The 56,417-nt window shown below is 66.7% G+C and carries 54 protein-coding genes, 1 tRNA gene and 1 pseudogene (1 of these 56 running past the window's edge); 12 read left to right on the forward strand and 44 right to left on the reverse strand.

The features are described 5' to 3' along the window. Positions 1-164 precede the first annotated feature (164 nt). The 8 genes from NGB94_RS12770 to truB all read right to left on the reverse strand — a co-directional run bounded on the left by NGB94_RS12770 (position 165) and on the right by truB (position 8,132). A complete protein-coding gene (locus tag NGB94_RS12770) occupies positions 165-1,559 on the reverse strand; it encodes a pitrilysin family protein (protein WP_325791039.1) in 1,395 nt (464 codons plus the stop codon). Then, positions 1,560-3,782: a polyribonucleotide nucleotidyltransferase gene (locus tag NGB94_RS12775; RefSeq protein ID WP_325791040.1), complete on the reverse strand. Its 2,223-nt coding sequence runs from the start codon at positions 3,780-3,782 to the stop codon at positions 1,560-1,562. 323 nt (positions 3,783-4,105) lie between these two features. Beyond that, positions 4,106-4,375 (reverse strand): 30S ribosomal protein S15, encoded by a 270-nt coding sequence (rpsO, locus tag NGB94_RS12780; protein WP_194781779.1) that lies wholly within the window; start codon positions 4,373-4,375, stop codon positions 4,106-4,108. Between the two features lie 133 nt (positions 4,376-4,508). Beyond that, positions 4,509-5,498 (reverse strand): bifunctional riboflavin kinase/FAD synthetase, encoded by a 990-nt coding sequence (locus tag NGB94_RS12785; RefSeq protein ID WP_325791041.1) that lies wholly within the window; start codon positions 5,496-5,498, stop codon positions 4,509-4,511. Positions 5,499-5,600: 102 nt separating this feature from the next. After that, positions 5,601-6,272, reverse strand: a complete 672-nt coding sequence (locus NGB94_RS12790; protein ID WP_325791042.1) for a DUF4345 domain-containing protein — start codon at positions 6,270-6,272, stop codon at positions 5,601-5,603. A 94-nt stretch (positions 6,273-6,366) separates the two neighbouring features. Beyond that, positions 6,367-6,807, reverse strand: coding sequence for a hypothetical protein (locus NGB94_RS12795; protein WP_325791043.1), 441 nt, complete (start codon positions 6,805-6,807; stop codon positions 6,367-6,369). Then, entirely contained in the window at positions 6,804-7,178 is a 375-nt protein-coding gene (locus NGB94_RS12800) for a hypothetical protein (protein WP_325791044.1), read from the reverse strand. The genes NGB94_RS12795 and NGB94_RS12800 overlap by 4 nt, the downstream gene beginning before the upstream one ends. After that, positions 7,179-8,132, reverse strand: coding sequence for a tRNA pseudouridine(55) synthase TruB (gene truB / locus NGB94_RS12805; protein ID WP_418910652.1), 954 nt, complete (start codon positions 8,130-8,132; stop codon positions 7,179-7,181). Positions 8,133-8,210: 78 nt separating this feature from the next. On the opposite strand from truB, the gene NGB94_RS12810 reads away from it, so the two are divergent. Further along, positions 8,211-9,356, forward strand: a complete 1,146-nt coding sequence (locus NGB94_RS12810; protein ID WP_325791047.1) for a pyridoxal phosphate-dependent aminotransferase — start codon at positions 8,211-8,213, stop codon at positions 9,354-9,356. An 85-nt stretch (positions 9,357-9,441) separates the two neighbouring features. Here NGB94_RS12810 and rbfA read toward each other — a convergent pair whose 3' ends face one another. From rbfA to rimP, 5 genes are all read right to left on the reverse strand, one after another. Then, the gene (gene rbfA / locus NGB94_RS12815) at positions 9,442-9,918 is read right to left on the reverse strand and encodes a 30S ribosome-binding factor RbfA (RefSeq protein ID WP_325791048.1); all 477 of its coding nucleotides are present in this window, start codon (positions 9,916-9,918) and stop codon (positions 9,442-9,444) included. 169 nt (positions 9,919-10,087) lie between these two features. Next, positions 10,088-12,955 carry a translation initiation factor IF-2 gene (gene infB, locus NGB94_RS12820; RefSeq protein ID WP_325791049.1) on the reverse strand — a complete coding sequence of 956 codons (2,868 nt, stop codon included), beginning with the start codon at positions 12,953-12,955 and terminating at the stop codon, positions 10,088-10,090. Positions 12,956-13,087: 132 nt separating this feature from the next. Then, positions 13,088-13,483 (reverse strand): YlxR family protein, encoded by a 396-nt coding sequence (locus NGB94_RS12825; protein WP_325791050.1) that lies wholly within the window; start codon positions 13,481-13,483, stop codon positions 13,088-13,090. A gap of 51 nt (positions 13,484-13,534) precedes the next feature. Further along, positions 13,535-14,506, reverse strand: coding sequence for a transcription termination factor NusA (nusA, locus tag NGB94_RS12830; protein WP_325791051.1), 972 nt, complete (start codon positions 14,504-14,506; stop codon positions 13,535-13,537). After that, on the reverse strand, positions 14,507-15,133 hold the full coding sequence (gene rimP / locus NGB94_RS12835; RefSeq protein WP_325791052.1) for a ribosome maturation factor RimP: 627 nt from the start codon (positions 15,131-15,133) through the stop codon (positions 14,507-14,509). Positions 15,134-15,239: 106 nt separating this feature from the next. On the opposite strand from rimP, the gene NGB94_RS12840 reads away from it, so the two are divergent. Both NGB94_RS12840 and NGB94_RS12845 read left to right on the forward strand, forming a co-directional pair. After that, positions 15,240-16,292: a DUF4439 domain-containing protein gene (locus NGB94_RS12840; RefSeq protein WP_325791053.1), complete on the forward strand. Its 1,053-nt coding sequence runs from the start codon at positions 15,240-15,242 to the stop codon at positions 16,290-16,292. 101 nt (positions 16,293-16,393) lie between these two features. Continuing rightward, positions 16,394-17,434: an aminoglycoside phosphotransferase family protein gene (locus NGB94_RS12845; protein ID WP_325791054.1), complete on the forward strand. Its 1,041-nt coding sequence runs from the start codon at positions 16,394-16,396 to the stop codon at positions 17,432-17,434. A 10-nt stretch (positions 17,435-17,444) separates the two neighbouring features. Here NGB94_RS12845 and NGB94_RS12850 read toward each other — a convergent pair whose 3' ends face one another. The 18 genes from NGB94_RS12850 to NGB94_RS12935 all read right to left on the reverse strand — a co-directional run bounded on the left by NGB94_RS12850 (position 17,445) and on the right by NGB94_RS12935 (position 35,977). Continuing rightward, positions 17,445-18,242 (reverse strand): sulfite exporter TauE/SafE family protein, encoded by a 798-nt coding sequence (locus NGB94_RS12850; protein ID WP_325791055.1) that lies wholly within the window; start codon positions 18,240-18,242, stop codon positions 17,445-17,447. A gap of 8 nt (positions 18,243-18,250) precedes the next feature. Further along, a complete protein-coding gene (locus tag NGB94_RS12855; protein WP_325791056.1) occupies positions 18,251-20,050 on the reverse strand; it encodes a proline--tRNA ligase in 1,800 nt (599 codons plus the stop codon). A 119-nt stretch (positions 20,051-20,169) separates the two neighbouring features. Further along, on the reverse strand, positions 20,170-21,027 hold the full coding sequence (locus tag NGB94_RS12860; RefSeq protein ID WP_325791057.1) for a hypothetical protein: 858 nt from the start codon (positions 21,025-21,027) through the stop codon (positions 20,170-20,172). An 87-nt stretch (positions 21,028-21,114) separates the two neighbouring features. Then, positions 21,115-21,966 carry a GNAT family N-acetyltransferase gene (locus NGB94_RS12865; RefSeq protein ID WP_325791058.1) on the reverse strand — a complete coding sequence of 284 codons (852 nt, stop codon included), beginning with the start codon at positions 21,964-21,966 and terminating at the stop codon, positions 21,115-21,117. A gap of 10 nt (positions 21,967-21,976) precedes the next feature. After that, positions 21,977-23,143 (reverse strand): flavodoxin-dependent (E)-4-hydroxy-3-methylbut-2-enyl-diphosphate synthase, encoded by a 1,167-nt coding sequence (gene ispG, locus NGB94_RS12870; RefSeq protein ID WP_325791059.1) that lies wholly within the window; start codon positions 23,141-23,143, stop codon positions 21,977-21,979. A 123-nt stretch (positions 23,144-23,266) separates the two neighbouring features. Further along, positions 23,267-23,560: a YciI family protein gene (locus NGB94_RS12875; protein ID WP_091606243.1), complete on the reverse strand. Its 294-nt coding sequence runs from the start codon at positions 23,558-23,560 to the stop codon at positions 23,267-23,269. 20 nt (positions 23,561-23,580) lie between these two features. Next, positions 23,581-24,033: a hypothetical protein gene (locus tag NGB94_RS12880; RefSeq protein WP_325791060.1), complete on the reverse strand. Its 453-nt coding sequence runs from the start codon at positions 24,031-24,033 to the stop codon at positions 23,581-23,583. A 66-nt stretch (positions 24,034-24,099) separates the two neighbouring features. Then, a complete protein-coding gene (locus NGB94_RS12885) occupies positions 24,100-24,732 on the reverse strand; it encodes a MarR family transcriptional regulator (protein WP_325791061.1) in 633 nt (210 codons plus the stop codon). A gap of 64 nt (positions 24,733-24,796) precedes the next feature. Then, positions 24,797-26,137 carry a site-2 protease family protein gene (locus NGB94_RS12890; RefSeq protein WP_325791062.1) on the reverse strand — a complete coding sequence of 447 codons (1,341 nt, stop codon included), beginning with the start codon at positions 26,135-26,137 and terminating at the stop codon, positions 24,797-24,799. Positions 26,138-26,155: 18 nt separating this feature from the next. Beyond that, entirely contained in the window at positions 26,156-27,406 is a 1,251-nt protein-coding gene (gene dxr / locus NGB94_RS12895; RefSeq protein ID WP_325791063.1) for a 1-deoxy-D-xylulose-5-phosphate reductoisomerase, read from the reverse strand. A gap of 87 nt (positions 27,407-27,493) precedes the next feature. After that, the gene (locus NGB94_RS12900) at positions 27,494-28,171 is read right to left on the reverse strand and encodes an NAD(P)-binding oxidoreductase (protein WP_325791064.1); all 678 of its coding nucleotides are present in this window, start codon (positions 28,169-28,171) and stop codon (positions 27,494-27,496) included. An 81-nt stretch (positions 28,172-28,252) separates the two neighbouring features. Further along, positions 28,253-29,071, reverse strand: coding sequence for a CoA ester lyase (locus NGB94_RS12905; protein ID WP_325791065.1), 819 nt, complete (start codon positions 29,069-29,071; stop codon positions 28,253-28,255). Positions 29,072-29,123: 52 nt separating this feature from the next. Further along, positions 29,124-29,666 (reverse strand): MaoC family dehydratase, encoded by a 543-nt coding sequence (locus NGB94_RS12910; RefSeq protein WP_325791066.1) that lies wholly within the window; start codon positions 29,664-29,666, stop codon positions 29,124-29,126. Further along, complete coding sequence (locus NGB94_RS12915; protein ID WP_325791067.1) at positions 29,659-30,300, reverse strand: CoA transferase subunit B; 642 nt, start codon at positions 30,298-30,300, stop codon at positions 29,659-29,661. Before NGB94_RS12915 ends, NGB94_RS12910 begins: the two co-directional genes overlap by 8 nt. After that, positions 30,300-31,088 (reverse strand): CoA transferase subunit A, encoded by a 789-nt coding sequence (locus tag NGB94_RS12920; RefSeq protein ID WP_325791068.1) that lies wholly within the window; start codon positions 31,086-31,088, stop codon positions 30,300-30,302. Before NGB94_RS12920 ends, NGB94_RS12915 begins: the two co-directional genes overlap by 1 nt. Positions 31,089-31,133: 45 nt before the next feature. Continuing rightward, positions 31,134-32,297, reverse strand: coding sequence for an acyl-CoA dehydrogenase family protein (locus NGB94_RS12925; RefSeq protein ID WP_325791069.1), 1,164 nt, complete (start codon positions 32,295-32,297; stop codon positions 31,134-31,136). Further along, positions 32,284-34,368 carry a biotin carboxylase N-terminal domain-containing protein gene (locus tag NGB94_RS12930; RefSeq protein WP_325791070.1) on the reverse strand — a complete coding sequence of 695 codons (2,085 nt, stop codon included), beginning with the start codon at positions 34,366-34,368 and terminating at the stop codon, positions 32,284-32,286. The genes NGB94_RS12925 and NGB94_RS12930 overlap by 14 nt, the downstream gene beginning before the upstream one ends. Before the next feature lie 4 nt (positions 34,369-34,372). After that, positions 34,373-35,977: a carboxyl transferase domain-containing protein gene (locus tag NGB94_RS12935; protein ID WP_325791071.1), complete on the reverse strand. Its 1,605-nt coding sequence runs from the start codon at positions 35,975-35,977 to the stop codon at positions 34,373-34,375. Positions 35,978-36,126: 149 nt separating this feature from the next. Between NGB94_RS12935 and NGB94_RS12940 the strand changes: the two genes are divergently transcribed. From NGB94_RS12940 to NGB94_RS12950, 3 genes are all read left to right on the forward strand, one after another. After that, entirely contained in the window at positions 36,127-36,741 is a 615-nt protein-coding gene (locus NGB94_RS12940; protein ID WP_325791072.1) for a TetR/AcrR family transcriptional regulator, read from the forward strand. A gap of 36 nt (positions 36,742-36,777) precedes the next feature. Then, positions 36,778-37,245 carry a GNAT family N-acetyltransferase gene (locus NGB94_RS12945; RefSeq protein WP_325791073.1) on the forward strand — a complete coding sequence of 156 codons (468 nt, stop codon included), beginning with the start codon at positions 36,778-36,780 and terminating at the stop codon, positions 37,243-37,245. Positions 37,246-37,424: 179 nt separating this feature from the next. Beyond that, entirely contained in the window at positions 37,425-37,796 is a 372-nt protein-coding gene (locus NGB94_RS12950) for a VOC family protein (protein WP_325791074.1), read from the forward strand. Positions 37,797-37,890: 94 nt separating this feature from the next. Here the strand turns inward: NGB94_RS12950 and NGB94_RS12955 are convergent, their stop codons facing one another. The 3 genes from NGB94_RS12955 to pdhA are packed head-to-tail and all read right to left on the reverse strand — an operon-like array spanning position 37,891 to position 41,479. Further along, a complete protein-coding gene (locus NGB94_RS12955; protein WP_325791075.1) occupies positions 37,891-39,312 on the reverse strand; it encodes a dihydrolipoamide acetyltransferase family protein in 1,422 nt (473 codons plus the stop codon). Then, positions 39,309-40,331: an alpha-ketoacid dehydrogenase subunit beta gene (locus tag NGB94_RS12960; protein WP_325791076.1), complete on the reverse strand. Its 1,023-nt coding sequence runs from the start codon at positions 40,329-40,331 to the stop codon at positions 39,309-39,311. Before NGB94_RS12960 ends, NGB94_RS12955 begins: the two co-directional genes overlap by 4 nt. Further along, on the reverse strand, positions 40,328-41,479 hold the full coding sequence (gene pdhA, locus NGB94_RS12965; protein WP_418910653.1) for a pyruvate dehydrogenase (acetyl-transferring) E1 component subunit alpha: 1,152 nt from the start codon (positions 41,477-41,479) through the stop codon (positions 40,328-40,330). The genes NGB94_RS12960 and pdhA overlap by 4 nt, the downstream gene beginning before the upstream one ends. Positions 41,480-41,647: 168 nt before the next feature. Here pdhA and NGB94_RS12970 point away from each other — a divergent pair, with 168 nt between their 5' ends. Then, positions 41,648-42,121 (forward strand): Lrp/AsnC family transcriptional regulator, encoded by a 474-nt coding sequence (locus tag NGB94_RS12970; protein WP_325791077.1) that lies wholly within the window; start codon positions 41,648-41,650, stop codon positions 42,119-42,121. A gap of 592 nt (positions 42,122-42,713) precedes the next feature. Here the strand turns inward: NGB94_RS12970 and NGB94_RS12975 are convergent. Beyond that, positions 42,714-44,336 carry a cation acetate symporter gene (locus tag NGB94_RS12975; RefSeq protein ID WP_325791078.1) on the reverse strand — a complete coding sequence of 541 codons (1,623 nt, stop codon included), beginning with the start codon at positions 44,334-44,336 and terminating at the stop codon, positions 42,714-42,716. Next, a complete protein-coding gene (locus NGB94_RS12980; protein WP_325791079.1) occupies positions 44,333-44,704 on the reverse strand; it encodes a DUF485 domain-containing protein in 372 nt (123 codons plus the stop codon). Before NGB94_RS12980 ends, NGB94_RS12975 begins: the two co-directional genes overlap by 4 nt. 224 nt (positions 44,705-44,928) lie before the next feature. Between NGB94_RS12980 and NGB94_RS12985 the strand changes: the two genes are divergently transcribed. The 4 genes from NGB94_RS12985 to NGB94_RS13000 are packed head-to-tail and all read left to right on the forward strand — an operon-like array spanning position 44,929 to position 48,762. Beyond that, a complete protein-coding gene (locus NGB94_RS12985) occupies positions 44,929-46,125 on the forward strand; it encodes a sensor histidine kinase (RefSeq protein ID WP_325791081.1) in 1,197 nt (398 codons plus the stop codon). A 37-nt stretch (positions 46,126-46,162) separates the two neighbouring features. Beyond that, entirely contained in the window at positions 46,163-46,894 is a 732-nt protein-coding gene (locus NGB94_RS12990; RefSeq protein ID WP_325791160.1) for a LytTR family DNA-binding domain-containing protein, read from the forward strand. Continuing rightward, positions 46,891-47,268 carry a hypothetical protein gene (locus NGB94_RS12995; RefSeq protein ID WP_325791082.1) on the forward strand — a complete coding sequence of 126 codons (378 nt, stop codon included), beginning with the start codon at positions 46,891-46,893 and terminating at the stop codon, positions 47,266-47,268. The genes NGB94_RS12990 and NGB94_RS12995 overlap by 4 nt, the downstream gene beginning before the upstream one ends. A 6-nt stretch (positions 47,269-47,274) precedes the next feature. Continuing rightward, positions 47,275-48,762 (forward strand): cation acetate symporter, encoded by a 1,488-nt coding sequence (locus NGB94_RS13000; protein WP_325791084.1) that lies wholly within the window; start codon positions 47,275-47,277, stop codon positions 48,760-48,762. Between the two features lie 91 nt (positions 48,763-48,853). Here the strand turns inward: NGB94_RS13000 and NGB94_RS13005 are convergent, their stop codons facing one another. The 6 genes from NGB94_RS13005 to rpsB all read right to left on the reverse strand — a co-directional run bounded on the left by NGB94_RS13005 (position 48,854) and on the right by rpsB (position 53,936). Continuing rightward, positions 48,854-49,432: a DivIVA domain-containing protein gene (locus NGB94_RS13005; protein WP_418910654.1), complete on the reverse strand. Its 579-nt coding sequence runs from the start codon at positions 49,430-49,432 to the stop codon at positions 48,854-48,856. 110 nt (positions 49,433-49,542) lie between these two features. Beyond that, entirely contained in the window at positions 49,543-50,499 is a 957-nt protein-coding gene (locus NGB94_RS13010) for a phosphatidate cytidylyltransferase (RefSeq protein ID WP_325791085.1), read from the reverse strand. Then, the gene (frr, locus tag NGB94_RS13015) at positions 50,499-51,056 is read right to left on the reverse strand and encodes a ribosome recycling factor (RefSeq protein ID WP_055240405.1); all 558 of its coding nucleotides are present in this window, start codon (positions 51,054-51,056) and stop codon (positions 50,499-50,501) included. Before frr ends, NGB94_RS13010 begins: the two co-directional genes overlap by 1 nt. Before the next feature lie 156 nt (positions 51,057-51,212). Further along, the gene (gene pyrH, locus NGB94_RS13020; RefSeq protein WP_325791087.1) at positions 51,213-51,944 is read right to left on the reverse strand and encodes a UMP kinase; all 732 of its coding nucleotides are present in this window, start codon (positions 51,942-51,944) and stop codon (positions 51,213-51,215) included. A gap of 155 nt (positions 51,945-52,099) precedes the next feature. Then, positions 52,100-52,939, reverse strand: coding sequence for a translation elongation factor Ts (gene tsf, locus NGB94_RS13025; RefSeq protein ID WP_325791088.1), 840 nt, complete (start codon positions 52,937-52,939; stop codon positions 52,100-52,102). A 139-nt stretch (positions 52,940-53,078) separates the two neighbouring features. After that, a complete protein-coding gene (rpsB, locus tag NGB94_RS13030) occupies positions 53,079-53,936 on the reverse strand; it encodes a 30S ribosomal protein S2 (RefSeq protein ID WP_055240402.1) in 858 nt (285 codons plus the stop codon). Between the two features lie 492 nt (positions 53,937-54,428). Between rpsB and NGB94_RS13035 the strand changes: the two are divergent. Then, positions 54,429-54,860: pseudogene (locus tag NGB94_RS13035) on the forward strand (peptidoglycan DD-metalloendopeptidase family protein); the annotation flags it as partial. Positions 54,861-55,004: 144 nt separating this feature from the next. On the opposite strand, the gene NGB94_RS13040 reads toward NGB94_RS13035, so the two are convergent. Together NGB94_RS13040 and NGB94_RS13045 are read right to left on the reverse strand one after the other, a co-directional pair. Beyond that, entirely contained in the window at positions 55,005-56,189 is a 1,185-nt protein-coding gene (locus tag NGB94_RS13040; protein ID WP_325791089.1) for an acyl-CoA dehydrogenase family protein, read from the reverse strand. A 223-nt stretch (positions 56,190-56,412) separates the two neighbouring features. Beyond that, positions 56,413-56,417 (reverse strand) — tRNA-Ile (locus NGB94_RS13045); it runs 69 nt beyond the window's last position.

Raw genomic sequence — 56,417 nt, forward strand, 5'->3', positions numbered from 1 at the left:
CAGCAAAGCTCAACCGCAGACCCAGACCAACCCTGGACATGGACACCCCAGCCAACCGGCTGAACATGCTGCTGCAACCAGCAGCCTAACCCCCAGCGTTGCACCCACCACTTGACTTAGCCGGGCTGAAACGAGCCGTAACTGGCCTCTCGATGGAAGGCGGGCTAGAAGCCGAGGTCCGCCGGAGAGTTGAAGGGCCCCACCACAGTGATGGTCCGCGGCGCGGCAGCCAGTTCGGCGGCGAGCTCCTGGACCTGTTCAGCCGTGACGGCCCGGATCCGGGCCAGGGATTCCTCGATGTCCACGTATTCGCCGCGGACCAGTTCGGCGCTGCCCAGGCGGGACATCCGCGAACCGGTGTCCTCCATGCCCAGCACAAGTCCCCCGGAAATCTGCCCCAGTGCACGGGCCAGTTCACCGGGTTCGACGCCGTCGGCCGCCAGGCGTTCCAGCTCCGACTGCAGCAGGTCGATGACCTGCCGGGTCTTGGCCGGAGAGCAGCCTGCGTACATGCCGAAGTACCCGGCGTCGGTGTAGGACGCGGAGAAGGAGTAGGTCGAGTAGACCAGACCCCGCTTCTCGCGGATCTCCTGGAACAAGCGGGAGGACATGCCGCCGCCCAGGACGGTGTTCAGCACGCTCATGGCGAACCGGCGCCCGTCCGTGGCGGAAATCGAGGGGCAGCCCAGCACAATGTTTGCCTGCTCCACCGGACGGTTGATGACGTGCACGCCTCCGGTGCCGGTGATCTGCGCCGGGGTGGTGTCCCGGCGCGGAGCAGGCTCGGCTGCTTCGTCCAGTTCCCAGCCGGCACGCTTGAGTGCGTCCAGCACCAGGGAAACCACAATGTCGTGTTCAAGTCCCCCGGCGGCCGTGACCACCAGGGTCTCCGGGCGGTAGTGGCGCCGGTAATGCTCCAGCACGGCTTCGCGCGCAACAGCCCTGATCGCCTCCGGAGTGCCGCCGATCGGGCGGCCCAGCGGGTGGTCCCCCAGCACGGCTTCGGCGAACTTCTCGTGGCACAGGTCCGCCGGGTCGTCGGCATCCATCGCGATTTCCTCGAGGATGACGTCGCGTTCCTGTTCCAGTTCCTCGGCATCCAGCACGGCTGAGGTCACCATGTCCGCAATGACGTCAATGGCCATCGGCAGGTCGGTGTCCAGCACGCGGGCGTAGTAGCAGGTGGTTTCCTTCGCCGTGGCGGCGTTGGACTCCCCTCCCACTTCGTCGAACGCGGAGGCGATGTCCATGGCGCTGCGCCGGGACGTGCCCTTGAACAGCAGGTGTTCCAGGAAGTGGGTCGACCCGTGGCGGCCTTCGGCCTCGTCACGGCTGCCGACGCCAACCCAGAAGCCAATCGTGGCGCTGCGCTGGCCGGGCATGGACTCGGTGAGTACACGCACGCCGCCCGGCAGGACGGAACGGCGGACGACGGCGCCGGCCGGGTCTCCGATTTCAAGCGCCGGATCGCCCGCACGGGATGTCAGTGGAAATGGGACAACCGTCCCGGTGCGGGAAAAACCCGCGCCGGAACGGCTGTCTGCAATGTTTTCAGGCATCTACTCTGCTGTCTCAGCAGCCGCTTCGGCCTCGGCGTCGTCTTCAGCAACAACCGGCGAAAGCGACAGCTTGCCGCGGTCGTCAATCTTGGTGATTTCAACCTGGATCTTCTGGCCCACGGAAACAACGTCATCAACGTTGTCGACGCGCTTGCCGCCCGAGAGCTTGCGCAGCTCGGAGATGTGCAGCAGGCCGTCCTTGCCCGGGGTCAGGGAGATGAAGGCACCAAAGGTGGTGGTCTTCACGACAGTGCCCAGGTAACGCTCGCCCAGTTCGGGAACCATCGGGTTGGCGATCGCGTTGATCGCAGCCCGGGCAGCCTCGGCGGACGTGCCGTCCGTGGCGCCGATCAGGACCGTGCCGTCATCTTCGATGGAGATGTCAGCGCCGGTGTCTTCCTGGATCTGGTTGATCATCTTGCCCTTCGGGCCAATGACCTCGCCGATCTTGTCCACGGGGATCTTCACCGAGATGATCCGCGGAGCGAACTCGGAGAGCTCATCCGGGGTATCGATCGCGGCGTCCATGACACCGAGGATGTGCAGGCGTGCTTCGCGGGCCTGCTTCAGGGCTGCTGCCAGGACCGAGGCGGGGATGCCGTCGAGCTTGGTGTCCAGCTGGATGGCGGTGACGAACTCGGAAGTACCGGCCACCTTGAAGTCCATGTCGCCGAAGGCATCTTCGGCGCCGAGGATGTCGGTCAGGGCCGCGTAGCGGGTCTCGCCGTCAACCTGGTCGGAAACCAGGCCCATGGCGATGCCGGCAACCGGAGCCTTCAGCGGCACACCGGCGTTGAGCATGGACAGCGTCGAGGCGCAGACCGAACCCATGGAGGTGGAGCCGTTGGAGGACAGTGCCTCGGAGACCTGGCGGATGGCGTACGGGAACTCTTCACGCGAGGGCAGCACCGGCATGAGCGCACGCTCTGCCAGGGCGCCGTGGCCGATTTCGCGGCGCTTGGGCGAGCCCACGCGGCCGGTTTCACCGGTGGAGTACGGCGGGAAGTTGTAGTTGTGCATGTAGCGCTTGCGCGTTACCGGCGACAGCGAGTCGATCTGCTGTTCCATCTTGAGCATGTTCAGCGTGGTGACGCCCAGGATCTGGGTTTCGCCGCGCTCGAAGATGGCGGAGCCGTGCACGCGGGGCAGAACCTCAACCTCGGCGGTGAGCTGGCGGATGTCCGTCAGGCCGCGGCCGTCGATGCGGATCTGGTCCTTGAGGATGCGCTGGCGCACAACCTGCTTGGTCACCGAGCGGAAGGCTGCGGAAACTTCGTTCTCGCGGCCTTCGAAGCGCTCGGCCAGTTCAGCCTTGACTTCGTCCTTGAGAGCGTCGGAAGCGGCGTCGCGCTCCTGCTTGTCAGCGATGGTGAAGACCTGTGCCAGCTTGGCGGCGGCAGCGGCTTCAACGGCTTCGAAGACGTCGTCCTGGTAATCCAGGAACAGCGGGAATTCGACGGTCGGCTTGGCCGCGCGTGCAGCCAGGTCCGACTGGGCGTCGCAGAGAGCCTTGATGAACGGCTTGGCAGCCTCGAGGCCTTCAGCCACAACCTCTTCGGTCGGGGCGGTGGCGCCCTCTTCCTTGATGAGGTTCCAGGCGTTGTCGGTAGCTTCGGCTTCAACCATCATGATGGCGACGTCGTCACCGGCAATGCGGCCGGCAACCACCATGGAGAAGACTGCGCGCTCCAGTTCGGAGTGCTTCGGGAAGGCAACCCACTGGCCTTCAACGAGGGCAACGCGGACGCCGCCGATCGGGCCGGAGAAGGGCAGGCCGGAAAGCTGGGTGGACATGGAGGATGCGTTAATGGCAACCACGTCGTAGAGCACGTCCGGGTTGATCGCCATTACGGTGACGACAACCTGGACCTCGTTGCGCAGGCCCTTGACGAATGCCGGGCGCAGCGGGCGGTCCATCAGGCGGCAGGCCAGGATGGCTTCGGTGGACGGGCGGCCTTCACGGCGGAAGAACGAGCCCGGGATGCGGCCGGCAGCGTACATACGCTCCTCGACGTCCACGGTCAGCGGGAAGAAGTCGAAGCCTTCACGCGGGGACTTGCCGGCAGACGTGGCCGAGAGCAGTGCGGTGTCTTCGTCGATGTAGACCATCGCGGAGCCTGCGGCCTGGGCGGCCAGGCGGCCGGTCTCAAAGCGGATAACGCGCTTGCCGAAGCGGCCGTTGTCAATTACTGCTTCTGAGTACTGGATTTCGGGACCCTCCATAGAGAGTCACCTCCGTTTCTGTTTTTCGGAGGCACCCAGCATCGTCCCATGAGTCCCGCCGCCGGTTGGCGGATAAGGGACCCAACACCCGGTCTTCGATCGAGGTCCACGGGCATTTTCTCCCGGAGACCACTACCGAGGACCGCGAATGCTGCGATGCTGGCTGACTCCTGTACTTGTTTTTCTTTAGTGCTGTACTGCTTGTGGTACCGCTGGGGCAGGTGCGCTTCCGGCCCTTAGCCGGTGTCCATGTCTGCCGCTTGGGTACCCTGCGCTAAAGGGCGGCCCTGCGCAGATGCACAGGAACCGCCCTCAAAGCAGAACTAGCGGCGCAGGCCGAGACGCTCGATGAGCGCACGGTAACGCGTGATGTCGGTCTCGCGCAGGTAACCCAGCATGCGGCGACGGCGACCAACCAGGGCCATCAGGCCGCGGCGGGTGTGGTGGTCGTGCTTGTGGGTCTTCAGGTGTTCGGTCAGGTCGGAAATGCGACGGGACAGAACAGCAACCTGAACCTCGGGGGATCCGGTGTCACCTTCGGTGAGTGCGAATTCCTGAATGATCGCCTGCTTGACGGCGGGATCGAGTGCCAATGTAACTCCTACAGTTGTGCCGTGAGGCCCGAATCAGCACTTCGCTGCCGGGAACCCTGTGCCCCGTCCGCGCAAACGCGGCAGACACAAAGAAATTCAGCCGCCACGGACCGCAGCCGAATTTTGATCCAGTTTACCTGTCCGCGGTGCGTTCTGTCGAAAGGACTTCCCGGGTCCTCGCGACGTCCAGCCGCATCTGCTCGATAAGTGCTTCGGGTCCGGTGTACGCAACCATCCCCCGAAGCCGGTCCACGAATTCCACGCCGACACACTGTCCGTAGAGGTTGAAGTCCTCCACCGCTTCCCGCGGGCGGTCGATCACGTGCGCTTCCACCTGGCGGCTGACGCCGTCGAAGGTCGGGTTGGAGCCAACGGAGATGGCTGCAGGCCAGCGGGTGCCGGCTGAATCGACAAGCCAGCCGGCGTAGATTCCGTCTGCCGGGATGAGTCCCGTGGACTCCGGTGCGAGGTTCGCGGTGGGGAAGCCCAGCTCCCGTCCGCGTGCCGCCCCGTGCACCACGGTGCCCCGCATGCGGTGGGTACGGCCCAGCAGGCGAGCAGCAGTGCGCACGTCGCCGGCTGCCAGGGCTTCGCGGATCCAGGTTGAGGAGCAGCGGCGGCCGGGCGTGTCTCCGGGGCCTTCAGGAAGGGCATCCAGGTCATCAACGGCAACCACGTCGAACCCAAGTTCGGCACCGAGCTCGCGCATGGTGTCCAGGTCCCCGGTGTTTCCCCGGCCAAACCGGGCGTCGTGGCCGAGCACGACGGCAACTGCGTGCAGCCCGTCAGCGAGGAACGTGCGGACGAATTCCTCTGCGCTCAGGGAGGCGAGATCCAGGTCGTAGTGCAGCATGAGCAGCCCGTCGAGCCCCGTTTCAGCCAGTGCCTCGGTGCGGTCTGCGGGCCCCATGATGAGGACCGGAGCGCTTTCCGGGCGGTGCACGGCGGCGGGGTGGGGGTCAAAGGAGAGTGCGACGGCGGACGCACCGCGGTCCCGCGCGGTCTTCACCAGCTTCGAAAGCACGTGCTGGTGACCGAGGTGGACGCCGTCGAAGTTGCCGATTGTCACTACTGTCGGACCAAGGTCGGACGGCACCTCCGCAAGGTCTTTCCAGTAATACACCCGAGCTCCTTACCAGCGGACAGTCATCCATGATTCCCTCCGGCGTCCAGCACATGCTGCACGCGGAAGGCTTCATCCATTATGGCGGAAAAGCAGGGCCTGTTACGCACCCGCTCCTGCAGCCGCAGTCCCGCCGTCCGGTCCCTGGTGGATTTCGCGCCGCAGTTCGCTGGCCTTAACGATGAACCGGTGCCAGACCAGCAGGGCCGGCGGGAAGGCCAGCTCTAGGATCATCAGGATGATCAGGGTGAAATGCGGGGTTCCGGAGAAGGCCCAGGACAGCACCCGCCCAATACCGCCCAGGAAGACCATCAGGCACACGAGCCAGAGCATGTTTGCCCACTGGAACTTGATGGCGATTGCGACGAACGCGGCTCCCACGCCCACCATCATGGCCGAGAAGAACCGGAACTGGCTTTCCAGCGAAGCGTTGACCGCTCCCCCGCTGGTTTCCGCTACCCCGGCGGTGCCGGTGATCAGATAGTAAATTCCGATCGCGGCGATCACGACGCCGACCCCTACGACAACTGCCCGGAAGACACCCCAGTCGTCGGTGTTCTTCCAGGATCCGCGCGCGGCCTGCGGTTCGGTTTTTCCTTCGCGGACGCGGAGCCTGCCGCCCCTGCGCTCAGCCTTCTTTCCGCCCTCTGAACCGGTGGCTGTTCCGGTGTCCGGGCCGGCGGCGCCGGGAGCCGCTGACGGGCGGGCCGGCGGGCGCGGCATGCCGGCGGCACCCCCGGCGTTCTTTTCCGGCCCCGGTGTTGGAATTGTCATGGTCCTGCCCCCTGCTGGGTTTGGCGGCGCACCGCTTACGGCGCAGTTTTCCACATCGTCTCACGGCCGGCAGCTGACAAGAACCCCGGCGCGGCTAGGCGTGTTTGGCGCTCCGGTGCTTATAGAGCCACCACAGGCCGATGATCGGAAGAATCAGCGGCACAAACCCGTAGCCCATGCCGAAGCCGGACCACACGGTGTCATCCGGGAGCGCAGCCGGGTCCAGGAGACCGAACAGTCCCACGAACAGGACGCCGAACATCTCAATGCTCACGGCCGCCACGGAGACCTTGTAGGACGTCTCCCCCGAGCGGGCCAGGGAAACAGTTGCCACGATGTAGACGACGGCGGCGAAGGCGGACAGCAGGTAGGCCACAGGTGCCTGGTCGAACTTGGTGGCGATCTGGAAGGCGGCACGTGCCGTTGCAGCGAGTGCGAAAACACCGTAGACCGCGACGATGAGCCGTCCCGGACCGGCGTTGCGTGCCGTTGAAGCGGCGGCGGCCTCGGGGCGGGGCTTGATCAGTTTCTTCATCCCAGCTGCACTCCATCCCAAATCTGTTCCATCCGGAACAACATAACGAACACGGTAATACCGACGGCACCCAGCACCAGGTTGCTCCACCTTGACCGGTCCATCAGGGACCACCAGACGGCGCCGATCGGAATCACGGCTGCCGTGAAGAGATAGCCCCAGAACTCCCAGGCGGGACCGTTGAGGGTTTCGCCTCCGGTCTGGCGGATGACTGCGGCCACGGCGTAGACGATAAGGAAGAGCTCGACGGCAGCGGCGGAAAGGATCGTGAGATCGTTCGGTCCGTGGCGCAGCACGGCTGCGCTGACGCACAGCACGGTTGAGACCAGGCAGACAATCGTCCCGACAATGAACAGAGGGTCGATGACCACTTAGGACCTTTCGTTTCCAGGGGCAAAGACGAGGAGCGCCTTTGCAGTGTCGGCCTTGTCCGCGAGCAGGCCGATCAGCTCACCGTCCGGGGCAAAAGCCGCAACAGGTACCGGCTCCCCGTCCTGCGGGGGCATCCCGGAAGCCGCGATGCGGCGGCCGTGGGAGAGATCCGCTGCCTCTTCCTCGCTGAGTTCGCGGACCGGGAAAAGTGCGCGCGCGGCATCGTTCAGGTCCAGGAGGCGGAGGTCCTCGGCCAGCTGCTCCAGCGTGGACGCCTGGTCTTCGCTGTAGGGGCCCACCGATGTCCGGCGCAGGGCAGTGAGATGGCCTCCGACGCCGAGTGCGGCACCGAGGTCGCGGGCAAGGGCACGGATGTAGGTTCCGGAGGAGCACTGCACGGTGACGTCCACGTCGCGCAGCTTGCCGCCGTGCTCACGGCGGATGCCGTGGATCTCGAAACGGGACACGGTTACCGGCCGGGCCGGGAGATTCACCTCACCGCCGGCGCGCACCCGCGCATAGGAGCGTTCGCCGGCCACCTTGATGGCGCTGACGCTGCTGGGAACCTGCAGGATGTCACCTGTAAGGGCCGCTACGGCATCCCGGATCTCTTCGTCCGTGACCGCCGCGGCAATGGTCTCGGCAGTGATTTCGCCCTCGGCGTCGTCCGTGATGGTGGACTGGCCCAGCCGGATGGTGGCCTCGTATGTCTTGGACGTCCCCACAATGTAGGTCAGCAGGCGGGTGGCCTTGTTGATCCCCACCACCAGCACGCCTGTTGCCATGGGATCAAGAGTTCCGGCGTGGCCGACTTTCCTGGTCCCGGCGAGCCTGCGCAGGCGGCCCACCACGTCGTGGCTGGTCCATCCCTGCGGTTTGTCCACAATAATCAGTCCTGATCGGACCTGCCCGGAATTCACGCCTTTCAGTATATGCGCGGCGCCGGTGCTCATTCTCCGGCGCCCTTCACACCGTTCATGCTCCGGCCCGGCCTGCGGGGCCGCGGGCCGCCCCGGCTGTAGCATGCGGATATGCCCCAGCTCTCCGCCCATGTGCGTTCCGTCGACCCCAACCAGATCCGCGAAATAACGCAGGCAGCCTGGGCAACACCGAATGCGGTAGTGCTCAGCATCGGAGAACCGGGGTTCCCAACGCCCGTGCACGTGCTGCAGGCCGCCCAGGAAACCCTGGCCCGGGATGAGACCGGTTACACCCCGAATGCAGGCATCGCTCCGCTTCGGACCGCATTCGCCGAACGGGTTTCTGCGCAGACCGGCCGGGAGATTGACCCGTCCCGGGTGTTCGTGACGTCAGGGGCCCAGCAGGGGCTGCACCTGGCCATGAGCATGCTCCTGGATGCCGGAGACGAAATCCTCATCCCCAATCCCGGCTACCCCACCTTCGCCATGACGGCACGGCTGTTGCACGCGGTACCGGTTGAATACCCGCTCCATCCTGCCAACGGATTCCAGCCGCGGATCGAAGATATTGAGGCGAGGATCACCCCGCGCACCCGGGTACTGCTGCTCAATTCACCGTCGAACCCGCTGGGAGCCGTGTTTAGCCCGGAACTGACCCGTGAGCTGGTGGAGCTGGCTCGGCGCAGGGGCCTCTGGATCCTCTCCGACGAATGCTACGAGGCGTTTACCTACGACGTTCCGCACGTCTCCCCGCTGGCCTTCGACGGCGGCGAAGACCTGGTCATCGCGTCTTACACACTGTCCAAGACCTACGGCCTGACCGGACTGCGCGTGGGGGCACTGGTGACACCCGCCGGACTGGAAACACAGCTGAGCACGGTGATGGAATCCATCGTCTCCTGCGTTGCGTCGCCTTCCCAGTACGCTGCGCTGGCGGCGCTGACCGGGCCGCAGGACTACGTGCAGGCAGCGGCCGCGCATTACCGCGGCAACCGGGATGCGGCGTCGGCCGTCCTGGACGCCAAGGGCATTCCCTACCTCGCGGCGCAGGGGGCCTTCTACCTGTGGGCGGATCTTTCGCACGTATCCGGCGGTGATATCCGGGCCTGGACACGGCAGTTCCTGGCGGAGGACGGCGTAGCAGTGGCACCGGGAACCGCGTTCGGTTCCATCGGCGAGGGATGGGTCCGCATTGCCCTCTGCGGCGGGCGGGATGAACTGGTCACCGGAGTTTCCCGGCTGCCCGGCGTCAGCTAAGGCACCTGCGGTCCCCCGGCGTTAAGGAAGGAGCGGCACCCCGGTGCGGGGTGCCGCTCCTTGTGCTAAGCCTGTTCGCGCAGGACTAGCTGCGTGCGTCGGAGTCTTCTGCCGGTGCGTCCTGCAGGTCCTCTTCGTCGTCGTCATCGTCCCTGCGGTAGGGATCGGCGTCGCCGGCGTAGGCGGCTCCCTGCTTCAGCGCCGCGAGTTCCTCGTCGCGCTTCTTGGCTTCCCGGATGAGTTCTTCCAGGTGGCTGGCGTTCACCGGAATCTCGTCAGCAACGAATTCGAGGGTCGGGGTGAGCCGGACAGTGATGTTCTTGCCCACCTCCGAACGCAGGATTCCGCGCGCGGATTCGAGCGCAGCCTTCGTGTCGGCCTGCTGGGCTTCGTCTCCGAAGACGGTGTAGTACACGGTGGCGTGCTGCAGGTCATTGGTAACGCGGGCATCGGTGATGGTCACGAATCCCAGCCGGGGATCCTTGATCCGCCGCTCGAGCGCCTGGGCAACTACCACCTTGATGCGGTCAGCGAGTTTCGCAGCGCGTGCTGGATCTGCCATTACCTCTCCTTAGATAAAAATTTGGGTCGCACCGGGGGCGGCCGCAAAGGGCCGCCGCCGTGCGCTGAAGTGCCTCGGGCCGGCAGGGACTGCGCTGCCGGCCGGGGCGGAGCGGGCCGGAGGCCCGCAAGGCAGGGGCCGCCGTTGCCGGCGGCCCCTGGCCGGGGTATTAGACCCGCGGCTTCTCGCGCATCTCGAAGGTCTCGATGATGTCGCCTTCCTTGACGTCGTTGAACGAGCCCAGGCCGATACCACACTCGAAGTCCGTGCGGACTTCGGTGGCGTCGTCCTTGAACCGCTTGAGCGAGTCAACGGTGAGGTTCTCGCCAATGACCTTGCCGTCGCGGGTGACCCGTGCCTTGGCGTTGCGGCGGATGACACCGGAGCGGACGATCGAGCCGGCAATGTTGCCGAACTTGGAGGAACGGAAGACTTCGCGGACCTCGGCGGTGCCGAGCTGAACTTCCTCGTACTCCGGCTTGAGCATGCCCTTGAGGGCCAGCTCAATGTCATCAATTGCTGCGTAGATGACGGAGTAGAAGCGCATGTCCACGCCTTCGCGCTCGGCCAGGTCGGCCACACGCTCTGCAGGCTTGACGTTGAAGCCGATGATGATCGCGTTGTCCACGGTCGCCAGGTTGACGTCGTTCTGCGTGATGGCACCGACGCCGCGGTGGATAACGCGCAGCTGCACGCCGTCCCCAACGTCGATCTTGAGCAGCGAGTCTTCCAGGGCTTCAACGGCACCGGAAACGTCACCCTTGAGGATGAGGTTAAGGGTGTCGACCTTGCCGTCAGCGACAGCCTGGTCGAAGTCCTCGAGGCTGATGCGCTTGCGGCGCTTCGCCAGGGCGGCGTTGCGGTCCGCAGCTTCGCGCTTCTCGGCGATCTGGCGGGCGGTACGCTCGTCGTCGGTCACGAAGAAGGTGTCACCGGCACGCGGGACGTTAGACAGGCCGAGGACCTGGACCGGACGCGACGGTCCGGCTTCGGTTACGGCGTCGCCGTTCTCGTCGAACATGGCGCGAACGCGGCCGTGGGCGGTGCCCGCCACGATCGTGTCGCCCACGCGCAGCGTACCCGACTGGACCAGGACGGTCGCGACGGCGCCGCGGCCCTTGTCCAGGTTCGCTTCGATGGCAATGCCTCGAGCGTCCTTGTCCGGGTTGGCACGCATGTCCAGGGCAGCGTCTGCGGTGAGCAGCACGGCCTCGAGCAGGGCGTCGATGTTCAGGTTCTGGCGAGCCGAGACCTCAACGAACATGGTGTCGCCACCGTATTCTTCCGGAACCAGGCCGTACTCGGTCAGCTGGCCGCGGACCTTCTCCGGGTTGGCGCCTTCCTTGTCGATCTTGTTCACGGCAACCACGATCGGCACGTTTGCTGCCTGTGCATGGTTGAGGGCTTCAACGGTCTGCGGCATAACGCCGTCGTCCGCTGCCACAACCAGGACAGCAATGTCGGTGACCTTCGCACCACGGGCACGCATGGCGGTGAACGCCTCGTGGCCCGGGGTATCGATGAAGGTGATGGCCCGCTCAGTGCCTTCGTGTTCGAAGGCGATCTGGTAGGCACCGATGTGCTGGGTAATGCCGCCGGCTTCGCCTTCAACAACCTTGGTGTTGCGGATGGCGTCGAGCAGGCGGGTCTTACCGTGGTCAACGTGGCCCATGACGGTGACTACCGGAGGACGTGCCTCAAGCTCGTCGTCGCCTTCGGCTTCCAGCTCGGCTTCGAAGTCGATGTCGAAGCTGGAGAGCAGTTCGCGCTCTTCGTCTTCCGGTGAGACAACCTGGATCTTGTAGCCCAGTTCTTCGCCGAGTACGCCGAACGTCTCTTCGTCCAGGGACTGGGTGGCAGTTGCCATTTCACCGAGGTGGAACAGCACGGTGACCAGTGCTGCCGGGTTTGCCTCGATCTTGTCAGCGAAGTCCGTGATGGACGCGCCGCGGCGGAGCCGGACAACGGTGTTGCCGTCGCCGCGGGGTACCGAAACGCCGCCCAGCGACGGAGCTGACATCTGCTCCAGTTCCTGCCGCTTTGCCCGCTTCGACTTACGCTGCTTGCCGCGTCCTGCGCCGCCCTTGCCGAAAGCGCCGGCAGTGCCGCCGCGTCCGCGGCCGCCCTTGCCGAAGCCGCCGCCAACGGGACCGCCGCCGGTGCCCGGAGCTCCGCCGGGTCCGCGGCGGGGTCCGCCTGCGCCCGGACGTGCCGGGGCTGCGGGCCGCTCAGTGCGGTTGGGCATCATGCCCGGAGTGGGACGGTTTCCGGAAGCGCCGCCGGGGCGCGGCGCGCCGGGACGGGGAGCACCCGGACGCGGTGCACCCGGACGGGGTGCGCCGGGACGGGGGCCGCCTGCGCCGGCTGCCGGACGGGGTCCTGCTGCGCCGGGGGTACCGGTGCGCTCGGACTCGTCGCGGCGCTGGCCGGGACGGGGCATGCCCTGGGAAGTAGCAAACGGGTTGTTGCCCGGACGGGGACCGCCCTGGCCACGCTCTCCCTCACCGCGGCCGCGGGGACGGGGCATGCCCTGGGAAGTAGCGAAGGGGTTGTTGCCGGGGCGCGGACCGGAAGCTCCGGGACGCGGTGCACCCGGACGGGGTGCTGAGGAGGAATCAGCCGGTGCTGCCGGAGCGGCGGGCTTGTCCTCGGTCTTGGCAGCCGGGGCGGGTGCCGGGGCTGCGGGCTTGCTCTCAGCCTTCGGTGCCGGTGCCGGAGCCGCAGGTGCGGCCGGGGCGGGAGCGGCCGGTGCCGGAGCAGCAGGCTTCTCCGCGGCAGGTGCCGGAGCTTCTGCGGCAGCCTTGGCTGCGGGAGCTGCCGGCGCCGGGGCTGCCGGGCGGGGAGCAGAGGTTTCCGGCTTTGCTGCCGGCTTGGACGCCGCGTCGGGGAATGCCCCGCGCAGCTTCTTGACTACGGGCGCTTCAATGGTTGAAGACGCCGACCGGACGAATTCGCCCAGTTCCTGCAGTTTTGCGACTGCGTCCTTCGAGGTAATGCCGAGCTCTTTGGCGAGCTCGTGTACGCGGACCTTGGCCACATTTCTCCTGTCTCGGTCCGCACCGAGCCAGGCACGAACCGTCTATTTGCTGCGGGCTTCCGCTGCGGATGCAGCAGGGCCCATCACAGAGCACAACAAAGTACTCATCGCTGGGTACTCATCGGGTTTCCATCAGATTTCTGACCCGCTTTCAGGTTGGACGGTTTCGAGGGGGTTCCGAGTGGGACCCGCCTCTTGAGCTTCGAACCACTGCTGGACGGCCGAGGGATCAGCCTGCGCCCGGAAGGCGCGGCCAAAAGCCCGGCGTTTCACAGCTGTTGCGAGGCATGCTGTCTCGGGGTGCAACCAGGCGCCCCGGCCAGACATACGGCGGCTCTCATCTACAAGGACGGCGTTGCTGCCATCTTCTGAATCCAGCGCCAGCCGCATCAGTGCAGCCTGGTCATCCTTCTTCCTGCAGCCAATGCATGTCCGCTGTGGAACATGCGCCGATCCTGCCGCAGGCCGCACCGATTCCACGGGCTCCTGCGGTTGCTGGAAGGCGGACGGTGACCCGGCCATGTACATTCTACCGCGTTTCTATTCTCTTGCCTTCATCCCGCCCGCCGGGCAGGGATGCTAGGCGGACTTTGCGTCGGAAACGATGTCGATCCGCCAGCCCGTGAGCTTTGCGGCGAGGCGGGCGTTCTGCCCTTCCTTGCCGATCGCCAGGGAGAGCTGGTAATCCGGCACCACGACCCGTGCGGAACGGGTATCCGGGTCAGTGATGGTCACCGAGTTTACCCGAGACGGCGACAGCGCGTTGGCGATGAACGTTGCGGGGTCTTCGCTGAAGTCCACAATGTCGATCTTCTCGTCATGCAGTTCGGTCATTACGGCACGCACGCGCGAGCCCATTTCACCGATGCAGGCCCCCTTGGCGTTGATGCCGGGAACGTTCGCCTTCACCGCGATCTTCGTCCGGTGGCCGGCCTCACGCGCGAGGGCAACGATTTCAACCGAGCCGTCTGCGATTTCCGGAACTTCCAGTTCGAAGAGCTTCCGGACCAGGCCCGGGTGGGAGCGGGAAAGCGTGATGGACGGGCCCTTGAAACCGCGGCGGACGTCGACGACGAAGGCACGGACGCGTGATCCGTGCAGGTACTTCTCCCCCGGCACCTGTTCGGTGGGCGGCAGCAGTGCTTCCACCGACCCGAGGTTCACCTGGATCATGTGCGGGTTGTTGCCCTGCTGGATCTGGCCGGACACGAGCTCGCCTTCACGGCCCTTGAACTCGCCCAGGATGTTGTCGTCTTCAACATCGCGCAGGCGCTGCAGAATGATCTGCCGGGCAGTGCTGGCCGCAATGCGCCCGAAGCCTGCCGGAGTGTCGTCGAACTCGCCCACGGCCTCGCCGTCGTCGTCGAGCTCCGTGGCCCAGATGGTCACGTGGCCGCTCTTGCGGTCCAGTTCAGCCCGCGCCTTTTCCTGGGACCCGGTTGTCTTGTGGTAGGCAACAAGCAGGGCCTGCTCGATCGTGGGGATCAGCTTGTCCAGCGGAATCTCGCGTTCCGCTTCCAGCAGCCTCAGCGCACTCATATCAATATCCATTTAGGCCTCCTCGGCTGTGCTGTTCATTCCGTCGGCGTCCTCGCCAGCCGGTTCGTCCTCAAGGTGGGCGAATTCGATTTCGACCCGTCCCTTGGCAATCTGGTCAAACGCCAGGTGCAACTTCTCGCCCTGTTTGGGTTTCATTCCCTTTTTGACCGCCAGCTCGGGAACCAGCGTGATGCCGGAGCCGTCCACCTCGAGCAGGCGTCCGGTCACGGCATCGCCGCGCACCGGGACAACGCTGACCATCCGGCCGGTGTTGCGGCGCCAGTGCCTGGGCTCCGTGAGCGGGCGGGAGACGCCGGGTGAGGAGACTTCCAGGCTGTAGGGACGGCCGTCATCCTGCGGGTCCTGGTCCATGGCATCGGAAAGGACGCGGGAAACGTCCGCAATCCGGTCAAGGCTCACGCCGCCGCTTTCCGTCTCCGGAAGGTCCACGATCACGTGGATGGTCCGGTGGGCGCCGGCAATCCTGATTTCGATGTCCTCGAGGAAGAGGTTCTCACCGGCAACTGTGGGAGCCAGGTAGTCCTTCAGCCGCTGCGTCTCTGCGGCCACCTCGGCGCGCTGTGCGTTCTTGCGGTAGTTAGACGACGTGTCTTTTTTAGGGCTGGGGCGACCCGCCATTACTGCCTCCCACTAGATGTTGTTGTAGCTCCTAGACTACCGACTTTTCCCGGGGCCCCGGGTCACCGCCGCAGGTGAGGGCCCGTTCGTGGCATGATCGAGTGTTGTGGAGAAGCCCCCGAACGCCCCGCAGCGGCCCGCTGCACGCCCTTCCCGGGCTGCCGCTGCAGCCGGCTTCCTGCGGCGTACCCTCGCTTTGGGGCTTCTGGCCTGCGTGATCGCCTCGCTGGGCCTCACCGCAGGTTCCGGGGTTGAACCCGAACGGCCCAGGACCTTTACCGAACAGGCGCTGAATGAGGCGTTCGCCACTTCCCGCCTGCTTGCAGCGGAAGCCGAGTCCCTTGCGGCTTCCGCGGACGCGGGGGCAGCCGCTGCACTGCTTTCCACGGCGGAGACCCTGAACCGGCAGGCCCTGATGCTGACGTCCCCCGGGGGCGCCGCAGCCCTGCAGAAGGCACCCGGTGTCCAGGGCCGCCCCTACGCCCGGGCCCTGCTTGAATCCGCACGGAAGAACCTGGCTGCTGCCGGCCGCGCCGACTATGGTGCCGCCCGCCTGCTGGCCGCCACCGGAGCGGGACAGGTACTCCTTGCCGAGCGTGCCGCTGCGGCGCTCGGAGAGGATCCCCTGCCGCTGCAGGAATCCGGCTGGACTCCCGTGCTGGATGACTCGGAGCAGCCCAGGTGCACCACCGGGGACCGCGCCGTGCTGCGGGACCGGCCCGGCGCCGCCGAGTCACTGCAAGCCGCAGTCAATGCCGAGTACGGCGCCGCCTACGGCTATGAAGTGGCGCAGGCCCAGGCCGGCAGGACCTTCACCGTGCTGGGGCAGCCGGCCAGTGAACGCCGCAGCGCACACCTGGAAGCGGGCCGCGATGGCGCTGAGCTGCTGCCGGTCCTGTGCCTGCCGGAGATCACCCCGCTCCCGGCCTGGTCACTGGACGCCCGGTTCCTGGCAGATCCCGTCTCCTCGCTCGAAGAGCTTGAAGAGACCATGCCGGCGCTCTACGCCGACCTCGCTGGAAGCAGCGACGGCGCTGTACGGTCCTGGGCGATTGACCGCCTGGTAGCCAGTGCGCGGCTGCTGTACTCCTCCGCCGAGATCCCGCCCGCTCCGGGGCTGGACGCTGAGCCCGCTTCCCTTCCCTGGGCTGCCGGATAACGGCTCACCACCAACCGCCTGGAGCTGTGGCCGGGCCTGCACGGCCCGGCGCTGGCATGACTCGGTGCAGGCACCCTAGGCTGGGTTGGTGGCCAAAACAGGTGCCCTTTCAGGTCGGCGCCCGCCCGGCCGCGGACCCCGGCCAGCAGGAGGCACCCTTTATGGCATCCGCCGTCGTAGTACCCGAAGCCCTGCGCCAGCGCTACCGCCGCTCGCGCGAAGACCGGGACTGGGTCGAAAGCCTCCCGGACCTGGTGGACTCAGCATTCGATGCCTTTGGACTCGCACCGGATGATTCCACCGCCGGCAGCTGGCACGGCCACGGCGCCCTGGTGGTTCCTGTCCTGGCGAACGTCGGCACCCCAGCAGTCCTGAAGCTGCCGTTCCCCCATCCCGAGGCGGCAGCTGAGGCGCCCGCGCTGCAGGTCTGGGCCGGGCGGGGCGCGGTCCGGCTGCTGGACAGGGACCCCGCCGGCGGGGCGCTGCTGCTCGAACGGCTGGACCCGGAGAAATCACTGCTTGAGGTTCCCGTGGCCGAGGCAGTACGGGTTTGGGGCGGAATCATCCGCCGGCTGGGCATCCCCGAATCGGACGAACCGGAGTGGGCCGGCATCCCCTCCGCTGCCGAAAGAGCCGAGCAGCTCTCAGATGAGCTGCCCGCCGACTGGGAGGCGCTGGGGCAGCCGTTTGAACGCTGGCTCCTTGAAGCAGCGCTGGCTGTCAGCCAGACCCGCGGGATCGTGGGCCGCCGCAGCAGCCAGGACGTGCTGGTACACGCGGACCTGCACTACGGGAACATCCTTGCCCGTCCCGGCAGCGGTTACGCGGCGATTGATCCGCAGGCGGTCTGCGGAGAGGCTGAATACGCAGTGGCGCCCATGCTCTGGAACCGCCTGCAGGACCTGGATCCCGCCGCGCCGGAACACGCCCTGAAACAGCGGCTGCTGGATCTCTGCGAGGCCGGCGGACTGGAACCGGAGGCAGCGGCCGAGTGGAGCATCCTGCGTGAAGTCGCCAACGCGCTGGAATACCTCCGCGACGGTATGCACGGTGACGCCCGGCGCTCGGTATGGGTGGCCTCGGCACTGGCAGGGCGGGCCCATCCCGGCCTTCCGCCCGTCGGCGAGCTGCCTGCGGCGTAGCCGGCTGCCCCTAGCCCTGGAAGTTCTCCATCCAGACGTCGGTGCCCAGCTTGATGATCAGCGCACCGACCACCACCAGGAAGACGATCCGGATGAACCTGCTGCCCTGTTTCACGGCCATGCGGGCACCGATATAGCCGCCGGTCATGTTGGCCAGCCCCAGGACCAGGCCCAGGCCCCAGAGCAGTGACCCGTGCGGGAGGAAGAAGGCCAGGGCGCCGATGTTGGTTGCCATGTTCACGATCTTCGCCTTGGCACTGGCAGCCAGGAAGTTATATCCCAGCAGCGTCACCATGGCGATGATCAGGAAGGACCCGGTGCCGGGGCCGATGAGTCCGTCATAAAAGCCGATCACGGCTCCGATGGCGCCGGCGGTGACGTAGTGCCGGTTCCCGGTGTGCCGGAGCCTGGTCAGCTCCCCCACCGTCGGCTTGGTGGCCGTGAAAACGGCGACAACGATCAGTGCCACGACGATGATGGGCTTGAAGACCGAAGCCGGCAGGGACGCCGCCAGCACCGCTCCCCCGAAGCTCCCGGCCAGGGCCACCCCGGCCATGGGCAGCGCCGTTTTCAGGTCGGGGTGGGCACGCCGGTAGTAGGTGACGGCGCTGGTGGTGGTCCCGAAGACGGACCCCATCTTGTTCGTTGCCAGCGCCTCGACGGGCGTGATGCCGGGAACCAGCAGCAGGGCCGGCAGCTGGAGCAGTCCGCCGCCGCCCACGACGGCGTCGACCCAGCCTGCGGCAAGGCCCGCCACCACCACGAGGGCGATGGTGGCGAGCGTTATGTCCTCAAGCCCCGAGACCACCTAAGGGCTCAGGCCCGGGCAGCGCGGAGCACGTACTCCACAGCCTCGGCTACCGGAACGTTTTCTGCCTCGCCGGTGGCGCGGTCCTTGATTTCGACGACGCCGTCAGCCAGGCCGCGGCCGACCACCAGGATGGTGGGAACGCCGATCAGTTCGGCATCGCCGAACTTTACGCCCGGGGAAACCTTGGGACGGTCATCGTAGATGACCTCCAGTCCGGCCGCTTCGAGGTCCTCGGAGAGCTTGGCTGCCGCTTCGAAGATCTCGTCGCCGCGGCCGGTGGCCACTACGTGGACGTCGGCCGGCGCGACGGCGCGCGGCCAGATGATGCCCTTGTCATCGCGGTTGGACTCGGCCAGCGCCGCGACGGCGCGGGTAACGCCTACGCCGTAGGAGCCCATGGTGACGGTTGCGAGCTTGCCGTTCTTGTCCAGGACCTTAAGGCCCAGTGCTTCGGCGTACTTGCGGCCAAGCTGGAAGATGTGGCCCATTTCGATGCCGCGGGCTGCCTCCAGGGGACCGGATCCGTCCGGAGCCTCGTCACCTTCACGGACCTCGACGGCTTCAATGACGCCGTCCCAGCCGAAGTCGCGCTCGGCAACCAGGCCAATCACGTGCTTGCCCGGCTGGTTGGCTCCGGTGATCCAGGCAGTTCCGGCAACCACGCGGGGGTCCACAAGGTAGAGCAGGCCGGTGGCAGACTCCGTGCCCAGGACGGCTTCTTCCGTGGTCAGGCCCGGGCCGATGTAGCCCTTGACCAGGCCCGGGTGCTTCTTGAGGTCCTCATCCGATGCGGCTTCAACGCCGAGTTCACCGGACATTTCAAGGTGCGGGCCGATGTTGGCTTCGATGCGCTTGAGGTCCACGGCGCGGTCGCCGGGAACACCGACGACGACGATCTGCCGCTCTCCGGTGGGCAGGCTCACGGCGAGCACCACGTTCTTGAGCGTGTCCGCGGCGGTCCATTCGCCGTAGTCCTTCGGGAAGCGGGCGTTGACGTCCGCTACCAGGGTGTCGATGGTCGGGGTATCCGGGGTGTCCACGACCCGTGCAGCCGGAGCGTTGGTGTAGTCAACCGGTTCCGGTGCGACCGTGGTAACGGCCTCGACGTTGGCTGCGTAGCCGCCGGCCGAACGGACGTAGGTGTCCTCGCCGACGGGGGTCGGGTGCAGGAATTCCTCGCTCTTGGACCCGCCCATGGCGCCGGAGACAGCGGAGACCACAACGACGTCGAGCCCCAGGCGCTCGAAGATGCGCAGGTAGGCACCGCGGTGCGCCTGGTAGCTGGCCTCGAGGCCTTCGTCGTCGATGTCGAAGGAGTAGGAGTCCTTCATGATGAACTCGCGGCCGCGGAGCAGGCCGGCACGCGGGCGGGCTTCGTCGCGGTACTTGTTCTGGATCTGGAACAGCGAGACCGGCAGGTCCTTGTAGGAGCTGTAGAGGTCCTTGACCAGGAGGGTGAACATTTCCTCATGGGTCGGCGCCAGCAGGTAGTCCGCGCCCTTGCGGTCCTGGAGGCGGAAGAGGTTCTCGCCGTACTCGGTCCAGCGGTTGGAAGCTTCGTACGGCTCGCGCGGCAGCAGGGCCGGGAAGTGGACTTCCTGGGCACCGATGGCTGCCATTTCCTCGCGGATGATGGTCTCCACCTTGCCGAGCACGCGCAGGCCCAGCGGCAGCCACGAGTAGATGCCGGGTGCGGCACGGCGGATGTAGCCGGCACGCACCAGCAGGCGGTGGCTGGCGACGTCGGCGTCTGCCGGGTCTTCGCGCAGGGTGCGCAGGAAAAGGGTGGAAAGTCGAAGGACCACGCGTCGAATCCGTTTCTGCAGCCGCAGGCTGCACGCTAAGTAAGAAGTTCTCCCTACTAATCTAGCCCCTGGCGCACGCTGCGCCGGACACGGCAGCCGCGTGGCGGGACGGGCTGGGGTTACAGGGAACCGGCCTCAAGTTCAGCCAGGACGGCATCGATGAGCAGACTGGCTTCCCCCGCAGCCAGGCGGGCATCCCCGGGCGCCGGAATCGAGGCCACCAGGCGCACGTTCCCGGTGCGTGCGCTGACCACCACGAGCTGTGTTGAGCCCGCAGGTGAGGTGACGACGGTATCCAGCGCCAGGGTTTCCTCAGCAGTGGAGGACACATCCAGCCGGGTGTTGGTCACCGTCACGGTGGTCCCGTCCCGGGACATCTGTACCTCCGCGCAGTCTGCCAGGACCGACTCGTCAATGAAGTCCAGTGTGTCCAGGACCGAACTGCCGGCGTACGCCGCGACGTTCAGGACGCTGGCGGCTTCCGCTTCCGCACCGTAGGCCAGACCGGCCAGCGCAGCGTCCTGCACGGCCGCAACCGAATCGGTGGCGGCGATCTGTGCGCAGGCAGCCGGTTCAAAGGCCACCTCAGGGCCGATTGACCCCGCGTCGGGAAGCACCGCGCGGAGAGTTTCCTCGCTGAGCACCTCCCCGTCCAGACCAAGGGACCGGTTCGCCGCCGTGACGGCGGCTTCCAGCTCGGCGGCGCTGAAGGCGGGCCCGGCGTTTTCCGGCGTTCCTTCCGTGGCCGGGGAACTCCCGGTGCTGCGGTCGGAGCCGGGGGCCGCTCCCGATCCGGCTGGGCTGCCGTTGTCGGTTTCCGGTCCGGTCGGCAGCGGGGCTTCGGCAGTGACAGCGGGCGCGGGATCGGCGGGCACCGTAACGGACGGGGCGCTCCGGCCGCCTCCGGGCGAGCCCGTGCAGGCCGTCAGCAGCAGGGCTGCGGCGAGCAGGCAGGACGCGCGGCTGATTCGTCTCATGGTCGTCCCAGCCTAAGGCGCACCCGCGGGGAGCGTAAGGCTGCCGTCCTGCCGGGGTTGGTGCGCCGGGTGATCAGCGAACCCGGGTCAGAAGAGGATCGTGGCGAAGGTGCCCACCTGCCGGAAGCCCACCGATTCGTAGGTGGCCCGGGCAGGGGCGTTGTAGGAGTTCACGTAGAGGCTGGTGAGCGGCGCCAGTTCCCGGGCGAACTGGACCACGGCGGACATATAGGCCGCGCTCAGGCCGCGTCCGCGGTACGCAGGGTTCATCCAGACTCCCTGCACCTGCACGGCCCTGCTGGAGACCGTGCCCAGCTCAGCCTTGAAGATCACCTGTCCGGCGGCGTCGAACTCCACCAGCGAGTGGCCGTTCTGGATCAGTGAGAGAACCCGCTGGCGGTAGTGCCGGCTGCCGCCGGCCACCGGGGAGTAACCGACTTCTTCCTCGAACATCGCCGTGCACGCCGGGAGCAGCCGGTCCAGGTCCGAGGGCCGGGCCCGGCGCAGACCCGGTGCCGGCGTTACCGGCGAAGGGCCGTCGATCTCAAGCAGCGGCTGGTCGCTGCGTACGTCGAAGGGGCGCGGCGAGGTGTGCTGCAGCTGGGACCAGAGGGAAAGCACTGCCTCGGCGGGACCGAACAGGGAAGAGAAACGCCGTCCGGTACTGGCCAGGTAGGCGCCGATTTCCGGGCCGTTTTCGGCGGTGACGCCGGTTGGCACAACGTTGACACCCGCCCAGCAGGCGGCGGTGAGCTTACCGTCGTCGAACACTCCCAGCACCTGGCCGCCGGACACTGTGGGAGCAGCGGTCCCGGTGGTTTCCAGGTGCGAGAGCAGGAAAGTATTCGCCACCGGATCGGCGGCGGCAAGTTCGGTGAGGGCCGCGGTATCGGCCGCACCAAGGATGCGCAGCGTTCCTGTCGCGTTCCCGCTGCGCATCGTCTCCGTCCTAGCCGACGGTAACCATGGGGCCACCCGTGCCAGCATCCTCGCCATCGGCTTCCCCCATATCCTCGGCGATCCTCATCGCTTCTTCGATCAGGGTCTCAACAATCTGGTCTTCCGGAACGGTCTTGATGACTTCGCCCTTGACGAAGATCTGTCCCTTTCCGTTACCGGAGGCTACACCCAGATCAGCTTCGCGTGCTTCTCCGGGACCGTTTACGACGCAGCCCATGACGGCGACGCGCAGCGGCACTTCCATGCCTTCCAGTCCGGCGGTGACCTGCTCGGCGAGGGTGTAGACGTCCACCTGGGCACGGCCGCAGGAGGGGCAGGAGACAATTTCGAGCTTGCGGGGCCGCAGGTTCAGCGACTGCAGGATCTGGTTGCCCACCTTGATCTCCTCCACCGGCGGGGCGGAGAGCGAGACGCGGATGGTGTCGCCGATGCCCTTGGAGAGCAGCGCACCGAAAGCGGTGGCGGACTTGATGGTTCCCTGGAATGCCGGACCGGCTTCGGTCACGCCCAGGTGCAGCGGCCAGTCGCCGCGTTCGGCGAGCAGCTCGTAGGCGCGGACCATGACCACGGGGTCATTGTGCTTAACGGAAATCTTGAAGTCGTGGAAGTCGTGTTCCTCGAAGAGGGATGCCTCCCAGACGGCGGATTCAACCAGCGCCTCCGGTGTTGCCTTGCCGTACTTGGCGAGCAGGCGGGGATCCAGGGAACCGGCGTTCACGCCAATCCGGATGGACACCCCGGCGTCCTTGGCCTCTTGGGCGATCTGCTTGACCTGGTCGTCGAACTTGCGGATGTTGCCCGGGTTCACGCGGACAGCGGCGCAGCCGGCTTCAATCGCGGCATAAACGTACTTGGGCTGGAAGTGGATGTCCGCAATGACCGGAATCTGCGACTTCTTGGCGATGATCGGCAGTGCTGCCGCGTCATCGGCGCTGGGGCAGGCAACGCGCACAATGTCACAGCCCGACGCCGTCAGTTCGGCGATCTGCTGGAGGGTGGCGTTGATGTCCGTGGTCGGCGTGGTGGTCATCGACTGGACGCTGATCGGGAAGTCCGACCCGACGCCGACCGAACCCACCTTGATCTGGCGGGTTTTGCGCCTCGGGGCAAGGACGGGCGGCGGTGCTGCTGGCATTCCTAGGTTGACCGAGGTCAAAACATCCTCCATGTGCCCTGGGGGCAGGTATTAGTCTGTGGCGGCGGGGATAAGCGCGCCTGTCCTATTATCCACCTGCCCGCCGCACCGTGTGCCGCAGGCAGGTGGAATATCACTCAGGGCTTAGCCCGCCAGGTGCGCGAAGGCACCCGTAACCGGCTTCCACTCGGTGGTCTTGAGCCCGGAAATGCCGCCGCCCACGGCCAGCGGGTCCTGCTTGAGCAGGTTGTTCAGCTCGTCTTCGTCCGCGGCGGTGAAGATGAGCAGCGCTCCGGCGCCGTCCGTGAACGGGCCGCTGGCCAGGACCTTGCCCTCTTCGACCAGGGCTGCAAGCCACTCGCGGTGGGCAGGGCGGTGCTCGTCGCGCACAGCTGCTGATTCGGCGTCGTACACGTACTCAACTGCGAAAATACTCATGATTCCCACCCTAAGGGATGTCAGCCCTGCAGCAGCGCCACCCGGACGGCCACCGCTATGCCCACTGCCCAGAGCATGGAGGCGAGGGTTCCGATGATGAACCGCTCCGCGGCGGCGGGAGTCTCCTTCAGCTCGGCATACCGGCCAAGACCTTTGATGGCGATGACGTAGGCGATGGCCACGGGCTCATCCGCCAGGACGGCGGTGGCCACGGCGAGCCGTTCCAGGAGCCCGATCACCAGGCCGCCGCGCAGGATCACCGGTCCGGCCGGCTGCGGCGGGCGGCTGGGCAGCGGCGGCAGTGCGGGGCGTGTGACCGGTTCGTGGACCTGGTCCGCCGCCGGATCCCGGGCCGGGTCCGGGCCGGGGCGGGCTGCCTCAACCGCGCGGGCAAGCTTCAGCACGGCACCGGTGACCGGCCAGCCTCCGACGGCGGCCCCCAGCAGGCCTAGCACGATCCAGAGCAGGTCCATGGAACTCCTTGTCCTCTCCGAGATGGCAGAAACTGCACGTCTCAGCGCTGTAACGGGCAGTTTCTGTTATCTCGGCGGGGAGCAGGCTGCCTGGTCCGCCCGGTCCAGCAGCACCTCCGCTGCCGGGCGTGCGGCCCATTCTTCCTGCCACTTGGCCCGCTGGACGGCGTTGCTCACTGCCTGGGAACTGATCCCGAGCATACGTGCTGCTGCGCTCTGGGAGCCCCATTTGTGCGGGTCGACGTGTTCCAGGATCCGCCACTCCGCTTCGCTGCGGTCACGGACCAGCCCGGCGATGAGGATCAGGACGGCTTCGGCGTGGGCGGCAGCCTCGGCGGCTTCCGGGCCGGCATTGGGGTCCGCAGCCACCGCGATGGGCGGACGGTCGCCGGTTTTCTTGGCCCGGTCCACGGCGGCGCGCGCGGCTATGAACGCTTCTCCCCCGGCTTCGCGCGTTGATGCCGGCAGCGGCAATCCCACATTTCCCACGCCGATCCCCACGGACCAGCCGCCCTGCCGAAGAGTCAGCAGGGCCGCGTCGATGACGGCGGCCGGGGATGAAGCAACGGCCTGGACCTCATCTCCGACAGTGCGCTCAAACGGAAGCGCCAGGTCCTGGGAACCCAGCAGTTCAAGCAGCTCGGGAACGCGGTCTGAACTGTTGCGGCTGTCCTTCTGGTCTATCGTCAGCACGAACATGCTTGAAACCGTATCCGGTTGTAAAAATATTTACAAGCAAAATCGGTTTCAAGTATGTTTGAAACTAAAAAAGACTGACAGGCTTCACGATGTCCGCGTAAATCAGCAGCGCCCCCATGCCCATGAGCAGCACGGCGACGGCGTAGGTCACCGGCAGCAGCCTGGCCATGTCGAACGGCCCCGGATCCGGGCGGCGGAACAGCTTAGCGATGCCCCGGCGCAGGGACTCCCAGAGCGCACCGGCCACGTGCCCTCCGTCCAGCGGCAGCAGGGGAATCAGGTTGAACACGAACAGCGCCAGGTTCACGCTGCCCACCAGGCCGATCAGCGTGGCCACCCGGTTCTGCACCGGCGCTTCTTCCATCGAGGAAATCTCGCCGGCAATCCGGCCAACACCAACAACGGACATGGGGCCGTTCGGGTCGCGCTCCTCGGAGGAGAACGCAGCCTGGGCCACGTCGGCGATCCGCTGCGGAAGATTAATGACGACGCCGGCAATCCCCTGCAGGTTCTCCCCGACCATGGGCAGCACTTCGGTGGCGGGCTGGCGGACCAGCGCGGTCTGCGAACCGACCCCGATAAAGCCGACTTCCTCGGTCACCGGGTTGCCGCCGTCGTCAAGGACCGGCGTGCCGTCCTCTTCGGTGACGGGGCGTTCGGTCAGCAGCGGCGTGATGCTGGCTTCGGCTTCGACGCCGTTGCGCTCATAGGTCACGGTGACGCTGCGTCCGGCGGCCTCGCGGATCAGGCCGGAGAGCTCCGTCCAGTCCTGGACCGGCTGGCCGTCGAAGCGCGTGATGGTGTCCCCCGGCAGCAGCCCGGCTTCGTGGGCCGGCGCTGCGGGATCGGTGTCTGTACATTCGGTCTGCCCGGAGGCAGCCTGGCTGCCGCTGATCACGCACTCGTTCACGGAGGCGAGGGTGGTGGTGGCCTGGGCGTTGCCGAAGCCCATCAGCAGCACGGCGAAGAGCACGGTGCCGATGAGCAGGTTCATGAACGGCCCGCCGAGCATGATGATGATCCGCTTCCACACGGGCAGTTTGTAGAACACCCGGTTCTCGTCGCCGGGTTCCAGCCGGTCAGTCTCGGCCTGGCGGGCATCCACGGCCAGCTGCTGGAACATGCCGGTGCTGGAGCGGCGCACGTCGCCGTCGTGCGTTTCCGTGTTGGGCGGGAACATGCCAACCATGGACACATAGCCGCCAAGGGGCAGTGCCTTGACGCCGTATTCGGTTTCACCGCGCCGCCGGGAGAACACGGTGGGACCGAAACCGATCATGTACTGCGTGACCCGGACCTTGAACGCTTTGGCCGGCAGCAGGTGGCCAACCTCATGCAGCGCGATCGAAACCGCGATGCCGGCGGCCACGAACAGCACGCCCAGGATAAAAAGTAGAACGCTCAACGGACTTCCTTCATTTGCTCAGCCTCTGCCGATTCGGGCCCGGGCTGCGGAACGGGCCCACTTTTCAGCCGCCAGCACTGACTGCAGCGTCAGTTCGCCGGACTCGGTGTGCTCGGCCAGCACGGCGGCGATCGTATCAACTATGTCTGTGAATCCGATGAGACCGTCGTGGAAGGCGTCCACGGCTTCCTCGTTGGCGGCGTTGTAGACGGCCATGCCGGTTCCGCCGGAGGCCGCTGCTTCCTTGGCGAGGCGGACTGCCGGGAAGGCATCTTCGTCCAGCGGTTCGAAGGTCCATTCGGTGGCCTTGGTCCAGTCGCAGGGTGAGGCGGCGCCGGGCACCCGCTCCGGCCAGCCCATGCCCAGGGCAATGGGCAGCTTCATGTCCGGCGGGGACGCCTGGGCAATGGTGGAGCCGTCCGTGAACTGGACCATTGAGTGCACGACCGACTGTGGATGGACCACCACGTCAATGCGGTCCAGCGGGACGTCGAAGAGCAGGTGCGCCTCGATGACTTCCAGTGCCTTGTTCACCATGGTGGCGGAGTTGGTGGTGACCATCCGGCCCATCTTCCAGGTGGGATGTGCCAGCGCCTGTTCGGGGGTGACGTCTTTGAGTTCTTCGCGGCGGCGGCCGCGGAACGGACCGCCGGAGGCGGTAACCACCAGCCGGTCCACTTCGTCGGAGGTGCCGGCGCGCAGGGCCTGCGCCAGGGCTGAGTGTTCGGAGTCCACCGGCACCAGCTGCCCGGGGCGGGCTGCCTGCTTCACCAGCGCTCCGCCCACGATCAGCGATTCCTTGTTGGCCAGTGCCAGCATGTGTCCGGCGGCCAGCGCCGCGAGCGTCGGTTCAAGTCCGATGGAACCGGTCATCCCGTTCAGGACCACCTCGGCTTCCGGCCAGGACGCGACGGCGGTGGCTGCTCCCGGGCCCACGAACAGTTCGGGATCGTAGCCGGTCACGGACGCTTCGGTGCAGGCTCGGCGCAGTGCATCCTCCAGCGTCGCCAGGTCCACTGCGGCGCAGCCGACGGCGGCAGCCCGGGTATGGACCGCCTGCCGGGCCAGCAGGTCCAGGTTGTTTCCGCCGGCAGCCAGGGCAACAATGCTGAACCGGTCCGGGGCGGCGTCGGCGACGTCGATGGCCTGCGTGCCGATGGAACCGGTGGAGCCCAGGAGGACCACGCGCCGGGGAACCCCCTCGCTGCCGGCCGGCACGGTCCGGTCACTGGTTGCCGCTGTTACGGTTTCGGGCTCAGGTAGCTGCATGCTCTCCAGTATCCCGCACCCCGGCACGTGCCGGCGCCAGCTGCGGCGCACGCTTTTCGGGGTCCGGCGCGGCGCACGGACCCGGGCTCACAGCGCCACCGGCAGGGCCGCCACGGCATCCGGAATCGGGTCCGTTCCGGTGACGAGTCCCAGTACCTGGCCGCTGCCGCGGCCGGATTTTGCCAGCTCGGCCAGAACCGCTGCCACGTCCTGGCGCGGGACCGTATTGGACGCAACTACCGGCGCCAGCTCCACCAGCCCCACGGGATCGCCGTTGGTCAGCGTTCCGGGCCGGATGATGGTCCAGTCCAGGTCTGTCCGCAACATCAGGTCTTCCTCCGCAGCACGCTTGGCCACCAGGTAGGCGTACATGGCGTCTTGGAGGCCTTCGGGGCGCGCTCCGCCGATGACGGCTTCAGTACCCGCCGAGGACACCTGGATCAGCCGGCCGACGCCGGCCTGCTCGGCGGCCTCGGCCAGCAGGACGGCTCCCGCACGGTCCACACTGTCCTTGCGCTCGATGCTGCTGCCCGGCCCGGCGCCTGCCGCAAACACGGCAAGGTCCGCCCCGGTGAGCACCTGGGTGAGGTCTTCCAGCGTGCTGTTTTCGAGGTCAAGGACCACCGGAGCAACGCGGTCTGCTTCCAGGTCCCCGGCCTGGTCGGGGTTCCGGATAAGGCCGGCAACATCGTGGCCGGCCGCAACCAGGAGCCGGCCGGTTTCTCGTGCAATCTGCCCGTGGGCTCCAGCTATGACAATGCGCATAGCCCCAGTATCAGCGGCTTCGGCCCGCAGCGTCCCGCTTATGCGCAAACTGCTGCGTACCCGGCGGAGATTTATCCGGGTTCAGCCCGGAATACCCGCCCGGCGCAGGGTCTGCTCAGCCTGGAGGAGCAGCGGCCCGTCAATCATTTCTCCGCGGAAGCTGAACACGCCGCCCTGGCCCCGTGCCGCGGCGAGCAGTTCGCGGGCATAGGCCTTTTCCTCCTCGGAAGGTGCATACGCGGCCCGCACTGCCGCTACCTGACCCGGGTGGATGCAGGCCTTGGCAGCGAACCCGGACGCGGCGCCGTCGCGTGCTTCGTCCTCGAGACCGGCTGTGTCGGCGATGTTTCCGTAGATGGAGTCGACGGCGCCCTTGCCGTACGCGCCGGCTGCCAGCAGGACCGTGGAGCGGGCCTGGACCGCAACCGGGCGGTAGGAACCGTCGGGCCGCCGGCTCGATTCGCCGCCAAGGGAGGCCAGCAGGTCTTCGGCTCCCCACATCAGCGCGGACACGTTCTTTTCCCGGGCGATGTCGCCTGCCCGCAGCACCCCGAGTGCGGTCTCTACCAGCGCGATGACGTTCACATGGCGCAGTGCATGGCCGATCTCCCCGGGATCCTCCGCCTTGGCCGCCATGACGTACCGGTAGCCGGTGGCGGCGAGCGCCTCCATATCGGCACGGAAGGAGGTGCTGTTCACCGGGTTCACCCGCACGATTGTCTTTTCCGGGTCCAGGGCGGAAGCCGCAAGGTTCTCCCGGGCCTGCTCCTTGTCTTCAAAGGCGACGGCGTCTTCCAGGTCCAGGATGACGGCGTCCGCGCGCTGGGCGGCCTTCTCGAAGCGCTCGGGGCGGTCCGCCGGGCAGAACAGCAGTGCAGGCCCCATGGGGAAAGTGGTCATCCGGTTGTGCTCCTTGCCTCGCGTTCACAGATCCTTACCAACGTACCGGCGTTTATGCCGGCCGCGCTCCCCCTCCGGCCTGCGGGAAGCCTTCGGAGGTCCACATCAGTGCGGTCCGGGTGAAAGTTGCCACCACGGTGCCGTCCTGGTTGTGGCCGGTCTGCTCCAGAGTGACGATCCCCTGCCCCGGCCGGGATCCGGAGAGCCGTTTGGCCTCCACCCGGGTTTGTGAATAAAGCGTGTCCCCGTGAAAGACCGGGTGGGGAAAGGCAACGTCCGTCAGCCCCAGCTGGGCCACCAGGGTTCCCTGGGTGAGCTGGCTGACGGACTGGCCCACCATCACCGACAGGGTGAGCATCGAGTTGACCAGGCGCTGCCCGTAGGGCTGGCCGGCGCTGTAGGCCGCGTCCAGGTGCAGGGGCTGGGTGTTCATGGTCAGGGTGCTGAACAGGACGTTGTCCGCCTCGGTAAGCGTGCGTCCGGGCCGGTGCGCGTACACCGTCCCGGGCTCAAGCTCATCGAAGAAGAGTCCGCGCTGCACCACCACCCTGCCCGGCACAGTTTGTCCGGGAGCGCTGTCCGCTGCCTCAGACACCAAGGGCCACCTCCAGCGGCGCACCGGTGGCGGCAACCACTTCCTCGATCGGGACACCGGGGGCGGTTTCACGCAGGATCAGCCCTTCCGGGCCTACCTCGATGACCGCCAGGTCCGTGACGATCAGGTCCACGCAGCCGCGTCCGGTCAGCGGCAGGGAACACTCAGGGACAATCTTGGGCCTGCCGGCGCGGTCCACGTGCTCCATCATCACGATCACGCGCTTCGCCCCGAACACCAGGTCCATGGCCCCGCCCATGCCCTTGACCATCTTGCCGGGAATCATCCAGTTGGCCAGGTCGCCATTGGCCGCCACTTCCATGGCACCGAGGACTGCCACGTCCACGTGCCCTCCGCGGATCATGCCGAAGGACTGTGCCGAGTCGAAGTAGGCGGCACCGCGGTTTACCGTGACGGTTTCCTTGCCGGCGTTGATCAGGTCCGGGTCCAGGGCCGCTTCTTCCGGGTAAGGGCCGACGCCGAGGATCCCGTTCTCTGAGTGCAGCACCACTTCCACGCCCTCAGGGATGAAGTTCGGAATCAGGGTAGGCATGCCGATGCCCAGGTTCACGTACTGGCCGTTTTCAAGTTCCTGCGCCACGCGGGCTGCCAGTTCATTGCGGGTCAGCGCCATTACATTGCCTCCTTGGGTGCGGTGTCCGCCGGCTCGGGCTTCGCCGCGACGGTCCGTTTCTCGATCCGCTTCTCCCCCGGCCCGGTATGCACTACCCGCTGGACGAAGATGCCGGGGACATGGACTTCACCGGGAGCCAGTTCCCCGGGTTCCACGAGTTCCTCAACCTCCGCAATGGTGATTCCGCCGGCCATGGCGCAGAGCGGATTGAAGTTCATGGCCGAAGCGTGGAACACCAGGTTTCCGTGCCGGTCGCCCTTCCAGGCGTGGACCAGCGCGTAGTCCGGGGTGAGGGATTCCTCCAGCACGTACTCCCGGCCGCCGAAGCTGCGCACCTCCTTGGCTTCCGATGCCTGCGCCACCGAGCCCTCGGCGTCGTACTTCTGCGGCAGCCCGCCCTCGCTGACCTGCGTGCCGACACCGGCCGCGGTATAAAACGCCGGGATGCCCGCGCCGCCGGCGCGCAGCTTCTCCGCCAGGGTTCCCTGCGGGGTGAGGACGACTTCGAGTTCACCGGCCAGGAACTGGCGGGCGAACTCCTTGTTCTCCCCCACATAGGAGCTGACCGTGCGGCGGATCCGGCGGTCCGCCAGCAGCAGGCCCAGCCCCCAGTCGTCCACGCCGCAGTTGTTGGAGACCGTTTCCAGGTCGTCTGCGCCTTGGGCATGCAGGGCTGAGATCAGGACTTCGGGGATGCCGCAGAGCCCGAATCCGCCCACGGCCAGGGATGCTCCGCTGGGGATGTCCGCCACGGCTTCTTCGGCCGTGGCTATTGTCTTGTCAATCATGGTGCTGTCCGTTCGTTAATCGCCGTTGACTAACCTCTTCAGGCTCTACAGTCCCAGTTCGCGGGCTATGAGCATGAGCTGGACTTCGGAGGTGCCTTCCCCGATTTCCAGGATCTTCGAGTCCCGGTAATGCCGCGCCACCGGGAATTCGTTGATGAAACCGTAGCCGCCAAAGACCTGCGTCGCATCCCTGGCGTTGTCCATGGCGGCTTCCCCGGCAACGAGTTTTGCCATCGCGGCCTGGACCTTGAAGGGTTTGCCGGCCAGCATGCGGGCCGCGGCATCGTAGTAGGCGAGCCGGGCGTTGTGCGCGCGGGTCTGCATGCGGGCGATCTTGAACGCGATCGACTGGTTGCTGCCGATCGTGGTGCCAAACGCCGTCCGCTCGTTCGCGTAGCGCAGCGCCTCGTCCACGCAGCCCTGTGCGGCACCGGTGGCCAGGGCAGCGATCGCGATGCGCCCCTCATCGAGGATCTGCAGGAAGTTCGCGAAGCCGCGGCCTTCGGTGCCCAGGAGGTTCTCCTGCGGCACGCGCACGTCCGAGAGGGAGAGCGGATGGGTGTCCGAGGCGTTCCAGCCCACCTTGTTGTAGGCCTTCTCCACGGTGAATCCGGGGGTACCGGAGGGAACGATGATGGTGGAGATGTGCTTGCGGATGCTGCCGTCGGGGTTCTCGGTGGTGCCGGTAACGGCCGTCACCGTCACCAGGGACGTGATGTCGGTTCCGGAGTTGGTGATGAATTCCTTGCTGCCGTTGATCACCCACTGGCCGTCCTCGAGGCGGGCCGTGGTCTTGGTGCCGCCGGCATCGGACCCTGCCTCGCTCTCGGTCAGGCCGAACCCTGCGAGCGCACTTCCCTCGGCCAGGGGCGGCAGCCACCGCTGCTTCTGTTCCTCAGTACCGAACCGGTAGATGGGCATGGCGCCCAGCGAGACGCCGGCCTCCAGGGTGATGGCCACGGACTGGTCCACCCGGGCCAGCTGCTCCAGGGCCAGGGCAAGGGCAAAGTAGTCTCCGCCCATGCCGCCGTATTCCTCCGGGAAGGGCAGCCCGAACAGGCCCATCTCCGCCATCTGCTCCACCACTTTGTAGGGGAAGGAATGTTCGGCGTCGTGCTGGGCGGCAACCGGGGCTACGACTTCGTCGGCGAACTCCCGGACGGTGTCCGAGAGGACCTGGTGTTCTTCACTGAGTTCAAAGCTCGGCATTGCCTGCTCCTTGGGTTAGGGTTCCGGGTTCTGTGTCCAGGGGAACGACTGTGGCCAGGACCTGGCCGGCTTTGACCAGGTCGCCGGGCCGGAGGGTTATCGCAACGCGTCCGGCGACCGGGGCGGTGAGCTGGTGCTCCATCTTCATGGCTTCCACGCCAAGGAGTACCTGTCCGGCTTCGACGGTGTCCCCGTTGGCTGCCGCGACAGTGACGACGGTCCCCGGCATCGGCGAGCGCAGCACCGGGTCCGCCGCGCCTTCGCTCTTCCCTGCTGCTGCCAGGGCACCGCGCAGTATTTCCCGCCGGCCGGGCAGTTCAAGGGCGGCGGTGAAGCCGCCGCGGCTGGTCCAGAGCACCGGGGTGCCGTCCACGCCTGGCCCAAAGGCATACACCAGTGAATGAACGACGCCGTTGAGCACCAGCCGCAGCCGGTCACCGTCCAGCTCCAGCCCGGCGGTGCACGGGGCCTGTCCGTCGATGCGCACCTCCGCGTCCTGCACAGTTCCCAGCACCTCAATGGTGTGGACAGTGCCTGCTGCACGGACAGTCACCGTTAACGGACGCCTGCCCCCGATCCGCCAGCCGCCGGCCTTCCCCCAGGCCTGGGACGGTGCCTGCGCCTGGCTGCCGGCAGGGACCGGCACCTGGTTCCGGACCCCGGCCAGCCGCAGCAGCGCCGCAGCCGCGAACTCGGGTGCGCCGGGTTTACCGAAGGCCAGTCCGGGAAGGCGCCGCTCGATCAGGGTGGTATCCAGGTCGCCGGCCTGCACAGCCGGGTCGGCGAGCAGCAGGCGGAGGTACTCGATGTTGGTGCCGATGCCCAGGATCACCGTCTGCTCCAGGGCGGTGTCCAGACGCTGAAGTGCCTGTTCCCGGTCAGCACCCCAGGCAATGACCTTGGCGAGCATCGGATCGTAGCTGGAGGAGACTGCCTGTCCGGAGAGCAGGCCGGAGTCGGTACGGACACCGTCGCCGCCTGGTTCCTGCAGGGTCTCCACCCGGCCTGCCGTGGGCAGGAACCCCGCGGCCGGGTCCTCGGCGTAGACCCGGGCTTCCACGGCGTGACCGTCCAGGCGGACCTGGTCCTGGGAAATGGCCAGTTCTTCACCGGCGGCGATCCGGACCTGCCATTCCACCAGGTCGATCCCGGTGACCATTTCCGTAACCGGGTGCTCCACCTGCAGGCGGGTGTTCATTTCCATGAAGAAGAACTCATCGGGCGCTTCGCCGGAGACGAGGAACTCAACGGTTCCGGCGCCGGTGTAGTCAACCGACCGTGCCGCCTCACAGGCTGCGGCGCCGATCCTCTCCCGGGTGGCGGCGTCGAGCAGGACCGACGGCGCTTCCTCGATCACCTTCTGGTGCCGGCGCTGCAGCGAGCATTCGCGCTCGCCCAGGTGGATGACGTTCCCGTGGGCATCAGCGAGCACCTGCACCTCGATGTGCCGCGGTGCCGAAACCAGCCGCTCCAGGAAGAGCGTCTCGTCGCCAAAGGCCGACGCCGCTACGCGCCGGGCCGAGGCCAGCGCGCCGGCCAGTTCGGCCGGGTGCGCGACTGCATGCATGCCCTTGCCGCCGCCGCCGGCTGAGGGCTTGATCAGCAGCGGGTACCCCACGCCGTCCGCTGCGGATACCAGGTCTGCGTCGCTCAGCCCGGGTTCGGCGATGCCGGGGATCACCGGCACTCCGTAGCCGGCCACATGGTTCTTGGACTGGATCTTGTCGCCCATCAGTTCCAGGGCCTTGATACCCGGTCCGATGAAGGCAATGCCGTTTTCTGCCAGCAGCCGGGCAAAGGACGCATTCTCGCTCAGGAACCCGTAGCCCGGGTGCACTGCCTGGGCACCCGAGGCCAGGCAGGCAGCCAGCACGGCCTCGGCGTCGAGGTAGCTGCTGCGCGGGTCAGCGGGGCCCAGCCGCAGCGCGGTGTCGGCTTCGCGCACGTGGCGGGCACCGGCGTCGGCGTCGCTGTACACGGCCACGCTGCGCAGCCCCAGGCGTTTGAGGGTGCGGATGACGCGGCAGGCAATTTCCCCGCGGTTCGCCACCAGGACAGTTGAAAAACTCATGTGCTCACATCCGGAAGAGGCCGAAGGAAGTTTCGGGCAGCGGTGCATTGGCGCAGACATCCAGGGCAAGGCCCAGCACGGTGCGGGTATCCCGGGGATCGATGATTCCGTCATCCCAGAGCCGTGCCGTGGAGTAGTAGGGGCTGCCCTGGGATTCGTAGTCCTGGCGGATCGGCTCGCGGAAGGATTCCTCGTCCGCGGCGCTCCATTCCTCGCCCCTGGCCTCAAGCCCGTCCCGGCGCACCGTGGCCAGGACAGCGGCGGCCTGGTTCCCGCCCATCACGGAGATCCGGGCGGCCGGCCACATCCACAGGAAACGCGGCGAGTACGCCCGCCCGCACATTGAATAGTTGCCGGCGCCGAAGGAACCGCCGATCACCACGGTCAGCTTGGGTACCCTGCAGGTGGCAACGGCGGTGACCATCTTGGCGCCGTGCCGGGCGATTCCACCTGCCTCATAGTCGCGGCCGACCATAAAGCCGGAGATGTTCTGCAGGAAGATCAGCGGAATGCCGCGCTGGTCGCACAGTTCAATAAAGTGCGCACCCTTCTGCGCGGATTCGCTGAAGAGCACTCCGTTGTTTGCCACGATGCCCACGCGGTGGCCGTGCAGCCGGGCGAATCCGGTGACCAGGGTGGTGCCGTATTCCTTCTTGAATTCGTGGAACCCGCTCCCGTCGGTAATCCGGGCAATTACTTCACGCACGTCGTACGGGGTCTGCAGGTCAGCCGGCACCGCGGCGTAGAGCTCTTCCGGATCAGCTTCCGGTTCAACGGTCTCCGCCGGCTCCCAGGCCCGGAAGGGTGCGGGGAACGTCTCGGCGATGTCGCGGACGATCTCCAGCGCGTGGGCATCGTTTTCCGCCAGGTGGTCGGTGACTCCGGAGGTCCGTGAGTGCAGCTCTCCCCCGCCCAGTTCCTCGGCCGTCACCACTTCCCCGATGGCCGCCTTCACCAGCGGAGGGCCGCCCAGGAAGATGGTGCCCTGGTTGCGCACGATCACGGTCTCATCACTCATGGCCGGGACATACGCACCGCCGGCCGTGCAGGAACCGAGGACCGCGGCAACCTGCGGGATTTTCGCTGCCGACATGCGGGCCTGGTTGTAGAAGATCCGGCCGAAGTGCTCCCGGTCCGGGAAAACTTCATCCTGCAGCGGCAGGAAGGCGCCGCCGGAATCAACGAGGTAGATGCACGGAAGCCGGTTCTCGAGTGCGATTTCCTGCGCGCGCAGGTGCTTCTTCACCGTCATTGGGTAGTAGGTTCCGCCCTTGACCGTCGCGTCGTTGGACAGCACCATCACGTGCCGGCCGTGGACCAGGCCAATGCCGGCTATCAGCCCGGCAGCCGGACTTTCATCGCCGTACATGCCGTTCGCGGCCAGCGGCGCGATCTCCAGGAAAGGGCTGCCGTCGTCGAGCAGCGCTTCGACCCGCTCCCGGGGAAGCAGCTTGCCGCGGGAGGTATGCCGTTCCCGGGACCGCTCAGATCCGCCCTGTGCGGTTTCGGCGAGGCGTTTGCGCAGTTCTTCCGCGAGCATCCGCTGGGCTGCCTCGTTGGCCGCATACTGCCCGGATGCCGGGTCCAGCGCTGTGGCAAGGGTCTCCATCGACTTCCTTAGGTTGAGCGTCTCCGGCACTGCCCGCCGGATGACCGGCGCTGGTTAATGCCCGCTAACTCAAATTAGGTTAGTGGCTATTAACTGACGTGTCCACCACAATGGAGGGGTTGCCAGAATGAAACCGCGGAAAGGCAGGCATGGATTCCACTAAGAGCACCCCGCGCACCGCTACGGGCCGGAGCGCTGCAAAAGCCTCCCGGCGCGCGGCGATGCTGGACGCTGCGGCCGCGCTTTTCGCTGAGAAGGGCTACAACGGCGTCTCCATCGAGGAGCTCGGTGCCGCGGCGGGCGTCAGCGGACCGGCTGTGTACCGCCACTTCAGCGGCAAGGCCGCCATGCTCTCTGCGCTGCTGATCGGGGTGAGCAAGGACCTGCTGGAAGGCGGCATCGCCGTCGTTGCCGAGTCCGATACCGCAGAGGCTGCCCTCAGCGGGCTGATCGAGTTCCAGGTGGACTTCGCCCTGCGCCAGCCCAACGTCATCCGGGTCCAGGACCGCGACCTCGCCAGCCTTCCCGAGGACGATGAACGCACCGTCCGCCAGCTCCAGCGCCAGTACGTGGAAGTGTGGGTCGATGCCATCGGCGCGCTGCACCCCAACGCCGAACTGGCGCTGCTGCGCCACCGGGCCCAGGCCGTGTTCGGGCTGATCAACTCCACCTCCCACACACTGACCAGCAAAACCACCGCCCGCGAGACGGTCAAACTCCGCTCCCTGCTCGAGCGCATGGCGTGGGCGGCCCTGAATGCCTAGTACGCTGGAGAAAACCCCCGAGCAGAAAGACCTGCCGTGATTGAGCTTCGTGCCGTAGAACCGGGCGACGTTGATGAGTTCTTCAGCCATCAGCTGGACCCGGGCGCCAACCATATGGCTGCCTTTGCCGCCAAGAATCCCTCGGACCGGGGTGTTTTTGACCTCCACTGGCAGCAGATCCTCAGCGACTCCGGCATCACTGTGCGCACTATCGTGGCCGACGGCGACGTGGTGGGTTCCATCCTCGCCTACCGCGACGGCAGCATCCCCGAGATCAGCTACTGGATCGACCGTTCCCGCTGGGGACAGGGAATTACGACGGCGGCCGTGGGCCTGTTCCTCGAAGAGTTCCCTGAGCGTCCCGTCCGTGCACGTGCCGTTGCGGACAACGCGAGTTCCATCCGGATCCTGGAGCGCTACGGCTTCAAGGTGATCGGCGAGGCGCAGTCCTTTGCCAACGCCCGCGGCGCCGTCGTGCGCGAGCTCGAACTCGAACTCGCCTGACCCCACCTTCCTGCAGCGGGGTCCCTCCTTCTCCGGAAGGCGGGGCCCTGCTGTTTTTTGTGTGCCCTGCCCCCTGCCTGGTTCGGGGACCGCAGCCGTAGACTCCATGATGCAGACCGGTGCGTGCGCAGCGGCCGATTGCGGGAAAGGACCTCAAGATGAAAGCCCGACTGCACGTTATGAGCGTATTCGTGGACGATCAGGCGAAAGCCCTGGCCTTCTATACCGAAAACCTGGGATTCAGGGCGAAAACCGATGTGCCGCTGGGTGAGTACCGCTGGCTGACCGTCGTCGGCGCCGACGATCCCGACGGCGTCGAGCTGCTGCTCGAACCCAATGCGAACCCCGCGGCGCGCGACTACACCCGGGCACTGGTCGGACAGGGCATCCCGGCGGCGTCATTTGCCGTCGATGACGTGGATGCCGCACACCGCGAACTCCTCGGAAAGGGCGTCGTCTTTGTCCAGGAGCCCGCGGAAGCCGGCCCGGTGCGCACGGCAGTCCTTGATGACACCTGCGGGAACCTGATCCAGCTGGTCAGCCCGGCTTAGCCGGACCGGCCAGGCACGGAATCCGTTCTGCAGCAGGACCCCTTGCCCGCGGACGGTGGGAGGGGCCCTGCTGCCGCTTGGCAGCGCCGGTTCCCTAGTCCAGCGCCAGGACCATTGCAGGTTCGGCGAGCACGTCGCCGATATCGCGCAGGAACGCCGCGCCCTCCGCCCCGTCCACCAGCCGGTGGTCGAAGGAGAGGCTCAGCGTGGTGACCTGGCGAAGCGCGATGCCGCCCTCGTGTTCCCACGGCTGCTTCCGGACGGCTCCGAGAGCCAGGATTGCTGCTTCCCCCGGATTCAGGATGGGTGTTCCGGCGTCCACGCCGAATACCCCTACATTCGAAATCGAGACGGTGCCGCCGGTCAGCGCGGCCGGCGGTGTCCGCCCTTCCCGGGCAGTTCCGGCCAGATCCGAAATGGCCAGTGCAAGCTCACGCAGGCCCAGGTCCTGTGCATCCTTGATGTTTGGAACCATAAGGCCCCGCGGAGTCGCTGCCGCGATGCCGAGGTTCACGTACCGGTACCTGATGATCTCCCGCGCAGCCTCGTCCCAGCGCGCGTTCAGCTCCGGATGCCGGCGCAGTGCGAGGCAGACAGCCTTAGCGGCGAGGACCAGCGGTGTCAGCCGCACGCCGTCGTACTCCTTTCGGCTGCGCAGCTTATCCAGCAGATTCATGGAGGATGTGACGTCCACGGTGAGGAAAACCGTGGCGTGCGGAGCCGTGAACGCACTGGCCACCATGGCGGCTGCGGTGTGCTTGCGGATTCCCGCAACCGGAATCCGCTCCTCCCGTTCCTGGCCTAGGTGCGGGGCATCTGCGACCACCGGCTGTGCAGGTTCCGGCCGGCCGGCGGTCCCGCGCGGACCTGCAGGACTGCGCAGCAGTGCAGCTTCGACGTCGCCCCGCATGATGCGGCCCTGCGGGCCGGTACCGTCCACCGTGGCCAGGTCGACGCCGAGGTCACGGGCAAGCTTGCGGACCGGCGGTGTTGAGCGCGGGCGTTCCTGCACCGGGGCCGCGGTGGCCGGGGGCGGCGCGGTCACCGGCACGCTCGCCGGCCCGCTCACCGGCACGCCGGCCTGGGGCGCAGGGAGAGCAGCGGCCAGGACCGCAGCATCCGGGACCGCAGCATCCGGGACCGGGATCCCGCGGCGCGCACGGCGGGCCGGACGGCCTGCCTTCTCCGGTTCGGCACCGTAGCCCACCAGCGTCGGCTGCCGGCGCTGCTCCCCCGCCGGAGCGGCAGGCTGCACCGGAGAAAGCGCCCCGGCGGCGTCGGGAACATCGAAGCTGATGATCGGCGACCCGACCTCCACCACCGTGCCTTCGGCCTCATACAGGCGCGCCACTGTGCCTTCGAACGGTGAGGGCAGCTCAACCACGGCCTTGGCGGTTTCGACGTCGGCAATGACCTGGTTCAGTGCCACCGCCTGCCCCTCGGTCACCCGCCAGGACAGGATTTCGGACTCGGTGAGTCCTTCACCGAGGTCCGGAAGCCGGAATTCACGGATCATCGGCCAGCTCCTTCCAGCACGGCGGCCGGCTCCAGCGAGTTTGGCCGGCGCATGACCCGGTCCACGCCGTCCAGGATCCGGTCCAGGTCCGGCAGGTGGTGCTTCTCCAGCCGGGCGGGCGGGTAGGGAATGTCGAAGCCGGTGACGCGAACCGGCGCGTGTTCGAGGAAATCGAAGCAGCGCTCGGTGATGCTGGCGGCGATTTCGGCGCCGAGCCCGCCCGACTGGGCGGCCTCGTGCGTGACGACCAGGCGGCCGGTCTTCCGAACCGAGGCTTCAACGGCGGCATAGTCCACCGGGGCCAGGGACCGCAGGTCGATCACTTCTACTGAGATGCCTTCATCCTCCGCGGCGGTGGCTGCGTCCAGGGCGGTCATCACCAGCGGCCCGTACGCAACCAGGGTGACGTCGGTTCCTGCGGCCGCCACCCGGGCAGCTCCCATCGGCAGGGCGCCGTCGAGGGTCTGCTCAACCTCGCCCTTCGTGTGGTAGCGCCGCTTGGGCTCGAAATAGAGCACCGGATCATCGCAGGCGATGGCCTGGCGGATCATGGTGTAGGCGTCCTGGGGATTGGATACGCTGACCACCCGCAGGCCCGAGGTGTGCGTGAAGTACGCCTCCGGGGATTCGGAGTGGTGTTCCGGTGAACCGATCCCGCCGCCGAACGGCACCCGGATGGTCAGCGGCAGCTTCACCGCACCCCGGGTCCGGTAATGCATCTTGGCAACCTGGGAGACGATCTGGTCGAAGGCCGGGTAGATGAACCCGTCAAACTGGATTTCAACCACCGGCCGGTAGCCGCGGTAGGCGAGCCCGACGGCGGTGCCCATGATCCCGGATTCGGCGAGCGGAGTGTCCATGACGCGCTTGGGTCCGAACTCTGCCTGGAGTCCGTCGGTGATGCGGAAGACGCCGCCCAGCTTGCCGATGTCCTCGCCCATCAGCACCACTTTGGGATCTGCCGCCAGTGCGTCGTTCAGCCCGGCCGTGATCGCCCGGCCAAAGGTCATGCTGCTCATCGGGTGTGTCCTTCCGCGGGGCCGTCCAGCATGGACAGATAGGCCGTGTAATGCTCCTGCTGGCGGTCCAGCCAGCTGTTCGGCTCGGCATAGACATGGGCGAACACGTCCGCAGGGCCGGGATCCGGAAGGGTGAGGCAGGCTTCCCGGAGCTCGGCGGCGAGCGCGTCGGCGTCGGCCTCCACGGAAGCGAGGAAGGCGTCATCCGCTTCCCCCTCGTTCTGCAGCAGTGCGCCCAGCCGGGTAATGGGATCCCGCAGGCGCCAATCCTCGAGTTCCGCGGCGTCGCGGTAGCGCGTGGGATCATCGGCCGTGGTGTGCGGTCCCATGCGGTAGGTGACGGCCTCGATAAAGGTGGGGCCGCCGCCGCTGCGGGCACGGTCCAGCGCCTCGCGGGTGGCTGCCAGGACTGCCAGGACGTCGTTGCCGTCCACCCGGATGGACGGAATGCCGAACCCCGGAGCGCGGTTGGCCAGCGGGATGGCGGCCTGAAGGCCCACCGGCTCCGAAATGGCCCACTGGTTGTTCTGGCAGAAGAAAATCACCGGCGCCTGGAAGCTCGCTGCGAAGACCATGGCCTCGTTGACATCGCCCTGGCTGGTGGCGCCGTCGCCGAAATAGCTGATGGCGGCGTCGTCCGCACCGTCCTGGGCAATCCCCATGGCATAGCCGGCGGCGTGCAGGGCCTGCGCACCGATGATCACCTGGGTGGGTGCCATGTTCACCGAATACGGGTCCCAGCCGCCTGCCGCGTTGCCCCGCCAGACGCGCATAAGGTCTGCAAAGCCGACGCCGCGGCACCAGGCAACAGCGTTCTCGCGGTAGCTGCTGAAGACGAAGTCAGAGGGACGCAGCGCACGGGCCGAGCCGATCTGCGCGGCTTCCTGGCCGAGCAGCGGCGGCCAGAGCCCCAGCTCACCCTGCCGCTGCAGCGAGGTGGCCTCAGTGTCGATGCGCCGGACCAGGACCATGTCCCGGTACAGGCTGCGGAGGGTCTCGGCGTCGACGTCCTGGACCCACCGGCCGTAGAACGCATCTTCAACGCGTGCGCCGCTGGGGCGGATGAGCTGGACATATGGATCGTTTGGTTCCGTCCCGGTGTTTTCGGGATGGTCTACCGGGATATGCAGGGACACTTTGATACGCATCCTTCCGTGTTGGGGCCCCGGGGGTGGTGGGGTCCGAACCTGATGCCGGGCGCCTTTGCCCAGATAGATGTGACCCTACTCACACCGGGCATGCGGCACAACCACACGCCCTCCGATTGCGCATACTGCCCTGCATCCGCGGTTTGGGCCGTGCTAGCGTTGCGCACTATGCAGATTCTGGACACCACCGACTTCCGCGTTCTGCGGGCCATGGCCACCGATCCGCGCCGGACAGTGGTCGCCCTTGCAGCACGGCTGGGAATCTCCCGCAATACCGTGCAGGCGCGGCTGTCCAGGATGGAGAAGAAGGGTGCCTTCCTCTCGTTTGAGCGCCGGATCAACCCGGTGGCACTCGGCTATCCCCTGATGGCCTTTGTCCACGTGCACGTCCAGCAGCAGCGGCTGGCGGAGATCACGGCCGATCTTTCGGCTGTGCCGGAGGTGGTTGAGGCGCACGGGCTGACCGGTGCCGCAGACCTGCTGCTGCGGATCGTGGCACTCGACGCCGAGGACCTGTTTCGGGTCAACAAGGCCATCCTCTCTGTTCCCGGCGTTGAACGTTCGGATACCACCCTGGCCATGGGCGAGCTCATTCCCTACCGGGTTGCCCCGCTGCTCGAGCGCGGTCCGGCCGGCGAGTAGCCCGCCCGGCCCGGGGAAGCCGGGCGGCTGGGACGGGGCGGACGGCCGGATGGATCTTGGCTCGGGCATCCATTGGGGAGATAACGTCCCTCAACGCCGATCCCCGTCATCGTGTGGGGAGATAACGTCCCTTGCCGGAACCCGAAACAGCGTCATCTCCCCGAAGGATTCCAGGCGCGGCCCCTAAACAACGTCAACTCACCGAGAGATTCCAAAGCACCCTCCCGAACCGCGTTATCTCCGGAGTGTGGGCCCTTGATCGCTGGCGGCGTCATCCTGTGCCGCAATACCGCTTCTTTGACCTGCGCCCTCCCATCTTGTGTCGCGTTATCGGCCCTCTGAATCGGCCAGAACTGCTTTACCGCGACACAGGATGCCAAACGGGCCGCTAAACTGCGTTACCGCTACACAGGATGCCGGTGCTCCCACCACGCGCCGCCCGCGTCCGCCCATGCGCCGATGGGCCTCCCGGAACGGGGCTTCCCGCGCCGCCGAGCCAAATCCCCCTTCGCGCCCCGCTGACGTGCCACCGCCGGGCACGGATAAGGGCGCCTCCCCGTGACGGGGAGACGCCCTTCGCAGTGGCGCAGACCTAGTGGTCCACGGCCTTTTCCGCTCCGACGCCGGTGAGCGAGCGGACTTCCATCTCCGCCTGCTTCTCCGGCGACTCGTCATCCTTGCTGGTGACCGTTCCCAGGAAGCCCAGGAAGAATGCCAGCGGGATCGAGACGATGCCCGGGTTGTTCAGCGGGAAGATGGCAAAGTCGGCTCCGGTGATCATCGAGGTTTCAGCTCCGGAGACAACCGGCGAGAAGATGATCAGCACGATCGCCGAACCCAGTCCGCCGTACATGCTCCAGATGGCGCCGCGGGTGTTGAAGCGCCGCCAGTAGAGCGAGTAGATGATCGTGGGCAGGTTGGCACTGGCTGCCACGGCGAAGGCCAGCGCAACCAGGAAGGCCACGTTCTGGCCCTGGGCGCCGATGCCGCCGAGGATCGAGACCACACCGATGACCAGCACGGTCCGGCGCGCAACCTTCACTTCGCCGTCGGCATCCACCTTGCCCTTGCGGACAACGTTGGCGTAGATGTCGTGGGCGAAGGACGCAGCTGCCGTGATCGTCAGGCCGGCCACAACGGCCAGGATGGTGGCGAACGCGACGGCGGCGATCAGTCCCAGCAGCACCGGTCCGCCCAGCGCGAAGGCCAGCAGCGGAGCAGCGGAGTTCACGCCGCCGGGAGCCCCCATGATGGTCTCCCGCTCAATCAGGGCCGCGGCGCCGTAGCCGAGGACCAGGGTGAACAGGTAGAACAGGCCGATCAGCCAGATGGCCCAGACCACGGAGCGGCGGGCTTCCTTGGCGGTGGGAACCGTGTAGAAGCGCATCAGCACGTGCGGCAGGGCAGCCGTGCCAAGCACCAGCGCCAGGCCCAGTGAGACGAAGTCCAGCTTGGAGGTTTCGGACTTGCCGTACTGCAGCCCCGGATCGAGGATCGCGGCGTTGCCGGACATCTCGACGGCGGAACCGAGCAGCTCGGAGAGGTTGAAGCCATTGATGGCCAGGACCCAGACGGTCATGACTGCGGTTCCGGCAATCAGCAGGCAGGCCTTGATGATCTGCACCCAGGTGGTGCCCTTCATGCCGCCGACCAGTACGTAGATGATCATCAGCGCGCCGACGATGGCGACCACGAGAGACTGCCCCACCCGGGAGTCGATGCCCATGAGCAGGGATACGAGTCCGCCGGCACCGGCCATCTGGGCCAGCAGGTAGAAGAAGCAGACAGCCATGGTGGTGATGGCCGCGGCGATGCGGACCGGGCGCTGCTTGAGGCGGAAGGACAGCACGTCCGCCATGGTGAACTTGCCGGTGTTGCGGAGCATTTCGGCAACGAGCAGCAGTGCCACGAGCCAGGCCACCAGGAACCCGATGGAGTACAGGAAGCCGTCGTAGCCGTTGATGGCGATGGCTCCGACGATGCCGAGGAAGCTGGCCGCGGAGAGGTAGTCACCGGCGATGGCGGTACCGTTCTGCGGGCCGGTGAAGGAACGTCCGGCGGCGTAGTAGTCGGCTGCTGTCTTGTTGTTGCGGCTGGCGCGCAGCACCACCACCAGGGTGACGGCGACGAACAGGCCGAAGATCAGCATGTTCAGCCAGCCGGTTTCCCGGACGGCGTCGGCGGTGACGGCGGCGGGGATGTAGAGGGTGTTCATTTGGTCTCCTCGGGAAGGGACACGCCCTTGGCCTCCAGCTCGCCGCGCAGTTCGGAGGCGATCGGATCGAGGCGGCGGTTGGCGTAGCTGACGTACCACATGGTGATGCCGAAGGTGCTGACGAACTGCAGCAGCCCCAGGATCAGGCCGATGTTGATGTTCCCGATGACCGGGGTGGACATGAAGCCGTGCGCGTAGTCAGCGAGCAGCACGTAGGCGAAGTACCAGACGAGGAAGGCCACGGCCATGGGGAAAATAAAGCTGCGCTGGCGTTTGCGCAGCTCCTGGAACTGCGGGGACCGCTGGACTTCCCGGAAGTCGACCGGCGCCTCGCTTTCGGGGTGTGATTGTGGCTGGTGAGCAGCCATCTCTCCTCCTTGGGTTGGGCACGTGCGGCGGTACGGCATAAGAACCGCGGGTCCATCGGGAACCCGGGCCGCCAGCACGCCGGCTGTGATGGGCATCACTTTTCCAATGCGGACGCATCTGCGGCCACTTATCGCGCCCCTGCGTCGGTGAACGGGGCAATCCGTGCGCCAAACGGCACGTTTGGTGCCCTCGACGGTTCACTGGTGTCGGTAGTCTGGGACGCATGCCCGCCGCCGTCGAAGTCGCTCTGGTCTGCGCCGTTGCCGTCCTAACGCTCGCAGCGGTCGCCGCGCTGGGCTACCGCCTCAGCCGGTCCCAGCGCGACCTGGGATCCGACGCCGAACGCGCGGCCTACGCGACCCTGCACACGGCATCGCTCGCGTCCCGCCACCTTCGGGCCGGGCTGACACCGGCCGGAGCTTCCCGGGCGAGCCGGCACCTGCGCGGCCTGCTGCGCTGTGAAACCCTGCTCATGACGGACACCGCCGCCGTACTGGCCTGGGAAGGCTCGCTTCCGGATAACCCCATGCGGCGGGAACGGATCCTGCTCGCAGCCCGCGGCGTCCTGGACAGCGGCCGGACCAAGGTTTTCCGGGGCCCGGCGCTTCGCGCCCTGGGGCTGCAGGACGGCGGGGAGCTGCTGATCTGCCCGCTGCGGGTCAACGCCCAGGCGGTCGGCACGCTGGGTGTTTTCGCGCCGTCGATCAGTGCCGGACTGATCCGGGCAACGAACGACGTCGCCGACTGGGTTGCCGCGCAGGTGGAGCTGGCGGAGCTGGACACTTCCCGGGCACTGCTCATGGAGGCCGAGGTGAAGGCGCTCCGGGCGCAGATCAGCCCGCACTTCATCTACAACTCGCTCAACGCGATTGCCTCCTACATCAACACCGACCCGCAGCGGGCCCGGGAACTGGTGGTGGAGTTCGCTGACTTCACCCGGTACTCCTTCCGCCGGCACGGGGACTTCACCACCCTGGCCGAAGAGCTGCAGTCGATCGACCGCTACCTGCTGCTGGAACGCGCCCGGTTTGGTGAACGGCTGAAGGTCAGCCTGCAGATCAGCCCCGAGGTCCTTGGGACCGTGATTCCGTTCCTGTCCCTGCAGCCGCTGGTGGAGAACTCGGTGCGGCACGGACTGGATTCGATCGACGGCGAAGGGCACATCACCATCTCCGCCCGGGACGCCGGCGCCCTGGCTGAAATCACTGTGGAGGACAACGGGGTGGGCATGGATCCCAACAAACTGGCGGCCCTGCTGGCCGGCCACGCCGACGGCGACCATGTGGGCCTGCGCAACGTTGACCTGAGGCTGCGCCAGGTCTATGGAGATGCCCACGGACTGGTGATCGATACCGCTGAAGGCGCCGGAACCCTGATCACCATGCGCATCCCCAAGTCGCAGCCGGGCCACCAAACGTGAAGGAAGTAGTCTGTCTACCATGCCGAAACCCGCAAAGCTGCTGACCGTGGTGGTGGCCGACGACGAAGCACCCGCCGTCGAGGAGCTGGCGTTCCTGCTGGGCCGGGACGCACGCATCGGCACAGTGCTGCGTGCCTCGAGCGGCGCCCAGGCGCTGCACGCCATTGAGACTGCCGACGTGGATGCCGTGTTCCTGGACATCCATATGCCCGCCCTCTCCGGGCTGGACATCGCCCGTGCGCTGGCCCGCAAGGAGCGCCCTCCCGCCGTCGTCTTCGTCACCGCGGACGAGGACCACGCGCTGGCCGCTTTCGACCTGGCGGCGCTGGACTACCTGCTCAAGCCCGTAAGGCAGGAACGGCTCACCGAGTCCGTCCGCCGGATCAGCGACGCCCTCGCTGCCGGCGGGGCGGACGCCGCCGAGGAGGGAGACGTGGTCACCGTGGTGCAGGGCGCCACAACGCGGATGATCCGAAGGGAAGACATCCGCTACGTGCAGGCCCAGGGAGACTACGCCCGCCTGCACACTGCCGAGACCAGCTACCTCGTCCGGATCCCGCTGGCGGAGCTGGAGGCGCAGTGGGCCGACGCCGGTTTCCTGCGGATCCACCGCTCCTACCTCGTGGCCCGCAGCCAGATCACCCAGGTCCGCCTCAGCGCCGGGCGGGCCAGCATCCGCATCGGTGCCGACGAGCTGCCGGTCAGCCGCCGGCACCTGCCTACGGTGCGGAGCACCCTGGCCTCAGGAAGGGTCAGGCCCACCGCATGAACGGGGAAAACCGGCCCCAGCGCGTCCGGGTAACCGCTCCCCCGCGTCCCGGTGCCGTTCCGCCGGCGTTCCCGGTGGCACGCGAACTCGACGAGCAGTCGGAGGTCGGCGAGGTGTTCCTTTCCTCCCTGATCCGGTCGCAGCTGCGCCTGGCCCTGGTAGTGGCCGGCGGATTCGGCCTGATCCTGCTGGGCGTTCCGCTGCTGCTGGCCGCCTATCCGCAGATCGGCGCGCTGGAGCTTCTTGGAATTCCGGTCCCGTGGGTCCTGCTGGGCTTCGGCGTCTATCCCCTGGTGATCGTCAGCGGGGCACTGTACGTACGCAGCGCCAACCGGAACGAGAAGCGGTTCCAGGACCTGCTGGATGAGGGGTAGCGGGCCGTGAACTGGGAAGTCAGCCCCGGGGTGGGCTATGCCGCGCTGGCTGCCGTCACGGCAGCAACCCTGCTCATCGGCGCATACGGGCTGCGGATCTCACGCACCACCGGGGACTTCTACGTAGCATCCCGCACGGTGAAGCCGTGGTGGAACGCTTCGGCCATTGGCGGGGAGTACCTTTCGGCGGCAAGTTTCCTGGGCGTGGCCGGGCTGGTGCTGGTCTCCGGAGCGGACGCCCTCTGGTTCCCGATCGGCTACACGGCCGGCTACCTGATGCTGCTGCTGTTCGTCGCCGCTCCGCTGCGCCGCTCCGGCGCCTACACGGTTCCGGACTTCGCCCGTGCCCGGCTGGATTCGCTGCCGGCACGGCGGGTTACCAGCCTGCTCGTGGTGGCGGTGGGCTGGCTCTACATCGTTCCCCAGCTGCACGGCGCCGCCCTGACCGTGGGCCTGACCACCGGGCTGCCGGGCTGGGCGGGATCTGCCGCCGTCGTCGTCATTGTCTGCCTGAGCGTGCTCAGCGGCGGGATGCGCTCCATCACGTTCGTACAGGCTTTCCAGTACTGGCTCAAGTTGGTGGCACTGGCAGTCCCCGTGCTCTTTATCCTGTTCCGGCTGGGAGCCGACGGTGTCTCCTGGACCAACGGCGGCGCCGCGTTTGAGTTTGGGGCGGACGCGGCGGTGGCTGATTCCGTGTACCGCAATGTTTCGCTGAGCATCGCGCTGCTGTGCGGAACCCTGGGCCTGCCGCACGTACTCGTCCGTTTCTACACCAACCCGGACGGTGTATCCGCCCGGCGCACCACGCTGATCGTGCTGGGCCTGCTCTCCGTCTTCTACCTCTTCCCCACGCTCTACGGCATCCTGGGCCGCACGTACCTGCCGGAGCTCGCTGCCCAGGGAAATGCGGACGCGACCGTGCTGCTGCTGCCCGCAGCAGTGTTCGACGGTGCCCTCGGCGACCTGCTGGCGGCGTTCGTCACCGCCGGTGCCTTTGCCGCGTTCCTGTCGACCTCCAGCGGGCTCATTGTTTCGCTGGCGGGGGTAATCAGCCAGGAGTTCTTCCGCGGGAGCATCAGCGGGTTCCGTACCGCCACACTGCTCGCCGGGGCTGTTCCGCTGGGGCTGGCGCTGCTCACGAACACGCAGGCGCTGGCCGGCAGTGTGGGCATGGTGTTCGCCTTCACGGCCTCGACCCTCTGTCCCCTGCTGCTGCTGGGCATCTGGTGGCGCCGCCTGACCGCGGCCGGCGCAGTATCGGGCATGCTCACCGGCGCCGTGCTCTGCGGCGGGGCCATCCTGGCCGGCGGCGTGCTCTCCCTTGGCGGGACGGCGGTCCCGGTTTGGCTGGAACAGCCTGCGGCGTGGACCGTTCCGGCGGCCTTCGCGGTCACGGTCCTGGTATCGCTGCGCGGTCCCGGAGGCATTCCGGCCGGCACCGGCAGGTTCCTCGCCAGGCTGCACACCCCGGAGCGCGTCCTCCGCCCCTGATCCCCTTCCGCCAACACGCCGAGAGGCCAGTTACGGCCCGTTTCAGTGCTGGTACGAGCCGTAACTGGCCTCTCGAAGGCTGGGGACGGGGTTAGTCGATCGCGGCCATCAGCTCGACGACGCGGTCCAGGAACGCGTCAACCTGCGTCTCCTCGTAGCCGGCGTCGCCCTTGGCCTCGCGGAACACGGCGCGGCGGACGACGTCGACGCTCAGCGGGCGGTCGTGCTCAAAATAGCCCAGCAGCTCATTGCAGAGCGCATCCACGTCGCGCACGTTGTAGCTGTGGGCGCGCTTCTTCGTGGGGCGGCGGAACCGCTCCCCCGGTTTGCGGTGCAGGCGGGCGCGCAGCACGGCGGAGGTGCGCCCGATCTGCAGCAGCCAGGCTTCTTCGCCCTTCTCCTGGATCAGGCGGTCGCGCTCACGCTGGGCGAAGACATCTTCCAGCCGGTCCAGGGCGGCGTCGACGGCCTGGGCCTCGTAGCCTCCCTTGGCCGGATCGAATGCCATGGAACGGACGTGGCGGCTGGTGATGACCTTTGCTCCCGGTGTCTCTGAGTTGTAGTAGTTCCGGGCCTTGGTCAGGAAGTCGTCGACCTGGCGGACGTTGTAGCCGTACTCCCTGCGGCTCACACGCTCAAAGGGGGCACTGGCCTGCCTCGCATCGTTCATGTTCAGCTAATCCTTTGGTGTCAAGTCTGTTTCCGCCACGGGATGCGGGACCGTCGAAAATATCTTACGTGTTCGCCGGCCCGGGACCCGGCAGGACTCCCCGGGGAACGCTACATTGCTCCCGGAACCAGCAGCACGGAGAGCAGGAAAACCACCGGGGAGGCAAAGACCACCGAATCCAGGCGGTCCATGGCTCCACCGTGCCCGGGCAGGAGGTTGGACATGTCCTTCACGCCGAGCTCGCGCTTGATCATGGACTCGGAAAAGTCCCCGGCCGTCGCAGCGGCAACCGTAGCCACCGCCAGCACCAGCCCGAACCACCACGGCTGGTCCAGGAAGAGCACCGCGGAGAGAATGCCCACCACGGTGGCGCCGGCGGCAGATCCGCCGAAACCCTCCCATGATTTCTTGGGACTGATCTTCGGGGCCATTGGGTGCTTGCCGAAGATCGCGCCCACCAGGTAGCCGAAGGTGTCATTCGCAACCACCAGCAGCAGCAGGATCGATACGCGGGTCTGTCCCTCGGGTTCACGGAGCAGCAGCAGCGCGAAGCTGAGCAGGAACGGTATCCAGAGGACCACGAAGACCCCGGCGAGGATGCTGCGCAGCGCGTCCTGCGCCGTGTCGATGGTACGCCAGAGCAGTATCGCGATTCCCGTCCCGGCCAGGGCCATGGCCAGCGCCTCGGTGCCGCCGAAATACGCGGCAAGCGGCACGGCGACCGCACCGACCAGGACCGGTACGTGCGGGACCTTGATGCCGCGTACCTCCAGCGCGCGGGAAACCTCCCACACGCCGACGGCAGAGAAACCGGTGGCGATCACTGCGATCGCCACCGGGGAAAACAGCAGGCCCACCAGGAGCGCGCCCAGCAGGACGACGCCGACGGCGATGGCCGCAGGCAGGTTCCGTCCGGCTTTGGAGGGCTTGCGCTGCTTGCTGGTTCGGGCAGCCGCACTGCGGGCCCTGCGGCCGTCGGGAACACTCATGTCCGTGCCCTTCGCTGCCGGGTCTGCCTCAGGAGACGGGGTACCGCCAGCCTGGGTTGAAGGCTGGGATTGGTTCATCAGACCTCGAGCAGCTCGGCTTCCTTGCGCTTAAGCAGCTCATCGATGGAGTCCGTGTGAGCCTTGGTCAGTGCATCCAGGTCCTTTTCGGCCCGGTTTCCGTCGTCTTCGCCGATTTCTCCGTCCTTGACCAGCCGGTCCAGGGCGTCCTTGGCCTTGCGGCGGATGTTGCGCACGGAGACCTTGGCGTCTTCGCCCTTGCCGCGCACGATCTTGACGTATTCCTTGCGGCGGTCCTGGGTCAGTTCCGGCATGATCACGCGGATGACCTTGCCGTCGTTGGACGGGTTGGCACCAACCTCGGAGTCGCTGAGGGCACGCTCAATGGCGCGCAGTGCGGTGACATCGTACGGGGTGATCAGCAGGGTGCGGGCGTCCGGGGTCGCGAAGGAGGCCAGCTGCTGCAGCTGAGTCGGGGAACCGTAGTAGTCCACCAGGACTCTGGAGAAGAGTGCGGGGTTGGCACGGCCGGTACGGATGGTCGAGAAGTCCTCCTTGGCAACCTCCACAGCCTTGTCCATCTTGTCGGCTGCCTCTTTCAAGGTCTCTTCGATCACGGTGTCTCCTCATTGCAGGGATATGCCGGTGCACGAAAAATACCGTGCAGCGGCGAAATTGGGCTCTTCTACCATCCTAACCCGCGCGGCTCCCGCGCCGGCACCTGCGGCGATGCCGATCCGGGTGCAGGGGCGGGAGCCGCGCGGAAGGAGCTCCTAGTTGGAGACGACGGTACCGATCTTCTCGCCGCGGATGGCTCGGGTGACGTTCCCTTCGCCTTCCATTCCGAAGACGACCATGGAGAGGTCGTTGTCCTTGCACATGGTCATGGCCGTCTGGTCCATGACCCGGATGTCCTGGCGGAGGGCGTCGTCGTACGTCAGGGTTTCCAGGCGCTGGGCACTGGGATCCTTGTTCGGGTCAGCGGTGTAGACCCCGTCCACGCCGGACTTTGCCATGAGCACTTCGTCGGCGTGCACTTCCAGGGCACGCTGTGCGGCCACGGTATCGGTGGAGAAGTAGGGCAGCCCGGCCCCGGCGCCAAAAATGACAACCCGGCCCTTTTCGAGGTGCCGGATAGCCCGGCGCGGGATATAGGCCTCGGCAACCTGGCCCATGGTGATGGCGCTCTGCACACGGGTTTCCACCCCGGCCTGCTCCAGGAAGTCCTGCAGGGCGAGGCAGTTCATGACAGTGCCCAGCATGCCCATGTAATCGGCGCGGGATCGGTCCATGCCGCTCTGGGAGAGCTCTGCCCCGCGGAAGAAGTTGCCGCCGCCCACCACGATCGCGGTTTCGACTTCGCCGACGGTTGCCGCGATCTGCTTGGCTACGGAGCGCACGGTCTCCGGATCGACTCCCAGCTTCCCGCCGCCGAACACCTCACCGGAGAGCTTGAGCAGCACGCGGCGGCGCGGAGTGTCGGTTTCTGTCAGGGCGTGGTCCATGATGCCTCCCGGGGCAGTGCTGGTGCGTGAACTTGTCAGCTAATTCAAGGGTAATAAGGGGATTTGGACAGGCAAAAGGGGTGGCCACCTTTCGGTGGCCACCCCCTCTATGCCATCATTTCGCGTCCGCTGTGCGTGCGCGCCGTCTCGGTGCCTTAAGCTCCGACGCGGAAACGGGCGAAAGCGGTCGGCTTGACGCCGGCTTCGTCCAGAACGGTGGCGACGGTCTTCTTGGCGTCCTTGGCGAACGGCTGGTCGAGCAGCACGATCTCCTTGAAGAAACCGGTCAGGCGGCCTTCGACGATCTTCGGCAGTGCAGCTTCGGGCTTGCCTTCGGCGCGTGCGGTCTCGTCAGCGATGCGGCGCTCGTTCTCCACCAGGTCCGCGGGAACTTCGTCGCGGGTCAGGTAGGTGGGAGCGTATGCAGCGGTGTGGACTGCGATGTCGTGGGCTGCGGTGAAGGCAGCGTCACCTTCGCCGTCGACAGCGAACAGTACGCCAACCTGTGCCGGCAGATCCTTGGAGGTCTTGTGCAGGTAGGCATCGACGGTCTTGCCTTCGACGCGTGCCACGCGGCGGACAACAACCTTCTCGCCCAGGATTGCGCCTTCTTCGACAACAACCTCGGACAGCGGCTTGCCGTCAACCTCGTAAGCCAGGAGGGTCTCGGCGTCAGCGGCGCCGGACTCCACGGCTGCGGCCAGGACGCGGTCTGCGAGTTCGATGAACTTGGCGGACTTGGCAACGAAGTCAGTCTCGCAGTTCAGTTCGATCATCACGCCGACGGTGCCGTCGATGACCTTGGCAGCAACCAGGCCCTCGGCGGTGGAACGGCCTTCGCGCTTGGTTGCGCCCTTCAGGCCCTTGATGCGGATGAGCTCCATGGCCTTGTCGGCGTCGCCGTTGGCCTCGTCGAGAGCCTTCTTCACATCCATCATGCCGGCGCCGGTGCGCTCGCGCAGAGCCTTGATATCAGCAGCGGTGTAGTTCGCCATTTGGACTCCAGTCCTCCCGTAATAAAAGTATTGGTGCAGTTCCGCCTGTGCGGCGGGCCGGCGTTCCGGCCCGCCGCACAGGCGAAGGTCCCGCAATGGCAGCTGCTATTGCGCAGCTGCCATCACAGTGAAAATCGAATTACTTTGCTTCTTCGGCGGGAGCTTCGGCGGCGGGAGCCTCCGGAGCAGCCTCAGCGGCCGGAGCCTCAGCAGCGGCTTCAGCGGCCGGAGCAGCTGCGCCTTCGAGCAGTTCGCGCTCCCACTCAGCCAGCGGCTCAGCCGGGGCTTCGGTGTTGCCGGACTTGTTGTGGCGGGCGATGAGGCCCTCGGCAACGGCGTCGGCGATAACGCGGGTCAGCAGGTTGACGGAGCGGATGGCGTCGTCGTTGCCCGGGATCGGGAAGTCGACGTCGTCCGGATCGCAGTTGCTGTCCAGGATGGCAACGACGGGGATGTTCAGCTTCTTGGCCTCGTCGACGGCGAGGTGTTCCTTCTGGGTGTCCACGATCCAGACCACGGACGGAGCCTTGGTCAGGTTGCGGATGCCGCCCAGGTTGGATTCCAGCTTGGTCAGTTCACGCTTGAGGAGCAGCAGCTCCTTCTTGGTGTGGCCTGAGGAAGCAACGTCGTCGAAGTTGATTTCTTCGAGTTCCTTCATGCGCTGGATACGCTTGGCAACGGTCTGGAAGTTGGTCAGCATGCCGCCGAGCCAGCGCTGGTTGACGTAGGGCTGGCCAACACGGGTGGCCTGCTCTGCGATGGCTTCCTGCGCCTGCTTCTTGGTGCCGACGAACAGCACGGTTCCGCCGTGGGCAACGGTGGCCTTGACGAACTCGTATGCACGGTCGATGTAGGACAGCGACTGCTGCAGGTCAATGATGTAGATGCCGTTGCGCTCGGTGAAGATGAAGCGCTTCATCTTCGGGTTCCAGCGGCGGGTCTGGTGACCAAAGTGGACGCCGCTGTCGAGCAGCTGGCGCATGGTAACGACGGGCATGTCGTCACTCCTTCCGGCAGCACGCGGCGCAGTGCGCACGCTTCGATAAGCTGCCAATTGACGGTTAGTTAGTAGCACCCGGCGGGTGCTGCTCCTGGTGCCCATCAGCCTTCCGCCCGGGGGGCGGTTGGCGCGTGTTCCTTTCCGGTGTTGGCCGGACCGCAGGATCACACCCAGTTTTTCCGGTGTGGAAAGCCTGGATAGTTGGGGCACGCGTAGTCAGCCTGAGGCGCGTTGTCCTAATCCCGTCCTGCTCTCGGGGCGGCTCTCCGGTGCGCCAGTGGCGGCAGGAGGGACTTTCCCGGTTGGGCAGGGAGGATCAGCGCGCAGCAAACTGCTTCGTCAAGTGTACTACAGCGGCAGCGGTCTTCCGGCCGCCCGGAGACCACCGCTCCTCCACAGCTGCCGCCCGCCGTCGCGGCAGGCCCAGCGATTCCACCGGCACACCGGCCCGCTCCCCCGCCGGCCGGTCCCGGCGGATGGAATGGGCTGATGGAACTACGTTCACGGGCCGCCCTCACACCCGCACTGGCGGCGCTGGTCCTCGTCTTTGCCGCAGTGCTGCCGGCGGCACCGGGCCTGGCACGCGCTGAGCCCGGCGGTGCATGGAAATGGCCGCTGGATCCTGCTCCGGCGGTGGTCCGCGCTTTCGACAAGCCCCAGCAGCGCTGGCTTCCCGGACACCGCGGGGTGGATCTTGCTGCAGCGGCCGGAGCGGCTGTCATTGCTCCCGCCGGCGGGACGGTCCGCTTCTCCGGGCGGGTAGTGGACCGCGGGGTGGTTACCATCGACCACGGCGGCGGATTTCTCAGCAGCTTCGAACCGGTGGCAGGCGAACTGTCCGCCGGTGACCAGGTCCGGCAGGGGCAGCGCATAGGAGTCATTGAAGAGCGGGAAGGTTCCGGGCCGGAAAACGGAAAGCCACACTGCCCCGGCAGTTGCCTGCATTGGGGCGTGCGGCTGGACGGGGACTACGTGGACCCGCTGGGTTTCCTGCTGGACCGGCGTCCGAGCGTGCTGCTCCCGCTCGGCGCCGGTCCCGCAGGAAGGCCGGAGAAAACGGGACGCCTAGACGAAGGCGGCTATTCCGGTAATGGCGCGGCCGGTGACGAGCGTGTTGATTTCGTAGGTGCCCTCGTAGGAGTAAATGGCCTCGGCGTCGGCGAAGACCTTCGCCATTCCGTAATCAGTCACGATTCCGTTGCCGCCAAGGATGCTGCGTCCCAGCGCCACCGATTCCCGCATCCGGGAGGTGGTGAAGGCCTTCGCGAGGGCTGACTGCTCGTCCTTGGCGCGGCCCTCATCTTCAAGCTGAGCCAGCCGGACCATCATGCCCATGGAGCTGACGGTGTTGCCCAGGATCTGCACCAGCTGCTCCTGGACCAGCTGGAAGGAGGCCAGCGGCTTGCCGAACTGCTGGCGTTCCACGGCGTAGCGGCGTGCCACGTCGAAAGCTGCCATCTGCTGCCCCACAGCCTGCCAGGCCACGGCCAGGCGGGTGACCTTGAGGACCTTGTTGGTGTCACGGAAGCTGTTCGCTCCCTTGAGGTGGAAGTCGTCGCTGACCACAACGTTGTCCAGCACGATGTCTGCGTTCTGGACGGTGCGCAGTGCGATCTTGTTCTCGATCTTGGTGGCGGAGTATCCCTCGGTCCTGGTGTCCACAAGGAATCCCTTGACCTGGTTGTCGGCCTCGTCGCGGGCGTAGATGACAACCCAGTCGGAGAAGGTGGCGTTGCCGATCCAGCGCTTGGCGCCGTTCAGGATCCAGTTGTCCCCTTCGCGGCGCGCGGTGGTCCGGGTTCCTCCGGCCACGTCGGAGCCGCCCAGCGGCTCGGTCAGGCCGAAGGCGCCGATCTTCTTCAGGGAGTAGATGTCCGGAAGCCAGGCTTCCTTCTGCTCCTCGGACGCCAGTGCTTCGATCGAGCCGGTAAACAGTCCGTCGTGCACTCCCATGAAGGTTGCGAAGGATGTGTCTGCGCGGGTGAACTCTGCGTGGCACAGTCCGGCGAACAGGTTGGAGTAGCCCTGGCGGTAGACCGGTGACACAACGTCCAGCTCGGCCAGCTTGGGAATCATGTGGGTCGGGAAGGTACCGGCGTTCCACCAGTCGTTGGCATACGGCTTCACTTCAGCCGTCAGCCAGGACCGGACCTCGTGAAGGCGGTCGCGCTCCTTGTCGCTGAGCAGGTCCTCAAATGCGTAGAAGTCGCCGTCCGCGTAGGGGAGGTTATCGACGTCGATAGTTGCCATGGAATGTCCTTCGCTGATCCAGTCTGATCCGGGCCGTGAAGCCGGCTGACCCTTATGTTACTCGCCAGTAACATCGGGCACAATCCCCCCCAATGGAACGAGGCGGACGGGCGGACGGGCGCCGGCGGAAGGAGCGCAGCAGAAACAAAAACACCCCGGTCCGAAGACCGGGGTGCTGATCGGTGCCGTGCCGCCGTCACTGGAAGGCGGTGCACCGGGCGGGTAGGG

This window comes from Arthrobacter koreensis (assembly GCF_035792275.1).
Classification (GTDB): Bacteria; Actinomycetota; Actinomycetes; order Actinomycetales; family Micrococcaceae; genus Arthrobacter_B; species Arthrobacter_B koreensis_A.

Excerpts from the sequence above, each read along its gene's own strand:
- NGB94_RS12995 (WP_325791082.1), top strand. The coding sequence starts at position 46,891 with ATGAACGGGGAAAACCGGCCCCAGCGCGTCCGGGTAACCGCTCCCCCG.
- NGB94_RS12860 (WP_325791057.1), bottom strand. The coding sequence starts at position 21,027 with ATGAGACGAATCAGCCGCGCGTCCTGCCTGCTCGCCGCAGCCCTGCTG.
- truB (WP_418910652.1), bottom strand. The coding sequence starts at position 8,132 with ATGAGCACCGGCGCCGCGCATATACTGAAAGGCGTGAATTCCGGGCAG.
- dxr (WP_325791063.1), bottom strand. The coding sequence starts at position 27,406 with ATGCAGCTACCTGAGCCCGAAACCGTAACAGCGGCAACCAGTGACCGG.
- NGB94_RS13005 (WP_418910654.1), bottom strand. The coding sequence starts at position 49,432 with ATGAACGATGCGAGGCAGGCCAGTGCCCCCTTTGAGCGTGTGAGCCGC.
- NGB94_RS12985 (WP_325791081.1), top strand. The coding sequence starts at position 44,929 with ATGCCCGCCGCCGTCGAAGTCGCTCTGGTCTGCGCCGTTGCCGTCCTA.
- NGB94_RS12885 (WP_325791061.1), bottom strand. The coding sequence starts at position 24,732 with ATGTTCGTGCTGACGATAGACCAGAAGGACAGCCGCAACAGTTCAGAC.
- NGB94_RS12865 (WP_325791058.1), bottom strand. The coding sequence starts at position 21,966 with ATGCGCAGCGGGAACGCGACAGGAACGCTGCGCATCCTTGGTGCGGCC.
- NGB94_RS12950 (WP_325791074.1), top strand. The coding sequence starts at position 37,425 with ATGAGCGTATTCGTGGACGATCAGGCGAAAGCCCTGGCCTTCTATACC.
- rpsB (WP_055240402.1), bottom strand. The coding sequence starts at position 53,936 with ATGCCCGTCGTTACCATGCGCCAGCTGCTCGACAGCGGCGTCCACTTT.
- NGB94_RS12955 (WP_325791075.1), bottom strand. The coding sequence starts at position 39,312 with ATGATCCGTGAATTCCGGCTTCCGGACCTCGGTGAAGGACTCACCGAG.
- pyrH (WP_325791087.1), bottom strand. The coding sequence starts at position 51,944 with ATGGACCACGCCCTGACAGAAACCGACACTCCGCGCCGCCGCGTGCTG.
- NGB94_RS12790 (WP_325791042.1), bottom strand. The coding sequence starts at position 6,272 with ATGACAATTCCAACACCGGGGCCGGAAAAGAACGCCGGGGGTGCCGCC.
- NGB94_RS13010 (WP_325791085.1), bottom strand. The coding sequence starts at position 50,499 with ATGAACCAATCCCAGCCTTCAACCCAGGCTGGCGGTACCCCGTCTCCT.
- NGB94_RS13040 (WP_325791089.1), bottom strand. The coding sequence starts at position 56,189 with ATGGCAACTATCGACGTCGATAACCTCCCCTACGCGGACGGCGACTTC.
- NGB94_RS12900 (WP_325791064.1), bottom strand. The coding sequence starts at position 28,171 with ATGCGCATTGTCATAGCTGGAGCCCACGGGCAGATTGCACGAGAAACC.
- rbfA (WP_325791048.1), bottom strand. The coding sequence starts at position 9,918 with ATGGCAGATCCAGCACGCGCTGCGAAACTCGCTGACCGCATCAAGGTG.
- NGB94_RS12935 (WP_325791071.1), bottom strand. The coding sequence starts at position 35,977 with ATGGAGACCCTTGCCACAGCGCTGGACCCGGCATCCGGGCAGTATGCG.
- NGB94_RS12795 (WP_325791043.1), bottom strand. The coding sequence starts at position 6,807 with ATGAAGAAACTGATCAAGCCCCGCCCCGAGGCCGCCGCCGCTTCAACG.
- rimP (WP_325791052.1), bottom strand. The coding sequence starts at position 15,133 with ATGGCGGGTCGCCCCAGCCCTAAAAAAGACACGTCGTCTAACTACCGC.
- NGB94_RS12915 (WP_325791067.1), bottom strand. The coding sequence starts at position 30,300 with ATGGCGCTGACCCGCAATGAACTGGCAGCCCGCGTGGCGCAGGAACTT.
- NGB94_RS12880 (WP_325791060.1), bottom strand. The coding sequence starts at position 24,033 with ATGGACCTGCTCTGGATCGTGCTAGGCCTGCTGGGGGCCGCCGTCGGA.
- NGB94_RS12775 (WP_325791040.1), bottom strand. The coding sequence starts at position 3,782 with ATGGAGGGTCCCGAAATCCAGTACTCAGAAGCAGTAATTGACAACGGC.
- NGB94_RS12960 (WP_325791076.1), bottom strand. The coding sequence starts at position 40,331 with ATGAGCAGCATGACCTTTGGCCGGGCGATCACGGCCGGGCTGAACGAC.
- NGB94_RS12905 (WP_325791065.1), bottom strand. The coding sequence starts at position 29,071 with ATGACCACTTTCCCCATGGGGCCTGCACTGCTGTTCTGCCCGGCGGAC.
- NGB94_RS12975 (WP_325791078.1), bottom strand. The coding sequence starts at position 44,336 with ATGAACACCCTCTACATCCCCGCCGCCGTCACCGCCGACGCCGTCCGG.
- NGB94_RS12980 (WP_325791079.1), bottom strand. The coding sequence starts at position 44,704 with ATGGCTGCTCACCAGCCACAATCACACCCCGAAAGCGAGGCGCCGGTC.
- NGB94_RS12810 (WP_325791047.1), top strand. The coding sequence starts at position 8,211 with ATGCCCCAGCTCTCCGCCCATGTGCGTTCCGTCGACCCCAACCAGATC.
- nusA (WP_325791051.1), bottom strand. The coding sequence starts at position 14,506 with ATGGATATTGATATGAGTGCGCTGAGGCTGCTGGAAGCGGAACGCGAG.
- NGB94_RS12940 (WP_325791072.1), top strand. The coding sequence starts at position 36,127 with ATGGATTCCACTAAGAGCACCCCGCGCACCGCTACGGGCCGGAGCGCT.
- pdhA (WP_418910653.1), bottom strand. The coding sequence starts at position 41,479 with ATGCGTATCAAAGTGTCCCTGCATATCCCGGTAGACCATCCCGAAAAC.
- NGB94_RS12770 (WP_325791039.1), bottom strand. The coding sequence starts at position 1,559 with ATGCCTGAAAACATTGCAGACAGCCGTTCCGGCGCGGGTTTTTCCCGC.
- NGB94_RS12875 (WP_091606243.1), bottom strand. The coding sequence starts at position 23,560 with ATGAGTATTTTCGCAGTTGAGTACGTGTACGACGCCGAATCAGCAGCT.
- NGB94_RS12970 (WP_325791077.1), top strand. The coding sequence starts at position 41,648 with ATGCAGATTCTGGACACCACCGACTTCCGCGTTCTGCGGGCCATGGCC.
- NGB94_RS12925 (WP_325791069.1), bottom strand. The coding sequence starts at position 32,297 with ATGCCGAGCTTTGAACTCAGTGAAGAACACCAGGTCCTCTCGGACACC.
- NGB94_RS12920 (WP_325791068.1), bottom strand. The coding sequence starts at position 31,088 with ATGATTGACAAGACAATAGCCACGGCCGAAGAAGCCGTGGCGGACATC.
- NGB94_RS12825 (WP_325791050.1), bottom strand. The coding sequence starts at position 13,483 with ATGTACATGGCCGGGTCACCGTCCGCCTTCCAGCAACCGCAGGAGCCC.
- tsf (WP_325791088.1), bottom strand. The coding sequence starts at position 52,939 with ATGGCGAACTACACCGCTGCTGATATCAAGGCTCTGCGCGAGCGCACC.
- NGB94_RS12930 (WP_325791070.1), bottom strand. The coding sequence starts at position 34,368 with ATGAGTTTTTCAACTGTCCTGGTGGCGAACCGCGGGGAAATTGCCTGC.